The organism is Microbacterium esteraromaticum (assembly GCF_900163815.1).
Classification (GTDB): domain Bacteria; phylum Actinomycetota; class Actinomycetes; order Actinomycetales; family Microbacteriaceae; genus Microbacterium; species Microbacterium esteraromaticum_B.
The window spans coordinates 1-51,481 of sequence record NZ_FUKO01000048.1; the positions used below are offsets into that span (position 1 = coordinate 1).

A 51,481-nucleotide genomic window follows, 5' to 3' on the forward strand; every position below is an offset into this window, starting at 1 on the left:
CGAACCTCGATCACGCCAGCCCGCCCCACCTGCAGCTCGTCGGTGGATCGAGGCTTAGACTGGAGTGATGCGACCACTGACCGAAGCAGAGATCCGCGCGGCGATCCGCAACGCCGACGCCGACGAGATCGCTGAGATCGGCATGCCGCACGATCTCATCCTGATCGACTGGGACTACCTCGATTTCCTGTCGTGGCGGGATCCGGCATCCAGCCGCCGCGGCATCGTGATCGTAGAGAACGACGGGCGCGCCGAGGGGATCGTGCTGCGCTGCACCGACCCGAGTCGGGTGTCGTCGGGCATGTGCAACATCTGCCACACGCTGCAGCCGGGCAACCAGGTGGCGCTGTTCACGGCGCGACGCGGAGGGGCGAAGGGCAAGCGCGGCGACAGCGCCGGCACCTACATCTGCGCCGATCTGTCCTGCCACGAGAACGTGCGTCTTGCGCATCCGCTCGCGCCGAACGAGGTTCGCGCTCCCGGGCAGGCCGACATGCGTCTCGATGGCGCACGTACGCGCATGGAGCGCTTCGTCGAGCGGGTGCTCAGCGAGGCGTGAGCGGCCCGCCTTGATCCGCCTGCCCGGGTCAGCACACGTCAGACGGCGGATGCTGGGCCCCGGTCGCGGCTACGCTGGAACCCCGTCCCAGCACCATGGATCAAAGGAGAGTCATGACCGACGCCATCCTGTTCACCGTCGACGACGGCCTTGCACGACTGACGCTGAACCGCCCCGCGAGCCTGAACGCTTTCGATGTCGAGCTCGCCCACGGCTGGCGTGACGCCACTGCCGAGGCGGTCTCGCGCGATGATGTTCGTGCGATCCTCATCGATGCAGCCGGTCGTTCGTTCTGCGCGGGTGGGGACGTGCGGGCGATGGCGACCGGCATGGCTGGCGGCAGTGATCTCACGGCGCTCGCGCACATCATCAACGAGGGCATCCTCTCGCTCACGTCATCGTCGGTCCCCGTGGTCGCCGCCGCGCACGGCACAACGGCGGGCGGCGGGCTCGGCATCTTCATGTGCAGCGACTACGCCGTCATCGGCGGGCGCTCGAAGATCGGCAGCCTGTACGCGAACATCGGTCTGACCCCAGACCTCTCGGTGTCGGCGCACCTCGCGCGGGCCATCGGCGAGCGCCGGGCGCTGCAGCTGGTGCTGCAGGATCGCCTGCTCACGTCGGCCGAGGCCGTGGAGTGGGGATTGGCTGCCGAGGCCGTCGACGGAGCGGATGCTGACGCCGAAGCGGATGCTGTGCGCGAGCGCGCCGAGCAGATCGCCCGCTTCTGGCTGGCTGGCGCTGCGGGCGCCTACGGGCAGGCCAAGCGTCTCGTGCGCTCGCAGCCGGAGCGCTCATTCGCCGACCAGCTCGCCGAAGAGGCGCGGTCGATCGGCGCGGCCTTCGACACTCCTGATGCGCAGGCACGGGTCGCGGCGTTCGCGGCGGCGTCGTCGAAATCAGCGCGCTGAGCGGTGGCTGATCGCCGACCCTTCGGTTGTCCACAGGCCTTCGACCGGCATCCGCTGCCGTGGGAGGATGAGACCAGACCTTCAGGAGGGCACTCATGACTGACATCACGCCTCGAGCCGATCAGGCGCCGAAGGGATCGAAGCTACTGCGCGGCGCGATCTGGATCGCAATCGGTGCTCTGATCGCCGCCGCATTGGTGTGCGTCGTGTGGGTTCTGATCGGCGATCAGGACGGCATCATCGGGCGGGCGTTCCTCACGATCCTGCTGCTGGCGCTGTTCGCGGGAATCGCCATCGCCGAGTCGCACCTCGCTGAGAAGCGGCCAGACTGGCTGGCGCTGGCGAGCATGGTGACCTGGATCATCGTGCTGCTGGTCGGCGCGGTGAAGATCTGGCTCCCCGAGCCGAACGCGTCCTTCGGCTGGGTGATGGGCCGGTTCCTGCAGTTCTTGCTGGTCATCGGCATCCTGCAACTGGCTCTGGTTCACGTTCGTCTGTTCCAGACCGCGTCGCAGCGCTACATCACGACCTTCACGAAGGTCATCATGATGGTCACGTTCGCGCTGCTCGCCGCACTCGCCGCGATGCTGGTGTTCTTCCTGACGTTCCCCGACCTGTTCGAATACGTCGATCTGTACTGGCGGATCGTCATCGCACTGGCGATCCTCGTTGCGGTCGGCACCACGCTGATCCCGCTGCTGAACGCACTGTTCGCGCCGCGCAAGCCCCGCGAGCAGATGGCGCTGCCGCCGCAGGCCGCGCCGATGCAGACCGTCACGGGATGGCCCACCTATGCAGACGGCCGCACGCCGCTGCCGGTGATGCCTGACGGCACCCCCGACTGGAACGCGTACTACACCGGCCAGCCGACGTACGATCCGCGTGTGCAGGTGCCGAGCTTCCCCGTGGTGGATGCTGCTGCGCACGCGCCCTCGCAGGCTGCCGCGCCCTCGCAGGCGCCCGCGCCGGTGCCCGCGCAGGCGCCCGCGCAGCCAGCACCGCAGCACGCTGAACCGTTTGTGCCTTCCGCCCCGCCTGTGCCTTCGGCTCCGCCCGCGCCGCCCGCCCCGCCGGCGCCACCCGTGCCTCCGGCGGACGCACACGTGCCTCCGGCTGCCGCGCCGTCGCATGAGCCGCAGTTGCCGCCGCAGCCGGGTCAGCCGCAGCCGGGTCAGCCGCAGCATCCGACACCGCCGCCGGCGCCCGGGTCTTTCCTGCCTCCCGCGACGCCCGAGGCGCCACGATGAACGCTGTCGATCTCGGCGCGCTCGCCGCAGACATCGCTCGTGAGGCCGGCGAGCTTGCCCGGCGTCGCCGTGCTGAGGGCGTATCGCTGGCGGCGACCAAGTCGACGCTGGCCGATATCGTCACCGAAGCTGACCGCGAGGTCGAGCAGCTGATCCGCGAGCGGCTGCGCACAGAGCGACCAGAAGACGGCTTCCTCGGCGAGGAAACCGGCGCGGAGCAGGGGAAGAGCGGCCTCACCTGGGTGGTCGATCCCATCGACGGCACGGTCAACTACGCCTACGGCATCGGCGCCTATTCGGTGAGCATCGCTGTCGTCGAGGGCGAACCCGCGCCTGAGAAATGGCAGGGTGTCGCCGCGGCGGTGTCGGCGCCAGGACTCGGCGAGCTCTTCACCGCGGTGTGCGGCGAAGGCGCGTGGTTCGACGGCATCCGTCTGGCTGTGAATACCGAGACTCCCGCGGGAGCGCTGCTGGGCACCGGGTTCGGCTACGACCCGGCGACCCATGACGGCGATCTGGCGATGGTGCGCCGCGTGATGACGATCGCGCGCGACCTGCGGCGGATGGGGTCGGCGGCGATCGATCTGTCTTATGTGGCAGCCGGACGGCTCGATGGGTTTTTCGAGCGCGGGCTCAACCCGTGGGACTTCGCGGCCGGAGCGATCCTGGTACAGGAAGCCGGAGGGCGGGTCAGCCGCCTGGAGCTGGATGCTCCGCGGCCGATGCTGATCGCAGGCGGCCCCGCTGTCTACGAGCAGCTGCACACGATAATCTCGGGGGATTCCGCCGGAGCCTGAACAATTTGCCGCGGCTCATGGCATTCTCAGCTACGAGGCGCTATCGTTTACCTGATCGTTACTTTCGTTACCCGAATAGCGAGAGTTGCCGAGCGTCCCCCCGAGCTTGTCTACGACCTGAAAGTTCTGCCTTGCCACCTGTACGTCCTGAGGTTGTTTCTGCGCCTACGCGCCGTTCCAACCGACTCCGCGCAGCGTCTGCCGCCCCCGCGGATTCAGTGACTCCGGAGGACTCGCTCATTGCGGAGATCGATACGGCTGTGGTCGTCGAAACTCCCGCGCTGCTCGAGGCGACGCTGGCTGTGCCAGTCGACTTGGAACTCGGCACCGTGGAGATCTCTCCGGATGTCGAGGCAGTGGACACGACCATCGTGATGTCGAGTCGTCGCGCGCGGCGCATGGCTCAGCGCGTTGTGCCCGCAGTGCCGGCCGAGCCCGTGGAATCGCACGCTCCGGCTACGGACGCACTGCCAGAGACTCCTGTCGCTGCTGAGGCGCCCACCGTTGAGGCATTGATCTTCGATCTTCCCGACGCTGAGGACACAGCGGCATCCGATTCTGATGAGGCCGCAGCATCCGATGTCGATGTGTTCGCGGCAGCATCCGAACTCTTCGGCTTTGCTCCCATCGACGAGTCGGCGGCCGTTGCGGCAGCCGAGATCCCCGAAGCGGCGGAGCCGGTGACGGTCGGTGCGGCTCCGGTCGTGCCCCACATCGTCACGCGTCGTCAGCGTGTGGTGCGTCGCGTCGCCGCTGCGGGCGCGAGCTTCGGAATCATGGGCGTCGCCGGTCTCATCGCAGTGTCGATGACACTGCCCGCCAGCGCCAGCGCCGTTGCCGCGACGCAGCGCACCGATGCTCCGTCAGCCGCCTCGCTGGTGGCATCCACTGACGCCACGAAGGCGAAGAAGGTTGAAGACGGCGAGATCCAGGCGTTCGTCGCCTCGGACGGCGTTCAGGACGAGGCGCTCGCACGCAGCGATTCCTTCTCGACCGTGTCACTGCTCGATGTGGCAGCCGAAGAGGGCATCCGCTACTCCGACAGCCTGTACACGAACGATCCCGATGCGGCCATCCAGTGGCCGTTCATGGTGGGTGTCGCGATGAGCTCGGGGTATGGCGAGCGCTGGGGTCGTCTGCACGCCGGTATCGACCTGGTTCCTGGTGCTGGCGCACCCATCCAGGTGATCGCCGACGGAACAGTGCGCATCGCGACCGAATCCGGCGGTGCGTACGGTGTCACCGTGTACGTCGACCACGTGATCGACGGCCAGGTAGTCACCAGCCATTACGCCCACATGCAGCACGGTTCGATCCAGGTGCAGGTGGGGCAGAAGGTCAAGGTGGGCGACATCATCGGAAAGGTCGGCAACACCGGTCGTTCTTATGGTGCGCACCTGCATTTCGAGATCATCATCAACGGTTCCACGGTCAATCCGCTGACCTGGATGCGTGAGAACGCCGGTCGGTACGAGTACTGACACCTCGATTTCGTGAGAGCCGCCGACAGGTGATAATCTCATGTGGTTGCCCGGAAACGGGCAGCGCCCCGATAGCTCAGTGGCAGAGCACTTCCATGGTAAGGAAGGGGTCGTCAGTTCAATCCTGACTCGGGGCTCGCAGCATTCTTCTCCTGCGGATGGATGCCTCGCGGCAGGGTAGCTCAGCTGGTTAGAGCGCACGACTCATAATCGTGAGGTCGCGGGTTCAAGCCCCGCTCCTGCTACCAAATTGATAAGGCTGAAACCCACGACCTTACGATCAAGGATGGAACTCGGGTCCTCCTTGGTCTTGGTTGGGTGCTGCCAGGGGTTGGATGGGCTCTGCAGTCGCTCCGGTGTCGGGGTGGGGCGGCTGGGTTCGATCCCCTTTGCCACGTCGACGAGCGTCTCGAAAGGACGGGCGAGGTCGCTACGGATTTCGTCGTCGTTGTCTATGTAGATCTTGCGGAACAGTGCCTGATTGCACAGGCGTTTGCCGACGTCGTCGCTGAGGCTGTATAGGGCATGGCAGTTCTCGAGAAAGTCGACGGTGTCCGCGAGATATTCCTTGGTGTCTTGGTACTCGGAGTGCCGTTCCGTGATCAGCTGGCGAACCACTTCGAGTTCATCGCGGATGCGGTCCTGCTGGCGGATGAACTGGTTCATGTCGATGGCGTCGGCGAAGTGCAGTTCGAGCAGCTTGTCTTGCTCGCGGGTGAGACGGTCACGGGTTCGTATGAGCTCGGCGAGTTCCTGTGTGGAGGCGGCATGCTGCTTGTCGAAGTCGTCATCGATCCGGGTCCGAAGCGTGCGCTTCATTGTTGGTGTGGCCTGGATCGTCTTGTAGTGGTTGGTGATGAGCTTCTCCACCAACTCGATGGGCACGGCGCGACGGGTGCATGGAGTGCGGCGTGAGTTGCGGCCTGCGCAGATGAAGTACGGATAGATCGTCCCTGTCTTGCTCCGCGCGTGCTGGACGATCAGGCGGGAGCCGCACTGTCCGCAGTAGATGCTGCCTTTGAGGTAGTGGTCGTGGCGTTGGGTGCATTCGGCAGCGGAGGAATGAGCGCGCATCACTGTCTGGACTTGGTACCAGACCTCGGGTGGGATGATCGGCTCGTGCGCGCCGTTGTAGGTGACACCGCGATAGACGACATCGCCCTTGTAGTACGGGTTGCTGAGCATGCGGTGCAGCGAGCCGCTTCCGAGCGGCTTTGATGGACGCTTCGGTGTGGGAAGACTGACGAGGCCACGCGCGCGAAGCTCGTCGCGCAGGCGGGTGATGCTCCAGTCTCCGGTCGCGTATGCGCGGAACGCCCACGTGACCAGCGGGGCGCGGTCGGGGTCGATTTCGATGGTGCGGAGCTCGCGACCGACCTCGTCGCGCTTGCGGACGTTCAGGTAGCCGATCGGAGCTTTGGTGGGAGTGCCTCCCGTAGAGGCCTTCTGCACGAGACCCTTGGTGACTTCGGTGGCGAGGTTGCGGCTGTAGAACTCGGCGATGGAGGACATGATGCCGTGCAGCAGCATGCCAGACGGCGTCTCGTCGATGTTCTCCGTCGCGGAGACGAGCATCACGCCGGCCTCACGCAGCGCGAGATGGATGGTGACGTCGTCGGCGCGGTTGCGTGCGAGCCTGTCGACCTTGTGAACGATGCAGTACGAGATCCGGTGGGTCTTGACGTAGTCGATCATCTCCTGCAGCGCGGGACGGTCTGCCTTGCGGGCGGACTCGCCCGCGTCCACGAACTCTTTGACGATCCGGGCGCCCAGCGACTCCGCCTTCCGGTGGTTGGCTTCACGCTGTGCGGGGATGGAGAACCCCTCGTCGGTACCTCCCTTCTCCGCTTGCTCCCGCGTGGACACGCGCAAGTAGGTGATCGCCCGTGCATCGACCCCCGACGGGGGTTCTGGCATCAAGATCGCCCGGGTCTTCATCGGTCTGCTGTCCGTGCGAATTCAGCCAGATTCAGGATCTTCGGCGTCTCACCTGCATCGATGTCCACGGCGAGATGCACCTCGTCGACGCCGCAACGGTGCAGTTCTTCGACGATGGTGAAGAACGCTGGCCAAGAACGGGCGATGCGTCCCACGTCGTTGACGATGCAGATGCGGACATCGTGGAGGAGCACGTGCTGCAGGAGGGCATCCATGCCTGGCCTGTCAGCAGTCGTCATCCCAGATACGCCATCGTCATGGAACGAAGCCTCAAGACGGTAGCCGGTGCGTGAGGCGTACTTCTCGATGGCCTTGTGCATGACCTCGAAGTGGTCGCAGGCGTCGCGCCGAGCGGTCCGTATGTATCCGATGGCGGACTCAGGAGCAGAGTTGTCGCTCATGATTGTCTTCTCTCTTCGATGAGGATGACCGCACCGATATGCGGAGAGTGTGAAGACAACCCGAAGGCCTGGCCCCTTTCCACGAGGCCAGTGGGACCGGTCAAGCCGGTCAAGGTCACGCTCCGCACCCGGCGTCGCCAGAGGTGCGGCAATTCAATTCTATCCGTCTTCCTCCGCCTCTCGCCGGAAGTCTGGGGAGAGAGGTGTTGTGGATGGTGAGCTGCTGCCGTGATCCTGGCGAGAACGGTCGGCACGTTGTCCAGCGAGACGGATTAGCGCCTGCGAGAGTTTGTCGAGGTCCGGTTCATCGTGTGGATCCGTACGGACGCGCCAGGATTGCTCGGTCGGACGGTGTTGGCGGGGCATGATCATCTCCTGGGCTACGCTCGCGTCGGTCGTGTGTCGGGTTGGGTTCTGTGGGGCGAGTAGGCGCACGCTGATGCGGCCCGTGGACAGTGCTATGGATAGGGTCCAGGCTCGCAGCGCTGGTGAGAGCGCATAGTGTTTGCGAGCGATCTACCCGCTACCGCGAGCTTCTCGTGCGGCTTCCTTGGCTTCCCGAGCGCGGACATCGGCGACGGCGAACTCGACGAAGTCGGCATCGCGATCGTCGATGCGTGTCTCCTGGTCGTCTTCCTCTCGTGCGTCTTCACCGGGCCAGACCGTCTGCCGAGTTGGCCTGTCGTATTGGAGTTTCGTGCCGTTGATGGTGACCCAGTTGCGGAGCCGGTTGCAGGCGGCGGCGAAGTCCGCGTGCCACAGGAGCGGTGCGGAACCATCTCGAGTGGGGTGGTAGCAGGTGAGCCAGTGGGTGTGCAGGGCGGAGAGTTCCCAGATGAGTTCCCAGTGCCGGTGCCACATGGGCGGGATGATCGCCGCGGGCAGGCCGTAGGTCGCGCGGAGCCAGTTCACCCAGCCGTTGAGCTGCAACCACTCGTGCTCGGCTTCCCGTGCGGACAGCAGGTTCCAGTTGATCGGCGCCGGAGGAGGCGCCGGGGCAGTGAACGAGGGCCCCTCGGTCGGGGCACTGCGAGGGCCGGAGGGCTCAGGTTCAGGCTGGTCGAGCTCGGGAATGTCGTCCGGGTCGAAGCCTTCGTCGTCCATGCTGCCGCCTCCTCCGATTACTGTCGCTACATGCAGAGGTGCCCTCTCATTCCCACCCCACAGTGCCCCACCGATCGGGGGAGTCCTCGCCCCTGGGATAGCCACTGAGGGCATCGGCCTGGGGCGAAGGTCGGAGGTGCTCGGTAAAGTAGAGGGGTCAGCAAGCCGCGTGATGGCGGGCGAGGAGGTGAGGCCGGTGACCGATTCGGATCGCGGAAAACGCGAACAGGGAGCGTCGACTTCGACTTCCGTGTCGTCGACCTGAACGCCGCAGAACGATGGGGGTCGGGGATGATCGAACCGCCGCCGGACAAATCGACATGGCCTCCTGGATTGCCGAGGACGATCGCCGAGTATGCCGACGCGTACCTGGCTGATCTGCTTGACCCGTTGACTGCCGACATGCGACACGTGATCGTCCAGAGCCTCACGATGGGCTACCTGGGTGGGCCGTTCCCGGATAGGGAAATGGTACAGCGCCTGATCGAAGTGCAGACCGGGCGGATCACGCCGGCCCAGTACGACTCGTGGGTGATGGAGAGCGTGGGGCGTCTGCCGACCGCGGAGCCGGGAGGTGGCATCGGGCACATTTTGGGGCGCCTGGAGAACGGGTACGAGGTCGGCGGCACGAGGGAGAAGATGCTGGAACTGCTTTCCGCCATGGACGACACCACCTCACTCGTACCGGCGATCACCGACGCCGCGAACCGCGGACTGCTGAGCCGCGCCGAAGCCGACGCCGTATTGTCAGCCGCTCTGAGCCTTCCGGTGTTGCCGCCGGTGGTTCCCCTGCCGGACGATATCGAGCCGTTGCCGGATAACTATCCGCCGCCGACGCCGGGCTACGGGTGCGTGTCGATCCCGGCCGGGACCGTGATCCACGGGTTCGCAACCCTCGATGCCTATCAGGCGTCGCGGGAGATCATCCACCGTGTCAGCGCAGGAGAACTGGATCCGGCGGAGGGCGAGCAGATGCTCGAGGCTCTCAAGAGCGACTACATCGCCGGGGAACCATCTACCGACGCAGGATAGGCCGGACGCCCCCGCGCGCACCGACAGCGAAGACACTTCGCCGGAACCCGGTCGTCCCGTTCCGCTACAAGAACGGCCCATCCCTGGATGTGTCCGCGGAGTGGACCATGTCCCGGAGGAGAGCCGTCACCGAGACCTGTGGATCGGGAGCTGGATGTGGGGCGGGGTCGGCGCGCGACCCCAGCGACGGCCGATAATCGCGCACGTCCTGCTTGTCGAACGGTGCACGCACGCTCGGAGTCGACGCGTCGGCGCGGCCTGCCGGGGCATGTATGACGGCTGGGTCTGGGGCGCTGCCACCTGGCATGGTTGCGCCTGGTTGCTGGTTCGCTCAGTTCAGCGAGCTTGGCGTCGATCTCATCCAGCCGCGCGTGCGCGGCGCGGAGTGCTTCCGCGTGCTTGAAGGGGACGCCGATGCGCTGTTCGGCTTCGTCGAGAGTTTCCTGCTCTTGGCGGATTTCGTTGGTGAGTGTTTCGATGATGGTGGGGAGTTGGGAGGCGCGGTTCTCGAGGCGTTGTATCAGGCCGACGGTGGGGGAGAGGATCTGGTCGCGGGGGAGCCCGAAGCTGGTGCGGGGGAGGTTCTCGAGGGAGAAGTGCACCTGCACGGTCCCGAAGCTCGCGGACGCGCGGGCGTGGATCTGGAGCCCTGAGACGGAGCCGAGTCGTCCAAGGTCGCGTTCGGCGTAGTCGGAGAGGTATTGGATGTTCTGATCGCGCGCCCAGTAGGCGACGGCTTCGGCGGCGTCCACGCGGGAGTCGTAGTGGTGGCCCGAGATGGTGATCTGGAAGCGGTCGCCGCTGGTGTCGCGGATCCGGGGGAGTGCTGCGGTGAGCGCTGCGATGTCGCGCTGGGCGTGGTCGATGATCTCTGCGGCGCGGGACTTGGTGTGGTGCAGCATGGACTGGTTGCGGGAGTGGGCGCGTTCGAGGCGTTGCAGTTTCGTGTAGTCGTTCTGCGCGATGGATTTCTCCAGCATGAGCGGGTTGCCGGAGGCGATCGCTTTGGCTTCGGCGGCGGAGAGGGCTGCGGAGTCGATCTCTTCGATTTCGCGGACGTCGAGGCTGCCGCGCATGATCTGCCCGATGAACCGCGCTTTTCGTTCGATGCCCTGCCACATGTACGAGTCGAACGACCCTTCGGTGACGATACGGGTGATGACCACTTCGTCGTTCTGGTTGCCTTGTCGGATCACGCGTCCTTCGCGTTGGGCGATGTCGCTGGGCCGCCACGGGCAGTCGAGGTGGTGCAGGGCGACCGCCCTGGCTTGGACGTTCGTGCCGACGCCCATCTTCTCGGTCGACCCGACGAGGACGGCGATGTGGCCGGTGCGGGCGGCGGCGAACAGTCGTGCTTTGTCGGTGTCGGTCTTCGCTTCGTGCATGAACCGGACCGCACCGTCGGGCATCCCGCGCTGCTGGAGCTGGGCGCGGAGTTCGTCGTATACGTTCCAGCGGTCCTTGTTCGGGGTGCCGAGGTCGCAGAACACCAGCTGCAGCCCGCCGCGCACCGGGGACGGCTCATCGGTCGTCGGGTCGGTGAACGAGCGGTCGGCGTGCTGGTTCCAGACGCGGTGGATCATGTCGGCGGCGACATCCACCTTGGAGGGGCCAGATGGGGTGGCGGGGAGGACGAGGCGGACGTCGAGGGCTGCTTTGCGGCCGTCGGTGGAGATCTTCAGCATGTTGTCCTCGTCCGGGCGGACGGCTTTGCTCTGGACGCGTTCGGCACGGGTTGCGATGTCATCGATGTACGCCTGCAGCTCCCGGGTGGGTTCGATCACAACCGTGTCCGCGGCCCGCTTCCCATCTCCGCGTTCGGCGATCTCCGGCACGGGAAGCTTCAGGTCTTCGGCGGTCTTCACGTCGGCGAACACGGACCACAGCCGCAGCATCTCGGGGACGTTCTGGAATCTCGCGAAGCGTGTCTTGAGGCGGAAGGAGCTGCCGGTGGGGGACATCTCCATCTCGGTGACGGTCTCCCCGAACGTTGCCGCCCACGCGTCGAAGTGCCCGAGGCCGGCTTCTTCGAGGAGGTCGGGGCGCAGGTAGCGTTGCATGACGTACGCCTCGGTCACGGAGTTCGCGATGGGAGTCGCGGTGGCGCCGGTGACGACCCGGTCATGTCCCCGGTGGCGGAGGGATTCGAGTTTCAGGTGCAGGTCGCTGGCACGTTCGGAGCCGTCGATGGAGGCGTCGCGGATGTTGGATTCGGTGGCGAGGTTCTTGTACATGTGCATCTCGTCGACGACGACGTAGGGGAATGCTGAAGCTTTGGTTGACTCCAGGACTGCTTTGATCTGATCGATCGGGGCGGGAAGGATGAGAGTCATGCCAGTGAAGTTTTCGGAGGAGTTCAAGCGCGATGCGGTCGCGCTTGTGCTCGCGCAAGGGATGTCGCAGAAGCAGGTCTGCGCAGATTTGGGGATCTCAAAGTCCGCGCTGCAAGCGTGGGTGCGTAACGCTGAGCTGAGCGGCCGGGGGATCGTCCCCGCGGCGTCCGGTGACGGGGTGGCGCAGCGCGAGCAGGCGAAGATGCTGAAGCGGATCCGTGAGTTGGAGATGGAGAACGAGATCCTCCGGAGGGCTGCAGCGTATCTGTCGCAGGCGAACCTGAAGATCGGATCGGCCAGCCCAAAATAGTGTTCCCGCTCGTCCGTGAGATGGCCGCGGCCGGCACCCGTTCTGGGGTGTCGGTCGCGGTGGCGTGCAGGATCCTCGGCTTCTCCAAACAGGCGTACTACCAGTGGCTGCGCAAGCCGTGCTCGGATCGTGATTGGGACGAGGCGCACCTGATCAACGCCGCCCGGGACGTGTGGGACGAGGACCGATGCCAGGGGTACCGGCTCATCGCGGACGAGCTCGTCGATGACGGCTGGCAGGTCTCGGAACGCCGGGTGTGGCGGGTGTGCTCGCAGGAGGGCATGTTCTCGGCGGCGCACCGCCGCAAGGGGCGCCGGAAGCATCGCCGACCGGGTCCTGCCGTGCACGATGATCTCGTGAACCGTGAGTTCACCGCCGATGCGCCGAACCGGGTGTGGCTCACGGACATCACCGAGCACCGGACGAACGAGGGCAAGGTGTATCTCTGCGCGGTCAAGGACGTGTTCAGCAACCGCATCGTGGGGTACTCGATCAGTGACCGGATGAAGGCCCGACTGACCGTCGACGCGCTCGAGGACGCCGTCGGCCGCCGCGGGAACCCGGTCGGGGTGATCGTGCATTCGGACAGGGGCAGTCAATTTCGAAGCCGGAAATACCGGCGGACGCTGCGCCGCCACAAGCTTCGCGGATCGATGGGAAGAGTGGGCGCGTGCGCGGACAATGCTGCGATGGAGAACTGGTTCAGCCTGCTGCAGAAGAACGTCCTAAACCAGCACTCCTGGGCCACCCGCGAAGACCTCCGCCTCACGATCGTGTACTGGATCGAAGCCCGCTACCACCGACGACGACGTCAACGACGGCTCGGAAGATTGACCCCCATCGAGTTCGAGACCATCATGAAAGACCCCGCCTGTCTGGCGGCATAAGGAAACGAGTCAACCAAAGGCTCAGCATTCCCTCGGCGGCATCGGCGCAGTGGTTGACGACGGCGTTCATGCTGACGATGGCTGTCGTGATTCCCGTGACCGGCGTCCTCCTCCAGCGGTACACGCTGCGTCGCAACTTCTTCACCGCCATGGGGCTGTTCGCCGTCGGCAGCGCGGTCGCGGCGTTCGCTCCCACCTTCGACGTGCTCCTGGTCGCTCGGGTGGTGCAGGCGCTGGGCACCTCGATCATGCTGCCGCTGCTGTTCACGACGGTGATGCAGTTGGTCGCAGCGGAGAAGCGGGGCAGGACGATGGGGCTGGTCGCTATCGTGACCGCGGCCGCGCCCGCGCTGGGTCCGACGGTGTCGGGTGTGATCGTGTCGTCGCTGGGCTGGCAGTGGGTGTTCATCCTCGTGCTGCCCATCGCGGTCCTCGCGATCGCTGGGGGAGCGGTGTGGTTGCGGAATGTGACTCCGACGATGTCCGCCCGCTTCGACGTCCTCTCCGTGCTGCTGTCTGCCTTCGGCTTCTCCGGCGTCGTCTACGGGTTGGCGAGCATCGGGGAGGAGGCAGGGAGCGAGGGTGGTCTTCCGATCTGGGTTCCGCTGAGCATCGGCATTGTCGCGTTGGTCGCTCTGGTGGTTCGCCAGCTCGCGCTGCGCGAGACCGATCGGGTGCTGCTGGACGTGAGGGTCTTCACGGGCCGTCTGTTCACGGTGTCGACCGTGATGATCGTGACGGTCTCCATCTCGTTGTTCGGCTCCCTCATCCTGCTGCCGCTGTACGTGCAACAGGTGCTCGGCGAGCCCGCATATATCGCTGGTCTCATGCTGCTGCCGGGCGGTCTCCTCTCCGGCATCCTCGCCCCGTTCGTCGGCATGGTGTACGACAAGGTCGGCCCGCGCATCCTGATCCTCCCGGGAGCGGTGATCGCGACCGGCGCGATGTTCGCGTTCTCGACCCTCGGTACGAGCACGCCGGTGGGACTCGTGATCGGGATGCACATGCTGCTCAGCGTCGGGACGGCGCTCATGATGACCCCGCTCATGACCACAGCCCTCGGCTCGGTCGCCCCGAAGCTGTATTCGCACGCGAGTGCGATCGTGAACACGCTGCAACAGGTCGCCGGCGCCGCCGGCACCGCCCTGTTCATCACACTGTTCACGGTCGTATCCACCGCCACGATCAGCGGGGACGCGCTCACCGGCCTCGCAGACGGCGTCGGCACCGCGTTCCGCATCGGCGGTTTCATCAGCATCGCAGGCATCGCCCTCGCCCTGTTCCTGCGAAAGCCCGACCCGGCATCCACCACCTCACCGGCGCCCGGAGACGATCAGACTCAGACTGAAGACGCAGAGAGCGAGGTGCCGGCATGAGCACCATGCACACAGAGATCCTGGTCATCGGCGGTGGCCCCGCAGGGCTGAGTGCCGCGCTCACCCTGAGCCGTGCACGCCGAGATGTGGTGGTGCTGGACAGCGGCGAGCCGCGCAACGCCCCCGCCCAAAGAGCGCACGGACTCCTCGGATTGGAAGGCATCCGGCCCCTCGACCTCCTCGCCAGGGGACGTGAGGAAGTCACCTCCTACGGAGGCCGGATCATCCACGACCGCGTCGCCCACGCGCAGGCGGATGACGGTGCGTTCCAGGTGGAGGCCGAGAGCGGGCGCCGAATCCAGGCAGGCACACTGCTCATCGCCACCGGCACTCGCGACATCCTGCCCGACCTCCCCGGTCTCGCCGAACGATGGGGACGTGACGTCATCCACTGCCCCTACTGCCACGGCTGGGAGATCCGGGACCAGCGCATCGGAGTCCTCGCCACCGGGCCCATGTCCGCCATGCAAGCACTCATGTTCGGCCAATGGAGCCCGCAGGTGCAGTTCTACCCGCAAGGGCTCGACTACCCGGCCGACCAGCTCGCCAAGCTCACCGCCACCGGCATCACGATCGCGGACAGGCGGGTCACCGGGCTCGCCGTCCAGGGCGATGCGCTTACCGGTGTCGTCCTCGACGATACGAGGGTGAATCCGCTCGATGCTCTCGTCGTTCCCGCGACGACTCGTGCCCGCCTCGACGGACTCGACGGCCTCGGACTCCAGATCGAGGAGTCCGAGGCAGCGACCACTCTTGTGGCCGATGCCGCCGGGCACACCAGCGTGCCCGGGGTGTGGGCGGCAGGAAACGTCGTGAACCCCGCCATGCAGATCAGCGAGGCCGCGGCGAATGGCGCCCGCGTGGCCATGACCCTCAACACCGAGCTCATCTTCCAGCACGCCGAAAACAAGACCCAGGAGTCCGTCTCATGAGCAAGCCCGTCCGCGTCGATGTCTGGTCCGACGTGCAATGCATCTGGTGCTACATCTCCAGTGCCCGCCTCCGCACCGCCATCCAGCAGCACCCCGGCCCCGTCGACGTGACGTACCACTCCTTCCAGCTCACACCGGACGCGCCCCTCGAGATCGACCGCGAGGAGCAGATCCGCAAACACGGCGGGAACTCGGCACGGATGCAGCAGATCATGACCCAGCTGCGCCAGCTCACCGCCGCTGAGGATCTCCCGTACGACCCCGACCGCACCCGACCGACCAACTCGCGGATGGCGCTCGAACTCCTCCACCATGCCGGCACCCACGGCAGACGCGCCGAACTGACCGAACGGCTCTTCACCGCCCACTTCGGCGAAGGCCGCCACATCGGACGCATCGACGAACTCCTCGCCATCGCCCGCGAGGTTGGTATCGACCCCGACGACGCGCGTCAGGCGCTCACCGAGAAGCGCCACGCGGCAGGGGTCGACGCCGACATCGCCCAGGCCCATGCGTATGGCGCCAGGGGTGTCCCGTTCTACATCGTCAACGACACCTGGAGGCTTTCCGGAGCGCAACCCGGCGAACAATTCCTCGCCGCGTTCGAACAGGCCGCACGAGCATGACAGACCCGACGAACACCGACAATCCCTCGCTGCTCACCGGTGATGCCGACGCGATCTGCGCCGACGGGATCTGCGAGATACCTCCACCAGCGGTCCCCTCGAAAGGGTGCTGAGGGAACCGGACGCCGAGTGCTCTGGAGAGGGTGGAAAGACCGAAACACCAAGCCGGACGGTAGATCTGACCGAGAAAATGACGGCGGGAATGTAGCAAGTGCCACTCGTCCAGTCGACACCCGCCGCGCGGGGAGCTGAACTCCTGCCCCGCCCGAACAGGCGACCACGCCAGGGGCCGGAAACCCGTATGAAACCAACGGTTTTCGTGGTGGCTGCAACATGCGTGTCCATCCAGATACGCGCAGGAACGCACTCGGTGCCCCATCGTCTGCCTCATGGGCGGTGTCCTCGAATGGCGTGCAGCGGGCGGATCAGGTTCCTCGCCCGCGGCCGGCGGCGATGCCGTCCTGCTCGCCTCAGACGTGCCGTTCGATTACGACCCCGAGGGCGCGGCGAATCGCGTGCGATCTGCGGCTTCACCCTCACCGGCTCTTCTCGGCAGAGGGTGTGGCCGGGTATCGAGAAGTGTGATCGCACCGATGATGACGGCGCGGATCGACCATGCGAAGTAGTCGTCGGGAGTGAGGCCTGCTTCGGTGCCGACGGCCGCGGGGAGGGTGGTGAGGTCTGCGCGTTCGGCGATGGCTTCCGGCTTGTTCCTCGGGCGGCCGCCTCTGATGTGGACGAGTTCTGCGAGGGCGATGGCGTGCTCGGAGACGGTGGAGACCAGCCACGCGGCGTATCGGGGCGTCAGGTCGTGGCGGCGAACGTAGGCAGTCATCACCTCATCGATGCGTGCGACGCCTCGTTGGGAGGTCGCGTCGATCTGTGCCAGGTAGGGGCCGATGCCGGGATAGTCGTGCACAAACCGACGCAGCGCGAATGCGAGGTCCAGGATGTCTTCTTCGAGATCGCGACCGGCAGGTGCGGGAGGCGTGTGCCGGTCGATGATGCCCTCGGCGACCACCCGACGCAATACGTCGGCGCTCTCCACGTGGTTGTACACCGCGACGGTGCTGACGCCGAGTTGTGCCGCGATGGACTTGACCGTCACGTTCGGCAGGGTGATGGCGATCCCCGCATCCACGATCCGTTCCTCCGTGACAAGGCGAGGACGCCGCGGCGACACATTCATACTCCCAGCCTCTCTCACTTGCCTCTCACGAGTCCACAAAGTTAGTTTATCCTTAGTAAAGTTATTCGGGAGACGCGCTGGAGGTTGATCGACATGGACGAGACGGCACTGAGACACCTCGCCGCTGGGGTGCTGAACCATCCCGAGCATGCCGCGGGTCTTGGACATCTGGGCCTGCGGATCGAGGCGGTGACGATGCTCCCTTCCGGGCTTGTCCGGATCGGCGGTGTCTTGAGCGAGGTGACCGACCCCGCCCAGTGGGCGACACCGAACACGACGGTTCGCCTGTCTGTTCCCGTCCCCGACGATGAGCCCGTGTCGCGCGTGTACACGATCCGACGCTTCGATCCCTCCTCGAATCGGGTGGACATCGATTTCGTCGTTCATCCGGAGCCGAGCCCGGTCATGCGCTGGCTCGCGGTCGTCGCACCCGGTGACAAGATCGCAGTGGCAGGGCCACGACAGCATCAACTTCCACTGTTCGCTCCCGCCAAGCGGGTGCTGCTCCTCGCGGATTCATCGGCGGTCCCCGCGCTCGCCTCGATCCTCGCGCACTGGCCACCAGGGGTACCGGCGTCCGTGCACGCCACTGTCGCGCGCGAGGACGAGCTTGCCGAACTGCCGCCAGTCGAGGGTGTCGACGTGGAGGCGATCACGGCGGCGCCTGGGGGCGCGACTCTGCTGTTGCAGGTGGCCGAGAGGACATCGGCCGTCCCCGAGTTCTCGGTATGGGCCGCCGGTGAGCGCGACGAGATGAAGGCCATACGCTCCCACTTCCGACACGCGATCGGACTCCCGAAAGAGGCCGTCCAGGTCTTCGGCTACTGGAAGCATGGCGTCTCCAACACCACCCTCGACATTCATCGCATCCTGCACCTGAAGACGCTCCTCGACCAAGGAAAGGGGATGGCCGAGTTCGATGAATTCGACATCAACGCCTGAACCCACTCCCGAGCGCGCCGTGGCCGCAACGACGGCGAGACTCTTCTCGACACGGACTCTCCTCGTGTGCGCGGCCCTCGCTGTCGTCGCCGGGGTGATCGCACAGCTCTCCCGCGTGCTCGGTGTCGCCATCCAAGCGATCGTGCCGTGGTTGAGCTTCCCCGCACCCCTGCCCTGGTTCCTCGGCATCATGGTCGCCGTCGCCCTGTTCCGTCGCCCCGGCGTCGCCCTGATCACCGGGTTCCTCGGCATGGTCGCCTCCGCAGGAGGACTGGTGCTCGTCGGCGGGATCATCATTGAGCTCGTCTTCCTCACCGGCCGCTACCGTCGGTGGAGTCCTGCCCGCTACTACCTGGCTGCTGGCCTCATCGCCGTCGTGAACTTCGGGTTCATGTACCTCTACGCCGACTTCACCACGTTGCCAATACTCGTCCAGATCCTCGCCTTCCTGATCAGGCTCGGTCTCTACCTCGGCTACGCCTGGCTCGCGCTCTGGACCACCGCCCAGCTCGAAAGAGCCGGCATCCATGGTGTCAGCAAGGCCCGGAGCGCATCATGAGCGCCCCAATACCGACCCAGACTGCTCGCCGAACCGCACCCGGAACACCCAGGAGAAGGATCGCGCTCCTCGTCGGCGCGGCCGCCGGTCTGATCCACACCAGCTTCAGCCTCCTGTGGGCCGCAGGCGGCACCCTCCTCCTCGACACCGTTGGCCCCTGGGCCAGCACTCTCGCCGCCGCGGACCCCACCCGTCTTCAGCTCACGTTCGCGATCCTCGCCCTGGTCAAAGCCTCAGCCGCCCTCATCCCATTGCTGCTCCTGCTCCCGCACCCGCCATTGCAGCGCACGATCACTGCCATCTCCTGGATCGGCGGCATCACGCTGTTGGCAGTCTCTGCATGGCGCATCATCGGCAACCTCGCCATCCTGGTTCAGGGAGCACCCTATCCAGCGGAGACCGATCATCTTTCACTCCTGTGGAACACCGCTCTCTGGCAACCGCTGTTCTTCATCTGGGGCGCGGCGCTGATTATCGCTCTGATCCCCCTGAAGTCGAAGCGGGAGCCTTGAGCCGACCTGGCCAGTTCGCCGCGGGTTCGGTTTACCGTGCCTCGTGCGGGCTGCGTGGCCGGGCGTCGTGGTGGAGTATCTCGCCGCGGGTGAGAGGCCCATTCCTGTGGGTACCGGTGAATCATTGGGACCAGCGGACGACGGTGGTGCCGAACGCTTGGGGGACGTGAACCGATCCGTTCCCCTTCGCGCACTCAGCCCTCAATCGGCGCTCAGCCGAATGATTGCGTAGTTGAAGCGGAGCCTGCCTGGGGATAACTCCACCGCGATACGCACGCCAGCAACGCCGGTTGCACATGAGTTAGCACGTAGAAACGCAGCAGCCGATCATGCCGGAGGCCCGGAAACAAGCGTCCTCAACCCCAGGCCTTCAACCCCTCCACGAGCTCAGCTCAGAACTGAGCCTGTTCGCGTCCGCGCGGCGGCGCTTACCCGTCCCGGCCAGGATCACGGTGGCGAGCCATTCCCCGTCCGGCCCCACCTGGGACGCGGTATCGATCTTGATGGTATCCCACCCGATCAGCGATCCGTCGAGCGCCTGGACGACGATCTTATGGTCACCAAACACCGCATCCGCGGGGATCGTCACCACGGTGTCGCCTGCAGCGTCCAGGGTGACGGTACCGAGCAGCACCGGAGTGGAGTGGAGCCACACGCCGCCGGATCTAGTGGATTCTTGCCAGGTAGTCGGCGACGGCGTGCGTGTCGCCGGTATCGGTGATGAGGGCGATGTAGCCGTCTGGTCGGATGAGCACGAGCGAGCGGGGGGTCGCGTGGTAGGCCTGTGCCAGATGGCCTCCGGCGTCCGTGATCTCGTCGGGGCGGGTCGGGTGCTCGACGATGTGCAGCGTCTGGAGGTCGGAGCCGGCAGCGTCGACCGTGGTGGTTCCCGTGAAGTCCAGGAGTGTGAAGCGGCCGCCGCGCGTGAGGTCGAACAGCCGATGCTCGGCATCCGCATCCGCATCGGCGAGCCGGGTCGCGTCGGGGGCGCGGTCTCCGGCGCGCTGCTCGGCGGCATCTCCTCGGTCGTCCTGCGCCAGGGCGGAGCCGCGGTAGCCGACGTCGAGTTGGATCGTGCTCGCGTCGCGGCGGGTCGATGGGCCCTTCTGCTCGAGGGCCTGCGTGAGGCGGGCGTCCGAGAGCTCGAGGACGCTCGCGGCGATCGGCCGCCGCTCGGCCTCATAGCTGTCCAGCAGCGCGTCCGGGGCGCCGGCGGCGGCGGCGGCGAGCTTCCAGGAGAGGTTGTGCGCGTCCTGGATGCCGGTGTTCATGCCCTGTCCGCCGGCCGGGGAGTGGACGTGTGCCGCGTCCCCGGCGAGGAGCACGCGCCCGGCACGGTAGCGGTCGGCGAGGCGGACGTTGGCGCGCCAGAGCGTGGACCACTCGGGTTCGTGCAGGCGGATGTCGGTGCGACTGCTGCGCCGCTCCAGGATCGCCTGGAGGTTCTCCAGCGCGGTCTCCGCGTTCTGCCCGGGCGTGATGCTGGCCTGGAACTGGAACAGGGCGGTGGAGGGGAGTGGGCACAGGCTGACGGCGCCTTCGGGATGCCGCCACATGTGCCAGGCGTCCCGGTCCAGTCCCTCGACGGCGAGATCGGCGACGAGCATCCGCACGCCCTCGCGCGTCTCACCCGTGAACGCGATCCCGGACTGCTTACGGACGATGCTGCGCCCGCCGTCGCAGCCGACGAGCCACCGCGCGATGATCGTGGCCTTCTCCCCGGCTGTGACGATCGTCGCCGACACCGCATCGCCGGACTGCTCCACGCGCTCCAGCGTCGTACCGAACTCGACGTCGCCGCCGAACTCGGCCAGCCGCGACCGGAGCGCCTGCTCTACCCTCCACTGGGGCGTGATGAGGCTCGTCGTGTAGGGGATGTCCGGCCGGTTTCTCAGCGACTCCGGCTCGGCGCCGCCGAGCGTCACCGCGCCGTCGGGTCCGGTCGACCGCATCGGCATCGCCATCCGGCCGTGAGAGAGCACGCGGTCGATGATGCCGAGGTCTTCGAACACCTCCAGGGTGCGCGGCTGCACACCTTTGCCGCGAGATCCGGGCTGCGGGCCGGCGCCTGCTTCGATCAGGCGGAAGGGGATGCCCTTCCGTGCGAGCTCACAGGCCAGCGTGAGGCCGGTGGGACCGGCCCCGACGATCAGCACCATGGTCTCCGCTGGCGTCGGCGATGTCGCGTCGCTCATCTTCCATCCTCCTTTAAGAAAGTAAAACCTTTCTATAGGGTAGGCGTGGTTGCTGAGAAAGTAAAGACTGTCTATCGTCGAACCATGCCCACCGCGTCCACCGAGCCGTCGCGTCGACGTCGGCATGGCAAGCAGCTCGAGGCGGAGCTGCTGGCAGCGGCGTGGGAGGAGCTGGTCGAGGCCGGTTACGGCCGGCTCACGATGGATTCGGTGGCCCGGCGCGCGCGCACGAGTGAGCCGGTGCTGTACCGCCGGTGGGCCAACAAGGACGAGCTGGTCCTCGCCGCGATCGAGCGCCATAGAGACGCCAACCCCGTCGCGGTCCCGGACACCGGCTCCCTGCGCGGTGATCTGATCGCCTACCTGACGGCGATGAGCGAGGCGCGCGCGACCTTCTTCGCCGTCGCGGTGGCCGCCGCCTTCTCGGGCCTGCTCGCCGAGACTGGCCTGACCCCCGCCCAGGTCCGCGAAAGGGTCATGTCCGTCGAGGCGCTCCCCTCCAGCCGTGACATCTACCGGCGCGCTCGCGATCGCGGTGAGCTCGACCTCGGACGCATCCCGGCCGCGGTGCTGAGCATGCCGTTCGAACTGGTGCGGCACGACCTGATCATGGACCTCCGACCCCTGAAGCGCTCCCGCATCCGCGCCATCGTCGACGAACTCTTCCTGCCCCTCGTCGGACTCGACGGGCGGTGACGGCCCGCGTGCTCCAACCGGAAGCATTGGAGCGCTGCTGAAATCAGCACCGAGTTCCCGACCGGCACTCTCCGTCGTTCTTCGGGAGATCAATTGCGGATCCTCGATCTCAATGGTTAGGCTAGCCTTAGTTATTGGTGGTAACTTTCCGGAGGGGCCGATATGAGACGGATCGGGGGGCGTCCCCGTCAGATCGAGATGGGGGACATCGTCCGTGTCGGCAGGGAGATCGGACTGCATCAGCTCAGCCTGAACGCGGTCGCCGCTCGGCTTGGTGTGTCCTCGACTGCTCTGTATCGGCATGTGGACGGCCGGTGGGGCTTGGAGAGCCTGGTAGGCGAGAACATCCTCGCGGATCTGCAGTTGCCGGATGAGCCCTGCCAGGAGACGGCGCAGCATCTTCTGTCGTCCGGGCTTCGGCTGCGCTCGTTCATCCTGAAGCATCCGGGGTTGGCGGCGTATGTGCAGACGCTGTTCCCGCGAGGTGAGAGCGGTCGGCGGCTGCTCGCTGCCGAGGTCGAGGCGCTGGGTCGGCGTGGCTACGCGGCGGATGCGGCGGTCGTGCTGTCGTCGGCGGTCGCGTCGGTCGCGATCGGCTATGCAGCCGCGGAGGACCTCCAACGGCAACGAGCCGAGGGGCGTGCGCGGCAGGAGGAGAACGCCTTGGCTGCGATGGGGGACGATCCTCGGCTGGGAAAGGCCTATTGGGGGCTCCCGGACGTGGGCGCCGACGAGTATGTGCGGCTGTGGCTGGGTGCGGCGGTGCGGGCGTTCGTGGCTGCGGCGCCTCCCGGGCGCTCTCCCGAGCAGATCAGGGCGGCACTGGATGCCGCAGGAAAGGGGCTGTGATGGCCAAGCGAGGATTCGGCGGCGTGGTGATGCGCGCCTATGGGGCGCGTGATCACGAGGCGACGGTCACAGACACCGAGCTGATCTCACCGGGGTTCCTGCGGGTGCGCATGCACTCGGCGACGTTGCTGCAAGGCGATGTGCTGGCCCCGACCGCGGCCGTGCGGTTCTGGTTCCCCGATCATGAGGGGAAGGACTTCGAGCATCAGCGCGGGTACACCCTCTCCGAGGGTGATGAGGCCACCGGGGACTTCGCGGTCGACTTCGTGCTGCACGAGCCGGCTGGTCCCGCGTCGGCGTGGGCGAAGCGCGCCCAGCCCGGGATGACGGTGCAGGTGACGCCTTTCGGCAGCACCCGTTTCGATCTTCCTGCAGACCTGCCTGCCGGGTACCTGCTGATCGGGGACGCCGCGTCGATCCCGGCGATCAACGGGATCCTTGGGGTGGTGCCGGCAGAGGTGCCGGTCGAGGTCTACTTGGAGGAACACCAGGACACCGACCGCCTCATCCCGCTTGCCCCGCACCCGCGGGCCGCCGTGTACTGGGTGCCGCGTCGCGGAGAGGCCTCGCTCGCGGCGGCGATCGAGGCCCGCGATTGGTCGGACTGGTATGCGTGGGCAGCTCCGGAGTCGGGGTCGCTCAAGCAGCTGCGCGCTCGTCTGCGCGAGGAGTTCGGGTTCCCGCGCAGCGAGACCCACGCCCAGGCGTACTGGTATTACGGTCGCCCATTCGGATCGAATCGCTCCAAAGCCGCCCCGGAGCCGACGCCCGCCGAACTTCCCCTCGGGCAGGCCGCCGGCGAGCCGGCCGTCGCGGAAGAGTCCACCGTCTCGAGCACGATGGCGCCGGGGGTGCGTCGAGGCTCCTGGCGGGCGCAGGCAGGCGGCCGGCTGATCGCCCCGCTTCGCGCGACCCTCGTTGTCGGCGGCGTCCTGCAGACGATCGTCACCCTCATCCAGCTCGCTCCCTTCGTGCTGTTGGTCGAATTGGCCCGCGTGCTGCTGACGGGAGCCGACAGCGGCGCCCTGTGGTCCCTCGGGATCTGGGCGGCCGTGCTCATGGGCGCGGGGGTGCTGCTGTCGTCTGCGCTGATGCTCTGGATGCATGCGGTCGACGCGCGCTTCGCCCGCGACCTGCGCGCACGGCTGCTCGCGAAGCTCGCACGGGTGCCGTTGGGCTGGTTCGACGCGCGCGGTTCCGGGCAAGTCAAGCAGCTGGTGCAGGATGACACGCTGGCGTTGCACTACCTCGTCACCCATGCCGTGCCGGACGCGGTCGCGGCGGTGGTCGCGCCAGTCTCGGTGCTGGTGTACCTGTTCGTCGTGGACTGGCGGATCGCGCTGGCTCTGCTGCTGCCGGTGCTGGCGTACGTACTCGGGATGGCGGTGATGTTGGCCCAGTCGGGGCCGAAGACGTCGCTGGCGATGAAATGGGCGGAGCGGACGAACGTCGAAGCCGGGGCGTACCTGGAGGGGCAGCCCGTGATCCGAGTCTTCGGCGGCGCTGCCGCCTCCACTTTCCGTGCACGCCTCGGGGAGTACATCGATTTCCTGCGCGACTGGCAGCAGCCGATGATCGGGCAGCGCACCTTCATCGACCTCGTCACCCGTCCCGGGACGTTCCTGCTGCTCATCGGCGCGCTCGGCACGCTGCTTGTCACGACCGGGGGCATGGACCCGGTTGCTCTTCTTCCGTTCCTGCTGCTGGGCACCACGTTCGGAGCGCGGCTGCTGGGGATCGGCTACGGCCTGGGCGGGCTGCGTACGGGACTGATCGCGGCCCGCGATATCCAGCTCGCGCTCGACGAGCCCGAACTGGACACCGGCCCGGGAGCGACGGGCGGTGCGCAGGAGCCGGCCGGTCGTGTCGAGTTCGACCGGGTCGGCTTCTCCTACCGGCCCGGGGTTCCGGTGCTGCAGGATGTCGACCTCACCCTGGAGCCGGGCACCGTCACAGCGCTGGTCGGACCATCCGGCTCGGGCAAGTCAACCCTCGCCGCGCTGCTGGCCCGCTTCCACGACGTCCAGACCGGAGCGATCCGTGTCGGCGGGCGGGATCTTCGCGAGCTGACCGCCGACGAGCTCTACGCCAGGGTCGGGTTCGTATTCCAGCAGACGCAGCTGGTGCAGGGGACCGTGCATGAGAACATCGCTCTCGCCGTCCCCGGCGCGAGCCGGGAGCAGGTGGAGGAAGCAGCACGCGCGGCACAGCTCCATGAGCGGATCATGCGGATGCCTGACGGATACGACACGGTTCTCGGTACGGATGCGGCGCTGTCGGGCGGGGAGCGTCAGCGGCTCACGATTGCACGCACTCTCCTCGCAGACGCCCCTGTGCTCGTGCTCGATGAGGCGACCGCGTTCGCCGACCCCGAGTCCGAGTACCTGGTGCAGCGGGCCCTGAACCGGCTGACCGCCGAGCGCACTGTGCTTGTGATCGCGCACCGGCTGCACACCATCACCGGCGTGGACCGGGTCGTCGTGCTGGACCACGGCCGGATCGCCGAGGTCGGCACGCACGAGGAGCTGCTGGCACGCGACGGCCGTTACCGGCGGCTCTGGGACGCTGGCCGACCTGCGTCCGCCGTCAGCGGGAAGGAAGAACTCCGATGATCCGCTCGATGCTCGCACTATTGCCCGCAGGCAGCGCCGGTCGGGTCGCGCGGCACCTTGTGCTGACCACACTCGGCGTCATCCTGAGAGCGGCCGGGGTGGTGCTGCTCATCCCGCTGATCGCCGCACTGTTCAGCGAGGATCCCGCCGTCGCCTGGCCGTGGGCAGGGCTGCTGGCGGTGGTGACCGTCGCCGGCTGGTTCGTCGACTGGGCCGCGGCGCAGCTCGCCTATCGTCTGGGCTTCGGGATCCTCGACAATGGCCAGCGCACCCTCGCGGCCCGGATCATCGGGATCCGCCTGAACTGGTTCACGGCCGAGCACACCGCCACGACTCGGCAGGCCGTGGCCACCACCGGCCCCGATCTCGTCGGCGTCATCGTCTACTTCGTCACCCCGCTGCTCAGCGCGATCCTGCTCCCGCTGGTCATCGCCCTCGTGCTGGTGCCCATCGCCTGGCAGCTCGGCGTGGCGGCCCTGGTCGGGATCGTCGTGCTGTTCGCGGCGTTCTGGGTCTCGGGACGGCTCGGGCGCGCCGCCGACCGGGCGGCCGAGCGCGCCAACACCAGCCTGACCGAGCGGGTGCTGGAGTTCGCCCGCACCCAGCAGGCGCTCCGTGCCGCGCGGCGGGTCGAACCGGCCCGCAGCCACGCCGGTGCGGCTCTGGCCACCGCGCACAACGCCACGATGAAGACGCTGCTCCTGCAGATCCCCGGTCAGCTGCTCTTCGGGCTCGCCAGCCAGCTCGCCCTCCTCGCACTCGCCGGCACAGCCGTGATACTGACCATCCAGGGTGCCCTCAGCATCCCCCAGGCGATCGCTCTCATCGTCGTGATCGTGCGCTACCTGGAATCCTTCACCGTGTTCGCAGAGCTCTCACCCGGGCTCGAGACGGTCACCGGCACGCTGCGCCGCATCCGCGAAGTTCTCGACGCCCCGCGGGAGCCCGCGGGCGAGGCCCAGGTGGAGATCGCCGGTGCACCGCGGATCGAACTGCGCAACGTCGACTTCCGGTATGGCGGCGACGCGGCCGACGGACCACGCGTGCTCGACGATCTCGATCTCGTTTTCGAGCCCGGCACGACGACCGCGATCGTCGGTCCATCCGGGTCGGGCAAGAGCACCGTTCTCGCCCTCATCGCCGGACTGCATCACCCCGACGCCGGGGCCGTGCTCGTGAACGGGCAGGAACTGCGGAGCCTCGACGTCGACGCGCGCCGTGACCTGGTCAGCGTGGTGTTCCAGCACCCCTACCTTTTCGACGGCAGCATCCGCGACAACGTGCTCGTCGGAGACGCGGACGCCGACGAGCAGCGACTGGGCGAGGCCGCCGCCCTGGCCCGGGTTGATCGTCTCGTGAGCCGGATGCCGGACGGATGGGACAGCCGGGTCGGCGAAGCCGGCGGCAGCCTCTCGGGCGGCGAACGCCAGCGCGTCTCCATCGCCCGCGCGCTCCTCAAGCCAGCACCGGTCCTGCTCGTGGACGAGGCCACGAGCGCCCTCGACACCGAGAACGAGACCGCGGTCGCCGCCGCGTTGAGCAATGACCCCATCCCGCGCACCCGCGTGATCGTCGCGCACCGGCTCAGCAGCATTCGCTCCGCCGACCGCGTCGTGTTCCTGGAAGACGGCCGCGTCGTCGAAGACGGCACCATCCCCGAACTGCTCGCCGCCGGCGGCCGCTTCGCCGAGTTCTGGCAGCAGCAAGACGCCGCAAGCGCCTGGCGGCTCGGAACCTGACCCGCGTGCTCAACAACGCGAACATCGGGCGGCGACCACCAATGGCCCCGGCGCACTCAAATCCCGTGAACACGGGTGAAGAAATGGACGCTATCCGCTACGCGAGCGGCGACGACCAGCCGACGGTCAGCGGCCAGGCAACAACGCTGTGTGCTGCCGCCGGTATCTGCGTCCTCGCTGACACGCTGTCCTGGTTCCTGCCCACCCGCCCGACACGGACGACGACCGAGGCGCCGAACGACGAGTGTGCGCCACCTTGACCGGCGCCCTCACCGATTATCGGCGGCCTCCTCGAGCCCGGCCACGGTTGCCACGTTGGCGGGCGCTGCGTTCGGTGTAGGCGAGCAGGAGAGTCGGAATGGTTGCGATGATGGTGATCGCGAGGACCCACCAGAATGTGGTGGAGAATCCGTCAGCCTCCTCGGCCGGCGTGGTGCCGTGGTGGAGTTGACTGGTGAGGACGACGGCGAGCACGGCGGTGCCGATCGCGCCGCCGACGCGCTGGAGGATGTTGAGCTGCGGTGTCGCGTCGGGGATCTGCTCCGGCCGCAGGGCCTGGTACGCCGCGGTCATCGTCGGGAGGATCGACAGGCCGAATCCGACGCCGCGGACGACCATGACGACGCAGAGCAGCCAGTACGACGTGCTGGTGGTCAGGAACAGGAACGGGATGGTCGCGACCGTCAGGATCGCGGCGCCCGTGAACGAGGTGATCCCGGGACCGAAGCGGTCGGTGAACGGTGCGGAGATCAGCGCGCCGATCGCGGTCGGTGCGACCAGCAGCCCGGCGATGATCACATCCTCACCCCGGACGGTCTGGAGATACAACGGCATCAGGATCATGCCCCCGTAGTTCGCCGCACCGAGAGCGAACGTGGCGATCATTGCCGCGGTGAACTCCCGATTGGCGTACAGCCGGACATCCAGCAGCGGATGCTTCGACCGGAGGGCGTGCAGGACGAAGCCGGTCAGGGCCAGCACCCCGACCAGGAGCCCGGCGACAGCATTCGTGTCCAGGCCTCCCGCGACACCGATCTCTGCCAGGCCGTAGGTGATGCCCACGATCCCGAGGGACGCCAGGATCAGACCGAGCAGATCGAACCGTCCCGCGTCTGCGCCCTTGTCCATCGGCAGGAGTCGAAGGGCGAGCACGATGCCCGCGATGCCGATGGGGACGTTGAGCCAGAAGATCGCCTGCCACCCGAGCCCGGAGATGAGCAGACCCCCGACGACAGGCCCGAGCGCGGGGGCGAAGATGATCGGGATCGCCAGCAACGCGATCACCTTGCCCATCTGGCTCTTGGCGGCGTGCGCGGTCCAGATTATCGTCCCGACCGGCATGATCATCCCGCCCCCGATGCCCTGCAGCGCCCGGGCGGCGATCAGCATCTCCAGGCTCTGCGACAACGCGCACCACACCGACCCGATGGTGAACACGACCAGCGCGGCGACATACAACCGCGCGGCCCCGAACCGGCGTGCCGCCCAGCCCGTCACCGGGATGACAGCCGCGAGCGCGAGCAGGTAGGCGGTGATCACCCACTGCACCGAGTCCAGCCCCGCGTGCAGGCCGCCTGCGAGGCTGTGCACTGCCACGTTGACGATCGTCGTGTCCAGGAACGACAGCGAGGAGCCGATCATCACCACGCCGATCGCGCGGCGCAGCGCCGGCGAGAACCGCTCGTTCGCGGTCTCCGTCATCCCATCGGTCATCAGCGCGCTCCTCACGTCGGTTCACATTCGGCATCTCCAAACTAGAATGGCCGTCATGCGCGCACAGGCCAACCAGTACCCCGAAACGGCCAACCTGGTGGAGCCGGTGCTCTCGCCCGTCCTGAGCATCGACCGCGATACCGCGCAGGACCATGAGCTCCTGCATCTGCACGCACACCCGGAGCCGATGCTGACGTGGAGCTCGACCGCGACGCTGATCGGCAGTGTCGCCGGGCGTGACTGGCTGATCCCGCCCGGCTATGGGCTCTGGGTTCCCGGCGGCATCGAGCACTCCGGTGCGGTGCTGCACGCCGGCGAGATGACGACGATCACCCTCGCTGCCGACGGCAGCCCTCTCGCCTGGACCGAGCCCACCAGCTTCGCCGTCGGTTCGCTGCTGGGCGAGATCATCACCCATCTGCATCGCATCGCTCCCGACGATCCCAGCCGTTCGCCCGCGGAGGCACTCATGTTCCAGCTGCTCACCCCGCTGCCAGCGCAACATATCCACGTCACCATGCCCGCCGACCCGCGAGCTCGCGCGATCGCCGAGCTGCTCTTCGCCCACCCAGACGATCAGCGCGAGCTCACCGCCTGGGCCGACCACGTCCATGCCAGCGTCCGAACCCTGTCCCGGCTGTTCCGCGCCGAGACCGGGCTGAGCTTCGCCAGCTGGCGTACCCAGGTCCGCATCCGCGCCGCCATCCCGATGCTCGCAGACGGCACACCAGTGGCCGCCGCCGCCCGAGCAGTCGGCTACCGCAAACCCAGCGCGTTCATTGCCGCGTTCCACCGGACCACCGGTCAGACCCCCGGAACCTACCTGCCTCAGACGCGGCGGTAATCGACCCCGCATCGCCAACGGATTCGAGTGACCGCGTCCCACCGCTTTACGCGGCTCTCACCGCGCCATGCCGGACAGCTTCGCTCAGCGGTCGCTGTGGTGACTCGTTCGCGCCGGCCACCGAGTCTGAAGCGGTGACCCCTCAGCCCTCCGCACGACGTCAGCTCGTCCGGGCGGCATCCGCCGGCGGGTTCATGGCCGCGAGGCCGGCGAGGGTGTTCTCCACGATGAAGCGGTAGTAGGTCTCGCGCTGGCGCGCGGCAGGTTCGCCGCCGCGGGCGAAGGGCGTGATGAAGCCCTCGGCGAGGCGCGCCAGCCCGGGGCTTGCTTCGGCTGTTCGGCGGAATTCCGCCATCATGGTCGCGTGGTCGCGGGGCCCGTCGTCCTCGTGGATGAGGCGGTCGTCGCCGATCGTGATGGTGAGCATGGCGTTATTCAGCAGCGCCGCGTAGGCCAGGCTCGCGTGGTCTCCGAATCCGCCGCGGATCAGCGCCGCGATCCCCGTGTCGACGATCGGGAGGGCCGAGGGGAAGGTCGGTCCGTGCATGAGCAGCCACTTGGCCACGCCGGGATAGGGGGCGATCACCGCGTAGCCGGATAGCAGCAGGGCCCGGAACCATTCCTCCCACTCGAGTTCGGGTGGCGGAGGAATGAGGCGGGTGAGGACGCGCTCGACGACGCCGCGGGCGATGAGATCTTTGCCTCCGACATGGTGGTAGACGACCGACGGCGCGACATTCAGGCGACGCGCGAGATCCCTGATCGACCAGCCGAGGAGGTGCGACTCCGCGGTGAGCGCGGTCGCCGCATCCACGACCCGCTCCGGAGTCAGCCCGACATGAAACGGGGCTGCAACGGTCTCCGCCATGAGGACGCTCCTTTCTCACCCGTCCAGTGTGCCGGATAGGCGACCCACCCACGTATTGAGGTTAGGGTTACCTAACCTCTAGGATGGTCGCTATCGATTAGAACACCGTTCAGTGTACACTCGATAATGATTCTCAATAAGGACCGGAAGAAAGGCGGAACACATGGCAGCGACCAACGCGGCGATGATGCCGAATATGACGGCCGGCGATCATGCGGCGGTGGAGGAGAGCTTCTTCGTCGCGGTCAAGGGCAGTCTCGCCGCCATCATCGCATTGGCCGTCCTCGGTGCGGCGAGCAGTGTGATCCCGTTCATCGCGATCGTGGAGTTGGCCCGCACTCTGCTCCCGGCGATCGACGGAGCATCCGTCGACGCGGGCCGGGTCTGGGCGATCGTGCTCGTCGCAGTGGTCGCGTTGGTGGTGAGCTTCGGTGCAGCCTTCCTCTCCGGCGTCGTCGGTCACTTCGCCGATGCTGAGTTGCAGCATTCGCTGCGCCGGAGGATCATCCGCCACCTTCAGCGTCTCCCGCTGGGCTGGTTCGATCGCCGCAGCTCCGGCTCGGTGCGCAAGCTCGTCGAGAACGATGTGGTCGCGCTGCACCAACTGGTCGCGCACTCCATCCAGGACGTCGTCACGGCGGTCACGGTGCCGGCGATCAGTATCGTCTACCTCTTTGTCGTGGACTGGCGGATGGCGCTGGCTGCGCTCGTCCCGCTGGTCCTGATCTTCCTTCTCTACCCGCTGATGATGCGAGGTGCCGGAGAAAAGTACATCCAGTACGACGCGGCCACGCAGGCGCTATCCGGAGCGACCGTCGAGTTCGTGCAGGGCATCGCCGTCGTCAAGCGCTTCGGACAGGTGGGGCGCAGCCACCGCCGGTATCGCGATGCGACCGGTGAGTACTCGAGGTTCGTCGGCGAGTGGACGCGCGAGACCGCAGTCGTGTTCACGATCGTGGAACTGATCGCCTCGCCGATCGTCGTCCTGGCCTGGCTTCTCGTCGCCGGTGTGTGGCTGGTCACCAATGGCGGCGCCTCCCCGGTGGACGTGCTTCCTGGGCTTCTTCTGGGCCTGGGGCTGACCGCGCCGCTGATGAAGCTGGGCGCGTCGGGTCAGTTCCTGCGCAACGCGACGAAGGCTCAGCAGTCCCTGACCGAGTTCTTCGCCCTACCCTCCGTGACCCCGCCCGATGCGCCACAGACGCCGCAGGGCCACGATGTCGACTTCGAGGACGCCGCGTTCAGCTATGACGGGGAGCACCGCGTGCTCCACGAGGTCGCAGCGTCCTGCGCTCCCGGAACCGTCACCGCGCTCGTGGGCGCTTCCGGGTCGGGGAAGTCGACGCTCGCGAAGCTCGTCCCACGGTTCTATGACGTCGACGCCGGTGAGGTCGGGATCGGGGGCGCCGATGTGCGCCAGGTCGCGTCCGCCGAGCTCTACCGTCAAGTCGGCTTCGTCTTTCAGGACGTGCAGCTTCTGCGCGCGAGCCTGCGTGACAATATCCGTCTTACACGGCCCGATGCCTCCGATGAAGAGGTCGAGGCTGCCGCGCGCGCAGCCCAGATCCATGACCGGATCGTGCGCTTCGAGCATGGCTACGACGCGGTGGTCGGCGAGGACGCGAATCTCTCCGGCGGTGAGGCACAGCGGGTCACGATCGCCCGGGCGTTGCTCGCCGATGCGCCGATTCTCGTGCTGGACGAGGCGACCGCGTTCGCCGATCCGGACTCGGAAGCGGCGATCCAGTTGGCGCTGAGCACTCTCGCGGCTGATCGCACCGTGCTCGTGATCGCTCACCGGCTGCACACGATCGCAGGTGCCGACCAGATCCTCGTCCTCGACGCCGGTCGCATCATCGAGCGCGGCACGCATGCTGAACTCCTCGCCGGGGGAGGCCGCTTCGCCCAGATGTGGGCCGACTACCAAGCCAACCATGCCCGCTCCCTCCCGGAAGGAGTCCAGTCGTGATCCGTCGCCTGCTGCACTACTGCTCGCCCCGTGCCCGTCGTCTGGTGATCGCGGAGCTGAGCTTCGTGGTGGTCGCCGCTCTCCTGCAGGGCATCGCGTTTCTCCTGCTCGTGCCATTGCTGCGGGCACTGTTCCTCGGTGACCTGGAGGCGGCGTGGGGCTGGGTGGGGGCTGTCGCCGTTGCTGCCGTCGGCTACGTGCTCGCGTCGTGGTTCGCGAGCCAGATCGGGATGAAGGCCTCCACCGCCGTGCTCGACTCACTGCTGGAGCAACTCGGCGACAGTGTGGTGTCGTTGCCGGTGAGCTGGTTCTCGTCCGATCGGACGGGCCTGGTCACCGGATTGGCCACGCAGGGCGCGATGTTCGTCTCGACGATGCCCTATGCCATCCTTCGGCAGATCCTCGCCGGCTTCATCGCCCCCGGCACCGTGCTGGTCGGGATGTACTTCTTCGACTGGCGACTGGCGCTGGCGATGACCGTGATGGTGCCGATCATCGCGATCGGCTACCGCTGGCTGAGCCGCCGGATCGGCCGCGGCGACAAGGAGCATTCGGTCGCCGTCGCTGAGACCTCAAATCGGGTCGTCGAGTTCGCCCGCGCCCAGCCCGCGTTGCGCACCGCGGGCGAGGGCTCGATCGCCGACCGGCTCGTCGACCAGGCGCTCGAGAACCAGCACAAGGAGTACCGGGGCCTGCTGGTCACCGGAGGCGCAGCGATCGCGCTGTTCGCGGGGCTCGTGCAACTATCGGTCACGGTCGTTCTCGTCCTCGGAGCTTTCCTCGCCGTCGGTGGATCGATCGACATCGCAACCCTGATCGCGCTGCTCGTCCTCGGAGTGCGATTCAACGAGCCGATCGTCACCGCCGGCGACCTCGGCGGCGGCATCGCCGTCGCGAAGACCACGATCGACCGTCTCGACGAGTTCGCGGGGATCGCGCGGCTTCCCGAGCCCGAGCATCCGGCCGTACCTTCCGATTTCGGCGTCGAGTTCCAGGACGTCACTTTCGGCTACGGTGGCGACCCCGTACTGAGGGATCTCTCGTTCTCCGCTCCCGGCGGCGGGATGACGGCGATCGTGGGCCCGTCGGGTTCGGGCAAGACGACGATCACCAAGCTCATCGCCCGCTTCTACGACCCCGAGGTCGGCACCGTGCTCATCGGCGGCGTGCCGCTGCCGGAGCTCGGGACCGACGTCGTGGAGGCCGCGGTCGCTCCGGTCTTCCAGGACGTCTACCTGTTCGACGACACCATCCTGAACAACGTCTGGATCGGCAACCCCGATCTGTCCCGCGAGGAGGTCATCGCCGCCGCCACCCGCGCGCGCGTCGACGAGATCATCACGCGCCTCCCTGGCGGGTGGGATGCGCGCGTCGGGGAGGGCGGGTCGAACCTGTCGGGCGGCGAACGGCAACGGGTGTCCATCGCCCGTGCCCTGCTGAAGGATGCCCCGATCGTGCTGCTCGATGAAGCCACCAGCGCCCTCGACATCGGCAACGAGATCGCGATCGGTGACGCGATCGACTCCATCCGCTCCGGTCGCACCCTCATTGTCGTCGCCCACCGGTTGCAGACGATCATGACCGCCGACCGGATCATCATGCTCGACGGCGAAGGCAGTATCCGCGAATCCGGCGGCCACGCCGAGCTCTTGGCCCACGGCGGCGCGTACGCGCGCTACTGGAACGAGCGGGTCGACGCGGCCGGCTGGCAGCTCACCCACCACGACTGAACCACCCGACCCTTCGAAAGGACCAGACATGACCGACGACAGCCTCTCGGCAGCCACCCAGGTGGCGACTGAGACCGCGGCAGAGCGTCCCCGCTTCTCGCTGACGTTCCGTGCCCGCGACTTCCTGACTATCGCGATCTTCGCTGTCATCTACATCGTGGTGATCTTCGCCGTCGCGATGGTCGGCATCATCAGCCCGCTCGTGATGGTGATCACTCTTCCCCTCGCCCCGCTGGTCGCCGGCATCCCCTACATGCTGTTCCTCAGCCGAGTGCGGCACGGCGGCATGGTCACGCTGTTCGGCATCGTGTTCGGGCTCGCCTCGATGGGCTGGGGACACCCGTGGCAGAGCGTTCTGGTCATCGTCGGGGTCTCCCTGATCGCGGAGATCGTGCTCTTCGCCGGCCGGTACCGGTCGAGGTGGGCAGCGATCTGGGCCTACACGATCTTCTCGGCCTGGATGATCGGGCCCTGGATCCCCATGTTCCTCGACCGCGACGCCTACCTCGCTTCCCAGGGGTCGGAGTCGATGGGCAGCGAGTACGCCGCGCAGATGGACGCCCTGCTGTCCGCTCCGGTCATCCTCGGGGTGTGGGCTGCGGGGATCGTCTTCGGCTTCCTCGGCGGCTTGCTCGGCTCCGCGGTCCTGCGCAAGCACTTCGTCAAGGCGGGTCTCGCATGACAGACACGACTCTGCCCGCTGAGACCGGTACCGGTCGGCGCCTCTCGTTGCGGTTCACAGCACGCGACCTGACGGGCATAGCGATCTTCGCGGTCATCATGATCGTCGTCACCTACGCGATCGGAATGCTGGGTATCTTCTCGCCGCTGGTCTGGCTGGCGATCGTCCCCATCTCGGTGCTCGTCAACGGGATCGTGTTCATGCTCTTCCTCACGCGAGTGAAACACGCCGGGATGGTGACGCTGCTCGGCATCGTCGTCGCGCTGTTCTACCTGCTGACCGGCAACACGATCTTCAGCACGATCGGGATCATCATGCTCGCAATCCTTGCCGAGGTCGTTCTCTGGGTCGGCGGCTATCGTTCTCGGTGGGCGGCGATCTGGGCCTACACGATCTTCGCGCTGAGCTTCTTCACCCCGTTCCTGCCGCTGGTCTTCGACCGGGAGAACTACCTCCGTAGCCCCAGCTTCACCACAATGGGGGAGGAATACGTCACGGGCGCCGATGCGCTCACCACGCTGCCCGTGCTGGGAGTGCTCGCGATCGGGGTCGCGGTCGCCGGGTTCCTGGGCGGGCTGCTCGGCTCCGCGGTACTCCGCAAGCATTTTGTCCGCGCCGGCCTTGCCTGAGGTCGCGGTCCCCGCCGTCGCGGTCGCACGGCGGGGACTCGATCCACGCAGCAAGATCCTTCTCGTGCTGCTCGTCAGCCTCGCCGTGATGAGCCCCGGCGGGTTGGTGTTCGTCCCGGCGGGCATCCTACTGGCGACCGTGCTCGCCATCTCGGAGCGAGCCTGGGCGCGCGTCGTGATCATCCCCGTCGCGGCGGCCGTCCTGTACGTACTCGGCTGGGTGCTACCCCAGCTCTGGGCCCATCCACTGCTCACGGTCCTCGCGATCGGCAGCGGGTACCTCATCCGCTTCGTCGCCGCGTTCGGCGTCGGCGCCCACCTCATCGCAACGACCTCGCCCACACGGCTGAGCGCGGCACTGCGCGCCTGGCATCTGCCTCGTGCGCTCTCGGTCACCCTCGCCGTGATGCTCCGGTTCTTCCCCGTGGTCGCTGCGGAATCCGCCGCGGTGCTCGATGCCATGCGGCTGCGCGGCCTCGCCGGAGCAACGGGCCTTGCCCGGCATCCGATCCTCAGCATGGAACGGTTCACCGTGCCGATGATCGCCGCGAGCCTGCGCGCCAGCGAAGACCTGTCGGCATCGGCGATCCTGCGCGGACTCGGCTCACGCCGCGTCCCGGTGTCGCTCGATCCGCCGCAGTTCGGCCGGTCCGACCTCGCCCTGGCCGTCGCCCTTTCCATCCTCGCGGCCGTGAGCCTCCTGCTCCCCAACCCCCTGACGATGGTGATCGCATGATCGAGATATCGAGCGTCTCCTGGACCTACCCCCACGCCGAGACCCCCGCGCTGCGCGACCTCGACCTCACGGTCGCCTCCGGAGAGCTCCTCGTCCTGTGCGGCGCCTCCGGATCCGGCAAGTCGACGGCCCTGCGACTCATGAACGGCCTCGTGCCGCAGTTCCACGACGACGGGATCCTCACCGGCACCGTCACCGTCGAGGGGATGATCACCACCGGTGTCGAGCTCGACGCCCTCGGCCTGGTCACCGGCACTGTGCTGCAGCATCCCCGTCGGCAGTTCTTCACCGACTCCGCACGTGAGGAGACGGCGTTCGCAATGGAGAACTTCGGCTTTCCCCGTGAGCACATCCGCACCGGCGTCCAGGAGAAGGTCACCGAGCTCGCGCGATGGGTGCCGGTGAGCCAGCGGCTCCGGGGGCTGTCCGGCGGGCAGCAGCAGCAGGTCGCGATCGCCGCCGCCACCGCCCACGATCCGCGCATCCTCCTGTTGGACGAGCCGAGCTCCAACCTGTCCGCCGATGCCGTGCATCGACTCGCCGGCACCCTCGCGGGACTTAAGACCGCCGGGGTGACGATCGTCGTCGCCGAACACCGGCTGCGCTATCTGCAGGACCTCTTCGATCGTGTCGTGGTCATGCGGGACGGCACCATCGACAAGGAATGGACCGCAGCACAGTTCCGCGCCGTCCCTGACGATCTGCTCGCGGACGAGGGCCTGCGCGGGGACATCCGGCCGGCCGTCATTCCCATCCTTGCCGCCGCTGGCGGCAGCATCGCGCACTCCGTCCCGAACGAGCAGGCCCCCACCGCGACGCTGCACCTGGACGGCATCCGCTGCCGGCTCGGCGGCCGCAGCGTTCTCGACATCGACAAGGTGGCATTCGCCGCGGGCGAGGTCACCGCGATCCGCGGCGTCAACGGTGCCGGCAAGTCCACCCTCGCCCGCATCGTCACCGGCCTGCAGACATCCGCCGGCACCATCCGGCTCGACGGGCGGACGCTGACCCGCCGTGCACGGCAACGGGCGAGCGCGATCGTGATGCAGGACGTGCAACGACAATTGTTCACCGACAGTGTCCAGGCCGAGATCGACCTCGCGTCCACAGACGCCCCCGGATCGCCCGATACCGCCGCGGTACTCGAGGCTCTCGACCTCGCCCCTCTGGCCGAAAGGCACCCGCTGGCGTTGTCTGGTGGGCAGCAGCAGCGGGTCGTCGTCGCCGCCGCCCGCGTCGCCGGGCGCCGCATCGTCATCTTCGACGAGCCCAGCTCCGGCGTCGACCGTCGACATCTGCAGTCCATCTCCGACCAGATCCGGCAGGTCGCCGCGGACGGCGCCGTCGTGCTGCTCATCAGCCACGACGACGACCTGCTGGCCCTCGCCGCCGATCGACAACTCACCCTCACTCCCGTGGCCCAGGAGCACGGCGCGAGCACCGTCCCCGCTGCTGCCATGACACGATCGCTCAAGGAGACCGGATGACCGCCCCCACCCCACTTCCCACGTCGGAGACCGTCGTGTCCCGCCCGCAGACCCCGCTGCTGCTGGGCGCGGTGCTGCTCGTCTACCTGGGGCAGATGACGCTCAACCCGATCATCGCACCCCTGTCCCGCGAGGTCGGCCTGGCCGAGTGGCAGGTCGGGGTCACCATCAGCTCCGCCGCGCTCATGCTCGTACTCACCAGCCAGTTCTGGGGCCGCCGCTCCCAGTCCTGGGGGCGCAAACCCGTGCTCGTCGCCGCCTTCGCCCTGGCCACGGTCACGATGATCCTGTTCGCCCTGGTGGCCTGGGCCGGCATGACCGGTCTCGTCACAGGGGTTGCACTGTTCGTACTGTTCGTCCTGTTCCGCGGGATTGGCTTCGGCGCCGCGATCGCCGCTGTGCCACCGACCGCCCAGGCGTACATCGCCGACGTCACGACCGACGAAACCGCCAGGGTGAAGGGCATGGCCGGCGTCGGCGCGGTACAGGGCATCGCGATGGTCGGCGGCTCTGTCATCGGCGGCCTGCTGTCCGCCTTCGGCCTCCTCACCCCGCTCATCGCCGTGCCCGTGCTCCTGGTGGCCGGGCTCGTCCTCATCACGGTGCGTCTGCGCCGTGAGCAGCGCCACGAACTCATCGCAGAACCTGCGCGGGTGCGCCCGTTCGACCCACGCGTGTGGCCGTTCCTGCTGGCCGGGTTTGGCATGTTCACCGCCCTCGGATTCATCCAAGTCATCACCGGCTTCATCGTCCAGGACCGCCTCGGCCTCGATGCCCAGACCACCGGGCTGGTCACCGGGGGTGCGCTCCTCGCGGCAGGCGTCGGGATGATCCTCGCCCAGGCCGTCATCGTGCCCCGCAGCGGCTGGACCCCGCCCACCCTGCTCCGCGTCGGCGGGACCATCGCACTGGCAGGTTTCCTCCTGCTCATCATGGACGCCGGCCCCGTCCCGCTGTTCAGTTCGATCCTGATCATCGGCCTGGGCCTGGGGATCGCAATGCCCGGCTACACCGCCGGGCCCACACTCCTGGTGAACCGTGAGGAACAGGGCGGGCTGGCCGGGTTGATCAGCGCAACCACCGGGCTCACCTTCGTCATCGCCCCCACCGCCGGCACCGCCCTCTACGGGACATGGGCGCTCCTGCCGATCATCGTCGGCGCCGCCATCATGGCGATCATCGTCCTCTTCGTGTTTCTCCATCCACGGTTCCGGCGCATGCCCGCCGACCCGGACCCGGAGAAGCGGTAGCAGCCGATTGGCGAGAGGCTCTCACTCCACTCGCCCGCGCGGGCTGTTGATGCGAACGGGTTCAGCGTGTATCCGCCGACAGCACCAGAAGGCGACCTGAGCCCTGCCCGAACTATGAGGCGCCTGCGGTTCGTGCTGCTGGAGCTCTATCTGCAGGCGATCAAAGTGTTCCCGAACTTGCAGCACTATGCGGCCACAGCAGTCATGGGTGCCGCGTCGACACCAGCTGTGGGATATCGGCTGAAGTCCCGCAGGATCGAAGCCGTCTTCCGTCGCGCTGGTCGCCGCAACGATCCTGCTCTGCTTGAGCGGATACGCGCCGATCTCCGCGCACCCGCACTACGACAGAGCAGGAGGGTCGAAACTGTCCTGGGCACCGTCGGCACGGGGCTGCTGAGAATCCTTGAAGCGATGCGCGACACCGTCGAAGGACTCGAACGGGCTCTCACCGCGGAGCTCGCGCAACATCCCCTCGCACCCATCCATTCGCCCCCGGTATCGGTGCCGTGCCTGTAGCGCGGATCCTCGCGGAGATCGGCGATGGCACCGACCGGTTCACCACGACCGCGGTAATGAGAGTGGAGCACGATTTGCGGGACCGCGGGTCCTGTCCGGACGGCGAAGGGTGCTGTTGTGACGCGCCAGCCCTCGGCAGGGGGAGCCATGCGCAACCTCGCGGACTCAACTCGCACACACGATGCGGTTGCAAGTTGACGAATCTACACATGATCACCCTATTGATAATGAGTATCATTCTCAATATGTCTACTGTGATGGCTCGCCTCCAGTTCCGCACGTTGCTCATGGCGCGCGCCAGCATCTGGATCGCCGGGGCGATCACCGCTGTCGCGCTGCCCATGGCGGTCTATCAGCGCACGGGGCGAGCGGACCTGGCCGCCCTGCTGGCCGGCTTCATCGTGACGCCTTACATCGTCGTGGGGCTGTTTGCTGGAGCGCTGGCTGACCGCCACCGGATACGGAGCGTTGCCTTGCTGACGACGTCGGCATGCGCGCTGGCGTTCGGATCGATCCCCGTCGCTCAGATGCTCGGTGTATTGACGACGCCGCATCTGTTCGTATCGGCGCTCGTAGCGAACACCGCGCTGGTGTTCTTCGACGCGGCGATGTTCGCCGCTCTCCCGGCCATCGTCGGACGGGACCGGATTGCCGAGGCGTTCGCTTCGATGACGGCCGTCTCGACGGTGATCGGGCTGGGAGGGCCGGCATTGGGCGGGCTGATCGCCGGCTGGTGGTCGCCGGAGTACACGTTGACGATCTCGGCTGTGATGTTCGTCGTTTCCGCCGTGGTCTTCCTGATCCTCGACGAGCCCGTGCGGGAGCTGTCGCATCGTGAGACGACAATCCTTCGCGATATCGGCGCGGGACTCGGATTCATCGTCCGGAACCGGATCGTGCGCTCTCTGACCTTGCTGGGATTGGGGAACTCGATCGCCGAAGGCGTATTGAGCGGACTGGTGGTCGTCACGGTCTCGGAATGGTTCGGCATGACGTTGGACGGGCCGTATCTGGGATTCGCGTACTCGGCGATGACGGTCGGCGGGTTCCTCGGCGCGCTGATTCTCCCGCGTCTGGGCCGTCGTGTGCGTATCGGCACCATCACGACGCTCGGGCTGATCGTCGCGGCGGGCGGCCTGGCTGCGTGGAGCCAGCAGCCGTTGTACTGGATCGGTTTGGTCGCGCTCGTGGTCTATCAGATCGGTGCGACGGTCGTCATCCTCAACGGCGTGACCGAGCGTGCGCGGGTTACGCCGGACTATCTGCAGGGGCGAGTCAACACCACAGCCCGGATGTTCGCATGGGGAGGGCAGCCCGTGGGCGCCTATCTCGCTGCGGCCCTCGTCGGCACGATCGGTATCGCCGGCACCCAGCGGGTGGGCCTCGTCATCCTCATCGTCACTGCGGGCATCGCCGCTTTCGCGCTCCGCGGTCTGCGACGAGAAGAGCCGTCGAACTGACTCATCAGCGGGCGGACCGCATGGAAGGAGAGGGAATGAATGCTCCCAGCATCGCCGACGTGCCGGCACCGTGGCGAGCACTGGTGCAGGAAGTGCCGCCTGCGTCACGGTGGACGGAGATCGCCGAATCATCCCGCGGGTCGCCGGCGCGCTCGGCGTACGAGGTGGCGGCCCCAGCGCAGGCGCTGATCGCGAACCTCGATGACCGTGCTGCGCTGGAGGACTGTATCGACGTGATGGCGCTGCCCGCGGGAGCACGGGTCCTCGACGCGGCCTGTGGCCCCGGGGTCTCGAGCGCGCTGCTTGCGGGTCGCGGACACAAGGTCGTCGCGGTCGACCGCGACCAGCGGATGGCCGCGTTGGCCTGCGAAGTAGGGGCAGAGCAGGGCGTCAGCGTCATCGCCGCAGACCTGTCGGAACCGCTGCCTTTCGCTTCGGCGGAGTTCGATGCCGCCGTACTCGGAGACTGCTGGGACACCCGTTTCATGCCTGAGCTCACGCGCGTCGTGCGCACCGGGGGTTCGATCTGGGTGCGCCTGAGCAACATTCTCGCCCCCATCGGCTCCGGGGAGGATCTTGCTTGGGAGGCACGGTCATGGTCGGCGCTGAACGCCGGCTACCGGCGGGCCTTCGGTCCCGACAGCGCCCGATTCCTCTCTACGCTTCCGGCCGAGGGCTTCGATACCGCCGGAACCGTTCTGCGCCAGTCGACAGGCCGCCCCGGGGCCCTCACTGGCCTGCGACGCGCCCTGGACTTCGTGCTCTGGGAATCCCGCTTTCTTCAAGACGAACTCGACCCGGGGGAGTGGCGCCGGGTGCTCGAGGACTGGGATCCGGCTTCCGCTTCCCCGTGGTGGAGCAGGGATCACCCCCTCACGGTGCGAGCCTTCACCCTCTGGCGGCACACGGTCCGGCGGTGACGCCACTGCTCACAAGGCCGTTCAGTTGTGAGGCGAGGAATCTCTCCCCTAAGATAAAGATAATCATTCTCAATAAGCGGATGTCTGCTTGCCTCTACCCGAACTGGAAAGGTCCATACATATGCTCACTTCGACCCGTCTGCGAGGTGGCGCCCTGGTGGGTGTCCTCGCGCTTGCGGGTGGTTTGGCTCTCCCGACGGCTGCTTTCGCCGCCGAGGCTCCTGATGTCAAGGATGATCCGATCCACCTCGATACCGGGCATATCGATGCCTTCAACCTCGTCCTGAACGAGGACGACACTGCCCGTCTCGTTCTCAAGGAGGACGTGACCGGTTCGCATGTGCTGCGCACGCCTGAGTCGGTGACGCTCGCGGTGAAGAGTCAAGCCTTCTCGACCAATCTCCCCAGCGCAGGGGTGCCCGAGGGTGCACCGGCGGAGCTGTACCACCTTCCGCTGACGCAGGACCATGAGCTCATCTGGCCGGGCTGGGACAGCCAGTCGGTCGGATCGGTCTACGGCAGCCAGGCGAAGGTCGACATCGACGTGACAGCCGTGGACGGGCCAGGTGAGGTGTTCCTATGGACGACCGGTCAGTGGGGCGGCGTGGCACCGCTGCTGACCGAGGGGTGGACGTTCCCGGGAACCATCCACCAGGACTTCCTGGCGCATGTGCACGCCAACTGGGGTTTCACCCAGCCGGGCACCTACACGCTGACGGCGCACGCTGACGTGACCAGCGCCGACGGCACCCAGACGTCGACGAGTAACGAGGCGACCTACACGTTCGTCGTGGCTCCGGTCCCGACGGCGCTGTCCGTCTCCGGCGCCGAGGACGAGGTCGCACCGGGCGCCGAGGTCACTCTCACCGCCGCCCCGTCGCCCGCTGAGGCGACGTTCTCGACCTACGCCTGGCAGACGCGCGCATCGGCAGAAGCCGAGTGGACGACGGTGGACGGGGCAGCGACGTCGACGCTGACGGTCGACGCCGTCGCCGGCGCCCAGTACCGCGCGACGGTCTCCGGCGGCAAGGACTACGCCAGCGGCTCCGCTCAGCCGATCGTCGTGGAATCGGATCCGGTCACCATCTCCACCACCGGAGAGGACCCGGTGGAACAGACGATCTCCATCGCCCCGCTCGCCGACCACTATCACAGCGGCTCGCCGATCGATCTTCAGATCGTCGCCGACCCGGCCGTGGAGGACGGCACCTACCGCTGGTACCTGCAGCGCACCGATCAGGACCAGCCGGTCTTGATCGACGACGCAACCGGTGACAGACACCGCATCCCTGCTGCCGAACAGGCGCTGAACGGCGCCGAGGTCATCGCGGAGCTCGTCCAGGATGGCACGGTGCTGGCCACGTCCGAGGCCGTCACCATCGAGGTCGACGATCACGGCGCTGCACCGCTGCAGAAGGTCTCCGTCGGCGGCATCGCCGACCATTACCACACCGGCGCCACGGCGACGCTGACCGCGTCGGTCACTCCGGCCTCCGTGCTGAGCCGCTTCGAGTGGTATGTGCAGAAGGAGGGCGAGACCGCGCCGGTACTCGTCGAGGGCGAGAACGACGCGACCTACGCCTTCTCCGTCACCGAGGACCTCGCCGGAGCGGCAGTGATCGCCACGCTCACCTATGACAACGGCGACAGCTACGTGGAATCCGCCCCCGTCATCGTGAAACTCGACGATCACGGGCACGAGGTGCCGGACACCGACCTGACGATCTCGACGAACCGCGATGCGGACGACTACTGGGTCGGGCAGACGGCGACGCTGACGGCAGAGCAGTCCACCCCGACGGGCCTGACCGAGCACCAGTGGCTCGTGAAGCTTCCCGGCGCTGACGGCTTCGCCGCCGTGGACGGCCAGACCGCCGCCGAGTACTCGTTCAAGCCCACCCTCGCCAACAGCGGCGTCCAGGTGAAGGTCCAGCTCCTGCACGACGGTGAGATGCACGCCGAGTCGGCGCCGATCACCATCACGACGCAGCAGCGCGAGCCCGTCACGACTCTCACGGTGACCGCCGACAAGGAGTCGTACGCTGCCGGTGAGACGGCTCAGCTGACGAGCACGCAGAACCCGCAGACGGACGAGTCCCACTACCACTGGTACGTGAAGCGCGCGGGCGCCTCGGACTTCGTCTGGGTCGACCAGTCTCGCGACAAGGCTCTCGCCTACCCGGTCACTGCCGAGGACGACGGCGCGCAGCTCGTGTTGCGCCTGTTCGACGACACTCACGCGATGATCGCCGAATCCGAGCCGCACACGCTGGCCGTCGCCACCGGCGGCACGCACCCGCAGCCGATCACCGATCTGAGCATCGATGGTCTTGCCGCCGGCTACCACGTCGGTGAGACCGCGACGCTCACGGCGGTGCAGAACCCGGCGACGGACGAGGACCACTATCACTGGTTCATCCAGCGCTCGGGCGATGCGGACTTCTCCGTGATCTCCGGTGCCGGAGAGGCGACGCTCACGCATGAGGTCGCTGAGGCGGATGCCGGTGCACAGATCGTCGCGAAGCTGTACGACCATGACCACACTCTGGTCGCGGAGTCCGCTCCGGTGACGCTGACCGTGCTTCCGGGCGACCCCAAGCCCGCCACGGCGCCGTCCGCGCAGACGGAGGATGCGCTCGACGGCGTGGATGAGGGCGGCATCACCGCGTCCACGACCACTCCCACGGCCGGGCAGGTCATCACCGTCCAGGTCGGGGAGGGAACAGAGCACGCAGGCGAGTGGGTGGCTGCATGGCTGTTCTCCGACCCGGTGCTGCTGGGCGGCGACTGGGTCCAGGTCGGAGCGGACGGCACGATCGCGGTCACGATCCCGGCGGACACGACCGCGGAGGCTCACCGGCTCGCCGTGTTCGACGCGGACGGTCAGCTGATCGGCTGGCAGCAGTTGCAGGTCGCCGCCGCCACCAGCGACCCCGGTACCGGTGCGGGACCGGCCGGTCTGCCCAGTACGGGTGGGGAGATCAACGGCATCGTGCTCGGCACGGCCGGCATGCTCCTGGTCGCCGGCATGATCCTGCTCCTGGCGCGTCGCCGCCGCGGAGCGGACGGGATCGTCTCCGAGTAGGGATCCCGGGGCGGTGACGGGAGGGCTTCCCCGTCACCGCCCCCTCTTGTATGCATGCGATGCCTCGGCATCCGGAAAGGAACACGTGTCGCCCCCTCGCACCGTCGGCATCGCCGTCTCGATCGTCCTGGCGATGGCCGCGTCGGGATGCGCCAGTGCTTCCCCGACAGAACCGGACGACGGTCGTGTCCGCGTCGTGACCACGACAGGTATCCTCGCCGACCTCGCACAGCACGTCGCCGGGGATCGGGCAGAGGTGATCTCGCTCGTGCCGGAGGGCGGAGACCCGCACAGCTACGAGCCGTCGCTGCGCGACGTGCGCGATATCGTCTACGCCGATGTGGCCTTCTCCAACTACCTGATGCTCGAGGAGCAGAACCTCATCAAGGCGCTGGACACGAACCTGCCCGACGGGGTCCCGAACATCTCCCTGGCCGAGGAGGCCGTCAAGTACGCCGCGGAGATCATCCCTCTCGTCGAGGACGTGTCCCTGGACACGATCTGGCTCGGCCTGCGGGTGAAAGGAGACGGTGCCGAGCTGGGCGCGACCCGCTCCTCCGACATCCTGCTCTCCGCCACCGGCATGGAAGGGCCGGGAGATCTGATCGCCTACCTCACCGGAAGCTTCGGCGACGTCGACGTCTACTTCGACTCCTCCGACGGCTTCGACGCCGCCGGAGGGTACCGCGACGACACGGTGATCCTTCCCCCCGACGCGCACACGCACCTGAGCTGGGCGTTCACACAGCCGGGAATCTACACACTGGACCTGCAGGCGAAACTGCAGGTCGCTCCGGACCAGCAGCCCCTCGACGTCGCCACCGGGAAGGTCACCTTCGCCGTCGGCGTCGACCCGTACACGGTGCCGGGCACATCTGATCCCACAGTGCTGAACGGCGGCCACTCCGACATTACGATCGACCTGGACGAGGCAGGGTTCGAGGTCCTGCTGGATCACGAGCACGGCTCCGCAGACGTGCACCAGGAATTCTTCCCCCTCGATGAGGTGGTCGTGGAGGTGCCCAACAAGGCCCTGCACGAGATCCCCGGCGATCCCGCCTACCGGTTCCTGGGACGTGCAGGAGAGGCGATCTACCAGCTCCCGCAGGCGGTGCTCGGCAAGCACGTGCACGGGGAGATCGACCCGCACCTGTGGCAGAACGTCCGCAACGCCATGTCCTACACCGAGATCATCCGCGACACCCTTATCGAGGTTGATCCGGCCGGCACCGCCGACTACACGAAGAACGCCGCAGCGTACCTCCGGGAGCTCAGCGCACTGGACACCGAGGTGCGCGACACGATCGCCGAGATCCCTCGATCGCAGCGCACGCTCGTGACCACGCACGATGCGTTCGGCTACCTCGCGCAGGCCTACGACCTCGATATCTCCGGCTTCGTCACCCCGAACCCCGCGGTCGAGCCGTCTCTGGCCGAGCGGAAACGTCTGACCGAGACCATCCGCAACCTGCATGTACCCGCCGTGTTCCTCGAACCCAACCTCGCCGCCCGCTCCTCCACACTCGTCGAAGTGGCGAAGGACCAGGGGGTCGAGGTCTGCACCATCTACGGCGACGCCTTCAGCGAGACCGTGACCACCTATATCGACATGATGCGCTTCAACGCACGATCCATCCGCGACTGCCTCGGCACGCCCGAAGGAGAACAATGACCACCCGCCGCATCCGCCGCCCCCTCACCATGGCCTCCGCACTCATCCTGGCCGGACTCGCCGTGCTCGCGCCCGTGTCCGCCTCGGCAGAAGGCGACGACGATCTCGATCAGACGATCGACCCGAACCAGACGCAGGGGACAGGACAGGTCGTGCTCGACCAGGGGCACGTGGACTTCGGCCCCACGCTGAGCACGGGGGAGTGGATCGTCCAGATCCACGACGACACCGCACGACCCTCCTATTGGCGCCACCTCGACGACGTGGTCCTCAAGGTCGCCGACGCGGCCATCCTCCCCATCCCGGACGCAGAGGCGTACCGCTTCCTCGGACAGGAACCCGGCACCGAGGTGTGGGTGGTGCCGCAGACCCAGAATCCCGACGTCGTCTGGGCGGGGTGGAACACCCAGGAACCGAACGTGATCGAGTCACTGAACCTGGGGACGACCCTCAGCGTCCTGGGGATGGAAGGACCAGGCGATGTCGTGGTCTACCTGCAGAGCGGCAACTTCGGCGACCCGCAACCGTTGTGGTCGTCATTGGAGCCCTTCCCGCAGCAGTCGTGGATCGAGGTGAACCAGCACACCCACGCCAACTGGGTCTTCAGCGAACCGGGGATCTACCTCGTCGAACTCCAGTTCGATGCGGAGTTGAACACCGGCGAGTCCGTCTCCGCACGCGACACCCTCCGCTTCGTCGTCGGCGACGCCACGGATGCCGAGGAGGCATTCGGCATGGAGTTCGACCAGTCCGTCATCGCAGAGACCGCCGCCCCGGATCCGTCCGATGACACCGCCGGTCCGGCCGCAGACCGCGATCAGGACGGCGACGGCACGTTCGCGACTCTCATCTGGAGTGTGGTCGGAGTGGTCGCTGTCGTCCTCGTGATCGCGATCATCGTGGTCGTCACCGCATCTCGTCGGGCGAAGGCCCGCGCCCTCGCCGCCCGAAATGTGAAGGAACCGACCGAATGAGTGCCCTCGACGTCATCGACCTGACCGTCCACCTGGGCGGCAGGCGCGTCCTGCACGACATCGACCTGAGCGTTGAGACCGGTGAGTTCGTCGGTCTGATCGGACCGAACGGGGCAGGCAAGACCACTCTGCTGCGCTCTATCCTCGGCCTGATCCGCACCGAGAACGGCCGCGTCGACGTCGATGGCCGCACCGGCGCACAGGCGCGCTCCAGGATCGGCTACGTGCCGCAGCGTCACGAGTTCGCCTGGGACTTCCCCATCAGCGTCGAGGATGCCGTGATGACCGGCCGGATCCGGCGGATCGGATGGCTGCGCCGGCCCGGGGTGGCGGACTTCGACGCCGTGGCCGAGGCCCTCGAACGCGTCCACATGGACCACCTCAGAGCGCGGCCGGTCGGCGAGCTCTCCGGCGGACAGCGCCAACGCGTCCTCGTCGCCCGCGCACTCGCGCTGCGCCCACGGCTCCTGCTGCTGGACGAGCCGTTCACCGGTCTCGACATGCCCACCCAGGAGCTGCTCATCGAGCTGTTCCGAGATCTCGCCGCCGAGGACAAGGCCGTGCTGATGACGACCCACGACCTGGTCGGCGCCCTGCACGAATGCTCCCGCCTGTGCCTGATCAACCGCACCATCATCGCCGACGGCACAGCGTCGACCCTCAACGACCCTGAGATCTGGATGCGCGCCTTCGACGTGAAAGCCACCAACCCGCTGCTGAAGACCCTGGGGGTGTCGGCCTGATGCTCTCTCCCATCGACTTCATCCAGGACCTGCTCAACCCCGACCTGGGATTCCTACCCAAGGCGCTGATCATCGCCGTGATGTCCAGCATCGTCTGCGGAGTGATCGGCTGCTACGTGGTACTGCGCGGTATGGCATTCATCGGCGACGCCGTCGCCCATGCCGTCTTCCCCGGGCTCGCCGTCGCCTTCGTCATCCAGGGCAACCTGGTCCTCGGCGGCGCCGTCGCCGGCGTCCTGACGGCGATCCTCGTCGCCGTGTTCTCCCAGAACCGGCGGATCAAGGAGGACTCCATCATCGGGGTCTTCTTCGTCGCCGCCTTCGCCCTCGGCATCGTCGTCATCTCCCAGGCACCCGGATACGCCGGCTCTCTGCAGCAGTTCCTCTTCGGCTCCATCACCGGCATCCCCGACGAGGACATCTACACCGTCGCGATCACCGGCATCCTCCTGCTGCTGACGGTCTTCCTGTTCCACAAGGAGTTCGTCGCGGTCACCCTCGACCGCGAGATGGCACGCTCCACCGGCATCCCCGTCTTCGTCCTCGACCTCGTGCTCTACGTCATGGTCGCGATCGCGATCGTCATCTCCATCCAGACCATCGGCAACATCCTCGTCCTGGCTCTGCTGATCACCCCGGCCGCAGCGGCACGGCTGCTCACCGACCGGCTCGGGCTGATGATGCTCCTCGCCCCGATCATCGGCGGGTCCTCCGCCCTCGTCGGCCTCTACGTCTCGTGGAGCTTCGACCTCCCCGTCGGCGGCATGATCGTCCTCATCGCGACCGCCGTATTCCTTCTCGCCTGGTTCTTCGCCCCCCGGCACGGACTGCTGATGAACTACCTCCGCCGCCGCGCACAACCGGTCGAGACCGCCTCACCGTCGCCGACACCGGGACCCCGCCGGGAGGCCGCAGATTCCTCCGCACCGCACGTTGAAGAGAGTGTTCTCCGATGACCATCCTGCATCCGGCCCCACGACACCGCACCCGGGCGACCGGCGTAGCCGCATTGCTCGCACTGGCACTGACCGCGCTGACTCCGCTGAGCGCCAGCGCCGCAGCAGAACTGCCCGCTGCCGGCGCGACCCTCGCCCAGATCGCCCCTGGCGCCGACGGATCGCTCGAACTGGGCATCGCCGATACCAACGGGCAACCGGTGCTCTCAGACACGATGATCACCGTCGACGGCACGGCACGGTTCACCGCCCACTTGGACACCTCCGCCATGGATGCCACCGCGGGCACCGTGCAGCTCCGGTGGAGCGAGATCGTCCTCCCGGGCGGAGTAGCCGCCGACAACTCGGGCTCGACGACGCCGCAGGCCGTGGTCACCTCGGAGGACGGCAGCGCGTGGTTGTTGGGCACGGCGACGGACGCGCCTGAGCACGCGCCACTCGATGCGGGCGCCACCACTCCTACATCGTGGTATTTCACGGCACCGGGCGACTACTCTCTGACGGCCACGGCAACGCTGGTCGATGCCGAGGGGACGGTCGTGGGCGAGAGCGCGCCGACCACGATGTTGTTCCGAGTCACCGACCCGCTCCCACCCGCGCCAGCACCGGCCCCCGAGCCGGAACCGCAGACGGATACCGATCCAGAAGCCGGAGCCGAGGCCGAGGTCACCCCCGACGCCGACGGCGCGGGGGAGCAGGACACCCCCGCGCCGGGAGACGCCGGTACCACAGATGACGCGGAGGACATCCCCCAGCCCGACGGCCAGTCCGACCAGCCCGCCCCGCCGAGCCAGGAGAAGACCATCGTCGGCGCCGTCCACACCGACGCGGTCTCCGCATATGTCGACAACGGCACCCTCGTGCTGCAGTCCAAGGCGGACATGGACGTCGACGGAGATACGCAGATCGATCTCGGCAGCCGCCTCGAGACCCGGCGTCTGCTCTTCCACGTCAACGACAAGGCGAAGCAGGCCTTCCCGGGCGCACCAGGATACGAATTCCTCGGCGCACCGGGGAGCACCATCTGGATGGCGCCGCAGACGCAGGACCACGACATCATCTGGCCCGGCTTCAGCACGGAAGATCCCAACCTGCGCGCCGCCGTCGACCCCAACGCACGCCTCACGGTGACGCTCGACACGGTCACCGGACCCGGCGACGTCGAAGTGTTCCAGAACGGGCCATCCCGGGTGTTCAGCTCCAAGGACCAGCTGACGCCCTGGACCCTCGGTGTTCCCCAGCACACCCACATGAACTGGGTGTTCACCAAGGCCGGCACCTACACGCTGACCTTCTCGATGACCGGGAAGGTCGATGGCCGTCAGCAGACGGCGACGAACGACTACGTCTTCGTCGTCGGGGATCTCGATGCGCACACGCAATCCTCCTCGGTCACGCTGCGCAGCTCGACGAAGGAACTCGACGCCGGCGAGGCGATCCTGCTGACCAGCGAGGTCAGCCCCGCAGATGTCGTCGGCGCCGTGCAGTTCCGCGACGAGAAGAGCAACTCGATTCTCGGGCACACCCCCGTGAAAGACGGGAAAGCAGAACTCCGGACCGATTCGCTCACCTCCGGCGAGCACAGGATCGTCGCCGAGTTCATCCCCACCTGGAAGGACGACGTCACTGCCTCGCAGTCCACACCTGTCACCCTCACCGTCGCCGGCGAGGACACGCCCAAACCGGAGCACGACGACACCACCCCCGTCGACGATACGGAACTGGCCGGGGTGAAGCCCGCGACGAGCGTGAAGGTCACCAACGCCAAGAAGGAGGTCGCGCCCGCACCCGACGGCTCTCTCGCCGTGGCAGTGGACGAGCCGCACTTCGGAGAATGGGTCTCGGCGTGGAGCCATGACCCGAAGCCGGTCTGGCTCGGGTGGGTGCAAGCCGACCTCAAAGGCGCATTCTCGATCGACGTCCCCGAACAGATCGCCCCCGGCACGCACCGGCTCGTCCTCAAGAGCGTCGATGAGCCCGTGGTCGAGCGTGACGCCCGGGGCGCATTGCTGGCCCGGTG

Annotated in this window: 43 protein-coding genes, 2 tRNA genes and 1 pseudogene; 37 read left to right on the forward strand and 9 right to left on the reverse strand. The window is 67.2% G+C overall.

All coding sequences use genetic code 11. The features are described 5' to 3' along the window. The first annotated feature begins 67 nt into the window (after positions 1–67). From FM104_RS15415 to FM104_RS15445, 7 genes are all read left to right on the forward strand, one after another. The gene (locus tag FM104_RS15415; RefSeq protein ID WP_087133116.1) at positions 68–559 is read left to right on the forward strand and encodes an FBP domain-containing protein; all 492 of its coding nucleotides are present in this window, start codon (positions 68–70) and stop codon (positions 557–559) included. A gap of 113 nt (positions 560–672) precedes the next feature. Next, positions 673–1,470, forward strand: a complete 798-nt coding sequence (locus FM104_RS15420; RefSeq protein ID WP_087133117.1) for an enoyl-CoA hydratase/isomerase family protein — start codon at positions 673–675, stop codon at positions 1,468–1,470. Between the two features lie 95 nt (positions 1,471–1,565). Then, positions 1,566–2,717: a hypothetical protein gene (locus FM104_RS15425; RefSeq protein WP_087133118.1), complete on the forward strand. Its 1,152-nt coding sequence runs from the start codon at positions 1,566–1,568 to the stop codon at positions 2,715–2,717. Continuing rightward, a complete protein-coding gene (locus FM104_RS15430) occupies positions 2,714–3,514 on the forward strand; it encodes an inositol monophosphatase family protein (RefSeq protein WP_087133119.1) in 801 nt (266 codons plus the stop codon). The genes FM104_RS15425 and FM104_RS15430 overlap by 4 nt, the downstream gene beginning before the upstream one ends. A 218-nt stretch (positions 3,515–3,732) precedes the next feature. Further along, positions 3,733–4,995: a M23 family metallopeptidase gene (locus FM104_RS15435; RefSeq protein WP_256971699.1), complete on the forward strand. Its 1,263-nt coding sequence runs from the start codon at positions 3,733–3,735 to the stop codon at positions 4,993–4,995. Between the two features lie 65 nt (positions 4,996–5,060). Further along, a tRNA-Thr gene (locus FM104_RS15440) sits at positions 5,061–5,132 on the forward strand. Positions 5,133–5,166: 34 nt separating this feature from the next. Continuing rightward, positions 5,167–5,243, forward strand: a tRNA-Met gene (locus FM104_RS15445). Here the strand turns inward: FM104_RS15445 and FM104_RS15450 are convergent. The 3 genes from FM104_RS15450 to FM104_RS15460 form a co-directional block, all read right to left on the reverse strand. Further along, positions 5,200–6,933 (reverse strand): recombinase family protein, encoded by a 1,734-nt coding sequence (locus tag FM104_RS15450; protein ID WP_087133153.1) that lies wholly within the window; start codon positions 6,931–6,933, stop codon positions 5,200–5,202. The two genes, FM104_RS15445 and FM104_RS15450, sit on opposite strands and share 44 nt — an antisense overlap. Further along, positions 6,930–7,334 carry a recombinase family protein gene (locus FM104_RS15455; RefSeq protein WP_087133121.1) on the reverse strand — a complete coding sequence of 135 codons (405 nt, stop codon included), beginning with the start codon at positions 7,332–7,334 and terminating at the stop codon, positions 6,930–6,932. The genes FM104_RS15450 and FM104_RS15455 overlap by 4 nt, the downstream gene beginning before the upstream one ends. A gap of 516 nt (positions 7,335–7,850) precedes the next feature. Continuing rightward, complete coding sequence (locus FM104_RS15460) at positions 7,851–8,438, reverse strand: hypothetical protein (protein WP_087055030.1); 588 nt, start codon at positions 8,436–8,438, stop codon at positions 7,851–7,853. 291 nt (positions 8,439–8,729) lie between these two features. Between FM104_RS15460 and FM104_RS15465 the strand changes: the two genes are divergently transcribed. After that, positions 8,730–9,470 (forward strand): hypothetical protein, encoded by a 741-nt coding sequence (locus tag FM104_RS15465; RefSeq protein WP_087133122.1) that lies wholly within the window; start codon positions 8,730–8,732, stop codon positions 9,468–9,470. Here FM104_RS15465 and FM104_RS15470 read toward each other — a convergent pair. Further along, complete coding sequence (locus FM104_RS15470; RefSeq protein WP_087133123.1) at positions 9,434–11,803, reverse strand: helicase-related protein; 2,370 nt, start codon at positions 11,801–11,803, stop codon at positions 9,434–9,436. The genes FM104_RS15465 and FM104_RS15470 overlap by 37 nt on opposite strands. On the opposite strand from FM104_RS15470, the pseudogene FM104_RS15475 reads away from it, so the two are divergent. The 4 genes and pseudogenes from FM104_RS15475 to FM104_RS15490 all read left to right on the forward strand — a co-directional run bounded on the left by FM104_RS15475 (position 11,802) and on the right by FM104_RS15490 (position 15,934). Next, positions 11,802–13,000 (forward strand): annotated as a pseudogene (locus tag FM104_RS15475) (IS3 family transposase). The gene FM104_RS15470 and the pseudogene FM104_RS15475 sit on opposite strands and share 2 nt — an antisense overlap. Before the next feature lie 26 nt (positions 13,001–13,026). Continuing rightward, positions 13,027–14,376, forward strand: a complete 1,350-nt coding sequence (locus tag FM104_RS15480) for a DHA2 family efflux MFS transporter permease subunit (protein WP_256971703.1) — start codon at positions 13,027–13,029, stop codon at positions 14,374–14,376. Beyond that, positions 14,373–15,308 (forward strand): NAD(P)/FAD-dependent oxidoreductase, encoded by a 936-nt coding sequence (locus tag FM104_RS15485; protein ID WP_087133126.1) that lies wholly within the window; start codon positions 14,373–14,375, stop codon positions 15,306–15,308. Before FM104_RS15480 ends, FM104_RS15485 begins: the two co-directional genes overlap by 4 nt. After that, a complete protein-coding gene (locus FM104_RS15490) occupies positions 15,305–15,934 on the forward strand; it encodes a DsbA family oxidoreductase (RefSeq protein ID WP_087133127.1) in 630 nt (209 codons plus the stop codon). Before FM104_RS15485 ends, FM104_RS15490 begins: the two co-directional genes overlap by 4 nt. Positions 15,935–16,421: 487 nt before the next feature. Here FM104_RS15490 and FM104_RS15495 read toward each other — a convergent pair whose 3' ends face one another. Further along, positions 16,422–17,075, reverse strand: coding sequence for a hypothetical protein (locus tag FM104_RS15495; RefSeq protein ID WP_143738468.1), 654 nt, complete (start codon positions 17,073–17,075; stop codon positions 16,422–16,424). A 141-nt stretch (positions 17,076–17,216) separates the two neighbouring features. Here FM104_RS15495 and FM104_RS15500 point away from each other — a divergent pair, with 141 nt between their 5' ends. The 3 genes from FM104_RS15500 to FM104_RS15510 are packed head-to-tail and all read left to right on the forward strand — an operon-like array spanning position 17,217 to position 19,136. Then, complete coding sequence (locus tag FM104_RS15500) at positions 17,217–18,065, forward strand: siderophore-interacting protein (protein WP_087133129.1); 849 nt, start codon at positions 17,217–17,219, stop codon at positions 18,063–18,065. Continuing rightward, a complete protein-coding gene (locus FM104_RS15505) occupies positions 18,043–18,624 on the forward strand; it encodes an ECF transporter S component (protein ID WP_087133130.1) in 582 nt (193 codons plus the stop codon). The genes FM104_RS15500 and FM104_RS15505 overlap by 23 nt, the downstream gene beginning before the upstream one ends. After that, positions 18,621–19,136: a DUF3995 domain-containing protein gene (locus FM104_RS15510; protein WP_087133131.1), complete on the forward strand. Its 516-nt coding sequence runs from the start codon at positions 18,621–18,623 to the stop codon at positions 19,134–19,136. Before FM104_RS15505 ends, FM104_RS15510 begins: the two co-directional genes overlap by 4 nt. Before the next feature lie 370 nt (positions 19,137–19,506). Here FM104_RS15510 and FM104_RS15515 read toward each other — a convergent pair whose 3' ends face one another. Both FM104_RS15515 and FM104_RS15520 read right to left on the reverse strand, forming a co-directional pair. Next, positions 19,507–19,791: a hypothetical protein gene (locus tag FM104_RS15515; protein ID WP_087133132.1), complete on the reverse strand. Its 285-nt coding sequence runs from the start codon at positions 19,789–19,791 to the stop codon at positions 19,507–19,509. Between the two features lie 10 nt (positions 19,792–19,801). Then, entirely contained in the window at positions 19,802–21,331 is a 1,530-nt protein-coding gene (locus tag FM104_RS15520; protein ID WP_087133133.1) for an FAD-dependent oxidoreductase, read from the reverse strand. Between the two features lie 84 nt (positions 21,332–21,415). On the opposite strand from FM104_RS15520, the gene FM104_RS15525 reads away from it, so the two are divergent. From FM104_RS15525 to FM104_RS16380, 5 genes are all read left to right on the forward strand, one after another. Then, positions 21,416–22,027 (forward strand): TetR/AcrR family transcriptional regulator, encoded by a 612-nt coding sequence (locus FM104_RS15525; RefSeq protein ID WP_087133134.1) that lies wholly within the window; start codon positions 21,416–21,418, stop codon positions 22,025–22,027. A 162-nt stretch (positions 22,028–22,189) separates the two neighbouring features. Then, positions 22,190–22,876 carry a TetR family transcriptional regulator gene (locus FM104_RS15530; RefSeq protein ID WP_087133135.1) on the forward strand — a complete coding sequence of 229 codons (687 nt, stop codon included), beginning with the start codon at positions 22,190–22,192 and terminating at the stop codon, positions 22,874–22,876. Next, positions 22,876–25,488 (forward strand): ABC transporter ATP-binding protein/permease, encoded by a 2,613-nt coding sequence (locus tag FM104_RS15535; RefSeq protein ID WP_143738470.1) that lies wholly within the window; start codon positions 22,876–22,878, stop codon positions 25,486–25,488. The genes FM104_RS15530 and FM104_RS15535 overlap by 1 nt, the downstream gene beginning before the upstream one ends. Further along, positions 25,485–27,227: an ABC transporter ATP-binding protein gene (locus FM104_RS15540; protein WP_087133136.1), complete on the forward strand. Its 1,743-nt coding sequence runs from the start codon at positions 25,485–25,487 to the stop codon at positions 27,225–27,227. Before FM104_RS15535 ends, FM104_RS15540 begins: the two co-directional genes overlap by 4 nt. Before the next feature lie 5 nt (positions 27,228–27,232). Continuing rightward, on the forward strand, positions 27,233–27,487 hold the full coding sequence (locus FM104_RS16380; protein ID WP_143738472.1) for a hypothetical protein: 255 nt from the start codon (positions 27,233–27,235) through the stop codon (positions 27,485–27,487). 16 nt (positions 27,488–27,503) lie between these two features. Here FM104_RS16380 and FM104_RS15545 read toward each other — a convergent pair whose 3' ends face one another. Beyond that, complete coding sequence (locus FM104_RS15545) at positions 27,504–28,940, reverse strand: DHA2 family efflux MFS transporter permease subunit (protein WP_087133137.1); 1,437 nt, start codon at positions 28,938–28,940, stop codon at positions 27,504–27,506. Positions 28,941–28,995: 55 nt separating this feature from the next. Between FM104_RS15545 and FM104_RS15550 the strand changes: the two genes are divergently transcribed. Then, positions 28,996–29,784, forward strand: a complete 789-nt coding sequence (locus tag FM104_RS15550; protein WP_087133138.1) for a helix-turn-helix transcriptional regulator — start codon at positions 28,996–28,998, stop codon at positions 29,782–29,784. Positions 29,785–29,944: 160 nt separating this feature from the next. Here FM104_RS15550 and FM104_RS15555 read toward each other — a convergent pair whose 3' ends face one another. Beyond that, the gene (locus FM104_RS15555; protein ID WP_087133139.1) at positions 29,945–30,652 is read right to left on the reverse strand and encodes a TetR/AcrR family transcriptional regulator; all 708 of its coding nucleotides are present in this window, start codon (positions 30,650–30,652) and stop codon (positions 29,945–29,947) included. A gap of 163 nt (positions 30,653–30,815) precedes the next feature. Here FM104_RS15555 and FM104_RS15560 point away from each other — a divergent pair, with 163 nt between their 5' ends. The 16 genes from FM104_RS15560 to FM104_RS15635 all read left to right on the forward strand — a co-directional run. Continuing rightward, positions 30,816–32,621, forward strand: a complete 1,806-nt coding sequence (locus FM104_RS15560) for an ABC transporter ATP-binding protein (RefSeq protein WP_256971700.1) — start codon at positions 30,816–30,818, stop codon at positions 32,619–32,621. Beyond that, entirely contained in the window at positions 32,618–34,351 is a 1,734-nt protein-coding gene (locus tag FM104_RS15565; RefSeq protein WP_087133140.1) for an ABC transporter ATP-binding protein, read from the forward strand. The genes FM104_RS15560 and FM104_RS15565 overlap by 4 nt, the downstream gene beginning before the upstream one ends. A gap of 28 nt (positions 34,352–34,379) precedes the next feature. Continuing rightward, entirely contained in the window at positions 34,380–35,033 is a 654-nt protein-coding gene (locus FM104_RS15570; protein WP_087133141.1) for an MptD family putative ECF transporter S component, read from the forward strand. After that, complete coding sequence (locus FM104_RS15575) at positions 35,030–35,662, forward strand: MptD family putative ECF transporter S component (protein WP_087133142.1); 633 nt, start codon at positions 35,030–35,032, stop codon at positions 35,660–35,662. The genes FM104_RS15570 and FM104_RS15575 overlap by 4 nt, the downstream gene beginning before the upstream one ends. Beyond that, positions 35,655–36,398, forward strand: a complete 744-nt coding sequence (locus FM104_RS15580) for an energy-coupling factor transporter transmembrane component T family protein (RefSeq protein WP_218778592.1) — start codon at positions 35,655–35,657, stop codon at positions 36,396–36,398. Before FM104_RS15575 ends, FM104_RS15580 begins: the two co-directional genes overlap by 8 nt. Next, the gene (locus FM104_RS15585) at positions 36,395–37,885 is read left to right on the forward strand and encodes an ATP-binding cassette domain-containing protein (protein ID WP_087133144.1); all 1,491 of its coding nucleotides are present in this window, start codon (positions 36,395–36,397) and stop codon (positions 37,883–37,885) included. The genes FM104_RS15580 and FM104_RS15585 overlap by 4 nt, the downstream gene beginning before the upstream one ends. Then, positions 37,882–39,135: an MFS transporter gene (locus FM104_RS15590; protein WP_087133145.1), complete on the forward strand. Its 1,254-nt coding sequence runs from the start codon at positions 37,882–37,884 to the stop codon at positions 39,133–39,135. The genes FM104_RS15585 and FM104_RS15590 overlap by 4 nt, the downstream gene beginning before the upstream one ends. Positions 39,136–39,249: 114 nt before the next feature. Continuing rightward, positions 39,250–39,651 carry a hypothetical protein gene (locus tag FM104_RS15595; protein ID WP_087133146.1) on the forward strand — a complete coding sequence of 134 codons (402 nt, stop codon included), beginning with the start codon at positions 39,250–39,252 and terminating at the stop codon, positions 39,649–39,651. 245 nt (positions 39,652–39,896) lie between these two features. Further along, positions 39,897–41,111, forward strand: coding sequence for an MFS transporter (locus FM104_RS15600; protein WP_179206834.1), 1,215 nt, complete (start codon positions 39,897–39,899; stop codon positions 41,109–41,111). Between the two features lie 35 nt (positions 41,112–41,146). After that, positions 41,147–42,031, forward strand: a complete 885-nt coding sequence (locus FM104_RS15605; protein ID WP_179206835.1) for a class I SAM-dependent methyltransferase — start codon at positions 41,147–41,149, stop codon at positions 42,029–42,031. A 121-nt stretch (positions 42,032–42,152) separates the two neighbouring features. Continuing rightward, positions 42,153–45,116, forward strand: coding sequence for a choice-of-anchor M domain-containing protein (locus FM104_RS15610; protein ID WP_087133149.1), 2,964 nt, complete (start codon positions 42,153–42,155; stop codon positions 45,114–45,116). Positions 45,117–45,201: 85 nt separating this feature from the next. Continuing rightward, a complete protein-coding gene (locus tag FM104_RS15615; RefSeq protein ID WP_256971701.1) occupies positions 45,202–46,788 on the forward strand; it encodes an anchored repeat ABC transporter, substrate-binding protein in 1,587 nt (528 codons plus the stop codon). Continuing rightward, positions 46,785–47,762 (forward strand): choice-of-anchor M domain-containing protein, encoded by a 978-nt coding sequence (locus FM104_RS15620; protein ID WP_087133150.1) that lies wholly within the window; start codon positions 46,785–46,787, stop codon positions 47,760–47,762. The genes FM104_RS15615 and FM104_RS15620 overlap by 4 nt, the downstream gene beginning before the upstream one ends. Continuing rightward, complete coding sequence (locus FM104_RS15625) at positions 47,759–48,505, forward strand: anchored repeat-type ABC transporter ATP-binding subunit (RefSeq protein WP_087133151.1); 747 nt, start codon at positions 47,759–47,761, stop codon at positions 48,503–48,505. Before FM104_RS15620 ends, FM104_RS15625 begins: the two co-directional genes overlap by 4 nt. After that, the gene (locus tag FM104_RS15630; RefSeq protein WP_087054423.1) at positions 48,505–49,461 is read left to right on the forward strand and encodes an anchored repeat-type ABC transporter permease subunit; all 957 of its coding nucleotides are present in this window, start codon (positions 48,505–48,507) and stop codon (positions 49,459–49,461) included. Before FM104_RS15625 ends, FM104_RS15630 begins: the two co-directional genes overlap by 1 nt. Further along, positions 49,458–51,481: choice-of-anchor M domain-containing protein (locus tag FM104_RS15635; protein WP_087133152.1), on the forward strand; the 2,024-nt coding region annotated here is incomplete at its 3' end. The genes FM104_RS15630 and FM104_RS15635, both read left to right, overlap by 4 nt.

Bases quoted from the DNA above. Each gene is read 5' to 3' on its own strand.
- FM104_RS15415 (WP_087133116.1), top strand. From the start codon at position 68: ATGCGACCACTGACCGAAGCAGAGATCCGCGCGGCGATCCGCAACGCC.
- FM104_RS15420 (WP_087133117.1), top strand. From the start codon at position 673: ATGACCGACGCCATCCTGTTCACCGTCGACGACGGCCTTGCACGACTG.
- FM104_RS15425 (WP_087133118.1), top strand. From the start codon at position 1,566: ATGACTGACATCACGCCTCGAGCCGATCAGGCGCCGAAGGGATCGAAG.
- FM104_RS15430 (WP_087133119.1), top strand. From the start codon at position 2,714: ATGAACGCTGTCGATCTCGGCGCGCTCGCCGCAGACATCGCTCGTGAG.
- FM104_RS15450 (WP_087133153.1), bottom strand. From the start codon at position 6,933: ATGAAGACCCGGGCGATCTTGATGCCAGAACCCCCGTCGGGGGTCGAT.
- FM104_RS15455 (WP_087133121.1), bottom strand. From the start codon at position 7,334: ATGAGCGACAACTCTGCTCCTGAGTCCGCCATCGGATACATACGGACC.
- FM104_RS15460 (WP_087055030.1), bottom strand. From the start codon at position 8,438: ATGGACGACGAAGGCTTCGACCCGGACGACATTCCCGAGCTCGACCAG.
- FM104_RS15465 (WP_087133122.1), top strand. From the start codon at position 8,730: ATGATCGAACCGCCGCCGGACAAATCGACATGGCCTCCTGGATTGCCG.
- FM104_RS15470 (WP_087133123.1), bottom strand. From the start codon at position 11,803: ATGACTCTCATCCTTCCCGCCCCGATCGATCAGATCAAAGCAGTCCTG.
- FM104_RS15485 (WP_087133126.1), top strand. From the start codon at position 14,373: ATGAGCACCATGCACACAGAGATCCTGGTCATCGGCGGTGGCCCCGCA.
- FM104_RS15490 (WP_087133127.1), top strand. From the start codon at position 15,305: ATGAGCAAGCCCGTCCGCGTCGATGTCTGGTCCGACGTGCAATGCATC.
- FM104_RS15500 (WP_087133129.1), top strand. From the start codon at position 17,217: ATGGACGAGACGGCACTGAGACACCTCGCCGCTGGGGTGCTGAACCAT.
- FM104_RS15505 (WP_087133130.1), top strand. From the start codon at position 18,043: ATGAATTCGACATCAACGCCTGAACCCACTCCCGAGCGCGCCGTGGCC.
- FM104_RS15510 (WP_087133131.1), top strand. From the start codon at position 18,621: ATGAGCGCCCCAATACCGACCCAGACTGCTCGCCGAACCGCACCCGGA.
- FM104_RS15520 (WP_087133133.1), bottom strand. From the start codon at position 21,331: ATGAGCGACGCGACATCGCCGACGCCAGCGGAGACCATGGTGCTGATC.
- FM104_RS15525 (WP_087133134.1), top strand. From the start codon at position 21,416: ATGCCCACCGCGTCCACCGAGCCGTCGCGTCGACGTCGGCATGGCAAG.
- FM104_RS15530 (WP_087133135.1), top strand. From the start codon at position 22,190: ATGAGACGGATCGGGGGGCGTCCCCGTCAGATCGAGATGGGGGACATC.
- FM104_RS15535 (WP_143738470.1), top strand. From the start codon at position 22,876: ATGGCCAAGCGAGGATTCGGCGGCGTGGTGATGCGCGCCTATGGGGCG.
- FM104_RS15540 (WP_087133136.1), top strand. From the start codon at position 25,485: ATGATCCGCTCGATGCTCGCACTATTGCCCGCAGGCAGCGCCGGTCGG.
- FM104_RS15545 (WP_087133137.1), bottom strand. From the start codon at position 28,940: ATGACCGATGGGATGACGGAGACCGCGAACGAGCGGTTCTCGCCGGCG.
- FM104_RS15550 (WP_087133138.1), top strand. From the start codon at position 28,996: ATGCGCGCACAGGCCAACCAGTACCCCGAAACGGCCAACCTGGTGGAG.
- FM104_RS15555 (WP_087133139.1), bottom strand. From the start codon at position 30,652: ATGGCGGAGACCGTTGCAGCCCCGTTTCATGTCGGGCTGACTCCGGAG.
- FM104_RS15560 (WP_256971700.1), top strand. From the start codon at position 30,816: ATGGCAGCGACCAACGCGGCGATGATGCCGAATATGACGGCCGGCGAT.
- FM104_RS15570 (WP_087133141.1), top strand. From the start codon at position 34,380: ATGACCGACGACAGCCTCTCGGCAGCCACCCAGGTGGCGACTGAGACC.
- FM104_RS15575 (WP_087133142.1), top strand. From the start codon at position 35,030: ATGACAGACACGACTCTGCCCGCTGAGACCGGTACCGGTCGGCGCCTC.
- FM104_RS15585 (WP_087133144.1), top strand. From the start codon at position 36,395: ATGATCGAGATATCGAGCGTCTCCTGGACCTACCCCCACGCCGAGACC.
- FM104_RS15590 (WP_087133145.1), top strand. From the start codon at position 37,882: ATGACCGCCCCCACCCCACTTCCCACGTCGGAGACCGTCGTGTCCCGC.
- FM104_RS15595 (WP_087133146.1), top strand. From the start codon at position 39,250: ATGAGGCGCCTGCGGTTCGTGCTGCTGGAGCTCTATCTGCAGGCGATC.
- FM104_RS15600 (WP_179206834.1), top strand. From the start codon at position 39,897: ATGTCTACTGTGATGGCTCGCCTCCAGTTCCGCACGTTGCTCATGGCG.
- FM104_RS15605 (WP_179206835.1), top strand. From the start codon at position 41,147: ATGAATGCTCCCAGCATCGCCGACGTGCCGGCACCGTGGCGAGCACTG.
- FM104_RS15610 (WP_087133149.1), top strand. From the start codon at position 42,153: ATGCTCACTTCGACCCGTCTGCGAGGTGGCGCCCTGGTGGGTGTCCTC.
- FM104_RS15620 (WP_087133150.1), top strand. From the start codon at position 46,785: ATGACCACCCGCCGCATCCGCCGCCCCCTCACCATGGCCTCCGCACTC.
- FM104_RS15625 (WP_087133151.1), top strand. From the start codon at position 47,759: ATGAGTGCCCTCGACGTCATCGACCTGACCGTCCACCTGGGCGGCAGG.
- FM104_RS15630 (WP_087054423.1), top strand. From the start codon at position 48,505: ATGCTCTCTCCCATCGACTTCATCCAGGACCTGCTCAACCCCGACCTG.